This is a genomic window from Nocardiopsis sp. CNS-639, from assembly GCF_000381685.1.
GTDB lineage: Bacteria > Actinomycetota > Actinomycetes > Streptosporangiales > Streptosporangiaceae > Nocardiopsis > Nocardiopsis dassonvillei.
Genome location: NZ_KB906886.1, coordinates 1 through 46,603 on the forward strand (window position 1 = coordinate 1; position 46,603 = coordinate 46,603).

45 protein-coding genes and 1 pseudogene are annotated in these 46,603 nt (G+C 73.2%); 15 read left to right on the forward strand and 31 right to left on the reverse strand.

Annotated elements, in window-relative coordinates:
• From G011_RS30385 to dpgD, 6 genes are all read left to right on the forward strand, one after another.
• Nucleotides 1–2,310: amino acid adenylation domain-containing protein (locus G011_RS30385; protein WP_155979860.1), on the forward strand; the 2,310-nt coding region annotated here is incomplete at its 5' end.
• Between the two features lie 53 nt (nucleotides 2,311–2,363).
• Nucleotides 2,364–3,485 (forward strand): 3,5-dihydroxyphenylacetyl-CoA synthase DpgA, encoded by a 1,122-nt coding sequence (gene dpgA, locus G011_RS0127605; RefSeq protein ID WP_019611301.1) that lies wholly within the window; start codon nucleotides 2,364–2,366, stop codon nucleotides 3,483–3,485.
• 26 nt (nucleotides 3,486–3,511) lie between these two features.
• The gene (dpgB, locus tag G011_RS0127610) at nucleotides 3,512–4,213 is read left to right on the forward strand and encodes an enoyl-CoA-hydratase DpgB (protein WP_019611302.1); all 702 of its coding nucleotides are present in this window, start codon (nucleotides 3,512–3,514) and stop codon (nucleotides 4,211–4,213) included.
• A 740-nt stretch (nucleotides 4,214–4,953) separates the two neighbouring features.
• Complete coding sequence (locus G011_RS0127620; RefSeq protein ID WP_013152773.1) at nucleotides 4,954–5,709, forward strand: response regulator transcription factor; 756 nt, start codon at nucleotides 4,954–4,956, stop codon at nucleotides 5,707–5,709.
• 43 nt (nucleotides 5,710–5,752) lie between these two features.
• Complete coding sequence (dpgC, locus tag G011_RS0127625) at nucleotides 5,753–7,096, forward strand: (3,5-dihydroxyphenyl)acetyl-CoA 1,2-dioxygenase DpgC (RefSeq protein WP_019611304.1); 1,344 nt, start codon at nucleotides 5,753–5,755, stop codon at nucleotides 7,094–7,096.
• Between the two features lie 58 nt (nucleotides 7,097–7,154).
• Nucleotides 7,155–7,970 carry an enoyl-CoA-hydratase DpgD gene (gene dpgD, locus G011_RS0127630; RefSeq protein ID WP_019611305.1) on the forward strand — a complete coding sequence of 272 codons (816 nt, stop codon included), beginning with the start codon at nucleotides 7,155–7,157 and terminating at the stop codon, nucleotides 7,968–7,970.
• A 233-nt stretch (nucleotides 7,971–8,203) separates the two neighbouring features.
• On the opposite strand, the gene G011_RS0127635 is transcribed toward dpgD, so the two are convergent.
• From G011_RS0127635 to G011_RS30390, 8 genes are all read right to left on the reverse strand, one after another.
• A complete protein-coding gene (locus G011_RS0127635; RefSeq protein ID WP_019611306.1) occupies nucleotides 8,204–8,947 on the reverse strand; it encodes a GIDE domain-containing protein in 744 nt (247 codons plus the stop codon).
• Nucleotides 8,948–9,004: 57 nt separating this feature from the next.
• Complete coding sequence (mnhG, locus tag G011_RS0127640; protein ID WP_019611307.1) at nucleotides 9,005–9,355, reverse strand: monovalent cation/H(+) antiporter subunit G; 351 nt, start codon at nucleotides 9,353–9,355, stop codon at nucleotides 9,005–9,007.
• Nucleotides 9,352–9,609, reverse strand: coding sequence for a monovalent cation/H+ antiporter complex subunit F (locus G011_RS0127645; protein ID WP_013152768.1), 258 nt, complete (start codon nucleotides 9,607–9,609; stop codon nucleotides 9,352–9,354). Before G011_RS0127645 ends, mnhG begins: the two co-directional genes overlap by 4 nt.
• Nucleotides 9,606–9,983: a Na+/H+ antiporter subunit E gene (locus G011_RS0127650; protein WP_019611308.1), complete on the reverse strand. Its 378-nt coding sequence runs from the start codon at nucleotides 9,981–9,983 to the stop codon at nucleotides 9,606–9,608. Before G011_RS0127650 ends, G011_RS0127645 begins: the two co-directional genes overlap by 4 nt.
• Nucleotides 9,980–11,497: a monovalent cation/H+ antiporter subunit D family protein gene (locus tag G011_RS0127655; protein ID WP_019611309.1), complete on the reverse strand. Its 1,518-nt coding sequence runs from the start codon at nucleotides 11,495–11,497 to the stop codon at nucleotides 9,980–9,982. The genes G011_RS0127650 and G011_RS0127655 overlap by 4 nt, the downstream gene beginning before the upstream one ends.
• The gene (locus tag G011_RS0127660) at nucleotides 11,494–11,802 is read right to left on the reverse strand and encodes a sodium:proton antiporter (protein WP_019611310.1); all 309 of its coding nucleotides are present in this window, start codon (nucleotides 11,800–11,802) and stop codon (nucleotides 11,494–11,496) included. The genes G011_RS0127655 and G011_RS0127660 overlap by 4 nt, the downstream gene beginning before the upstream one ends.
• Complete coding sequence (locus G011_RS0127665; protein WP_019611311.1) at nucleotides 11,799–14,639, reverse strand: DUF4040 family protein; 2,841 nt, start codon at nucleotides 14,637–14,639, stop codon at nucleotides 11,799–11,801. The genes G011_RS0127660 and G011_RS0127665 overlap by 4 nt, the downstream gene beginning before the upstream one ends.
• 273 nt (nucleotides 14,640–14,912) lie before the next feature.
• Nucleotides 14,913–15,146 (reverse strand): hypothetical protein, encoded by a 234-nt coding sequence (locus tag G011_RS30390; RefSeq protein WP_071621945.1) that lies wholly within the window; start codon nucleotides 15,144–15,146, stop codon nucleotides 14,913–14,915.
• A gap of 702 nt (nucleotides 15,147–15,848) precedes the next feature.
• On the opposite strand from G011_RS30390, the gene G011_RS0127675 reads away from it, so the two are divergent.
• Nucleotides 15,849–16,481 carry a DUF2461 domain-containing protein gene (locus G011_RS0127675; protein ID WP_019611313.1) on the forward strand — a complete coding sequence of 211 codons (633 nt, stop codon included), beginning with the start codon at nucleotides 15,849–15,851 and terminating at the stop codon, nucleotides 16,479–16,481.
• 765 nt (nucleotides 16,482–17,246) lie between these two features.
• Nucleotides 17,247–18,857 (forward strand): alpha/beta hydrolase, encoded by a 1,611-nt coding sequence (locus tag G011_RS0127685; RefSeq protein ID WP_026338730.1) that lies wholly within the window; start codon nucleotides 17,247–17,249, stop codon nucleotides 18,855–18,857.
• A 311-nt stretch (nucleotides 18,858–19,168) separates the two neighbouring features.
• On the opposite strand, the gene G011_RS0127690 is transcribed toward G011_RS0127685, so the two are convergent.
• The 9 genes from G011_RS0127690 to G011_RS0127730 form a co-directional block, all read right to left on the reverse strand.
• Nucleotides 19,169–20,566 (reverse strand): hypothetical protein, encoded by a 1,398-nt coding sequence (locus G011_RS0127690; RefSeq protein WP_019611316.1) that lies wholly within the window; start codon nucleotides 20,564–20,566, stop codon nucleotides 19,169–19,171.
• Nucleotides 20,563–21,276 carry a bifunctional 2-polyprenyl-6-hydroxyphenol methylase/3-demethylubiquinol 3-O-methyltransferase UbiG gene (locus G011_RS0127695; protein ID WP_155979861.1) on the reverse strand — a complete coding sequence of 238 codons (714 nt, stop codon included), beginning with the start codon at nucleotides 21,274–21,276 and terminating at the stop codon, nucleotides 20,563–20,565. Before G011_RS0127695 ends, G011_RS0127690 begins: the two co-directional genes overlap by 4 nt.
• Nucleotides 21,273–21,941 carry a DUF2064 domain-containing protein gene (locus G011_RS0127700; protein ID WP_019611318.1) on the reverse strand — a complete coding sequence of 223 codons (669 nt, stop codon included), beginning with the start codon at nucleotides 21,939–21,941 and terminating at the stop codon, nucleotides 21,273–21,275. The genes G011_RS0127695 and G011_RS0127700 overlap by 4 nt, the downstream gene beginning before the upstream one ends.
• Complete coding sequence (locus G011_RS0127705) at nucleotides 21,938–22,708, reverse strand: glycosyltransferase family 2 protein (protein ID WP_019611319.1); 771 nt, start codon at nucleotides 22,706–22,708, stop codon at nucleotides 21,938–21,940. Before G011_RS0127705 ends, G011_RS0127700 begins: the two co-directional genes overlap by 4 nt.
• A gap of 18 nt (nucleotides 22,709–22,726) precedes the next feature.
• Nucleotides 22,727–23,848 carry an NAD-dependent epimerase/dehydratase family protein gene (locus tag G011_RS0127710; RefSeq protein WP_019611320.1) on the reverse strand — a complete coding sequence of 374 codons (1,122 nt, stop codon included), beginning with the start codon at nucleotides 23,846–23,848 and terminating at the stop codon, nucleotides 22,727–22,729.
• 99 nt (nucleotides 23,849–23,947) lie between these two features.
• Nucleotides 23,948–24,592 (reverse strand): vitamin K epoxide reductase family protein, encoded by a 645-nt coding sequence (locus tag G011_RS0127715; protein WP_019611321.1) that lies wholly within the window; start codon nucleotides 24,590–24,592, stop codon nucleotides 23,948–23,950.
• Complete coding sequence (locus G011_RS0127720) at nucleotides 24,589–25,272, reverse strand: thioredoxin domain-containing protein (protein WP_019611322.1); 684 nt, start codon at nucleotides 25,270–25,272, stop codon at nucleotides 24,589–24,591. The genes G011_RS0127715 and G011_RS0127720 overlap by 4 nt, the downstream gene beginning before the upstream one ends.
• 124 nt (nucleotides 25,273–25,396) lie before the next feature.
• On the reverse strand, nucleotides 25,397–25,828 hold the full coding sequence (locus G011_RS0127725) for a hypothetical protein (RefSeq protein ID WP_026338731.1): 432 nt from the start codon (nucleotides 25,826–25,828) through the stop codon (nucleotides 25,397–25,399).
• Between the two features lie 276 nt (nucleotides 25,829–26,104).
• The gene (locus G011_RS0127730) at nucleotides 26,105–26,464 is read right to left on the reverse strand and encodes a helix-turn-helix transcriptional regulator (protein ID WP_013152750.1); all 360 of its coding nucleotides are present in this window, start codon (nucleotides 26,462–26,464) and stop codon (nucleotides 26,105–26,107) included.
• 87 nt (nucleotides 26,465–26,551) lie between these two features.
• Between G011_RS0127730 and G011_RS0127735 the strand changes: the two genes are divergently transcribed.
• Nucleotides 26,552–27,805 (forward strand): MFS transporter, encoded by a 1,254-nt coding sequence (locus G011_RS0127735; protein WP_231391613.1) that lies wholly within the window; start codon nucleotides 26,552–26,554, stop codon nucleotides 27,803–27,805.
• A 66-nt stretch (nucleotides 27,806–27,871) separates the two neighbouring features.
• Here the strand turns inward: G011_RS0127735 and G011_RS0127740 are convergent, their stop codons facing one another.
• The 3 genes from G011_RS0127740 to G011_RS0127750 all read right to left on the reverse strand — a co-directional run bounded on the left by G011_RS0127740 (nucleotide 27,872) and on the right by G011_RS0127750 (nucleotide 30,979).
• A complete protein-coding gene (locus G011_RS0127740; protein ID WP_019611324.1) occupies nucleotides 27,872–29,062 on the reverse strand; it encodes a DUF664 domain-containing protein in 1,191 nt (396 codons plus the stop codon).
• 180 nt (nucleotides 29,063–29,242) lie between these two features.
• Nucleotides 29,243–29,845 carry a helix-turn-helix domain-containing protein gene (locus G011_RS0127745; RefSeq protein ID WP_019611325.1) on the reverse strand — a complete coding sequence of 201 codons (603 nt, stop codon included), beginning with the start codon at nucleotides 29,843–29,845 and terminating at the stop codon, nucleotides 29,243–29,245.
• Nucleotides 29,846–29,938: 93 nt separating this feature from the next.
• Entirely contained in the window at nucleotides 29,939–30,979 is a 1,041-nt protein-coding gene (locus G011_RS0127750; protein ID WP_019611326.1) for a DUF6924 domain-containing protein, read from the reverse strand.
• A 219-nt stretch (nucleotides 30,980–31,198) separates the two neighbouring features.
• Between G011_RS0127750 and G011_RS0127755 the strand changes: the two genes are divergently transcribed.
• A complete protein-coding gene (locus G011_RS0127755) occupies nucleotides 31,199–31,774 on the forward strand; it encodes a snapalysin family zinc-dependent metalloprotease (protein WP_019611327.1) in 576 nt (191 codons plus the stop codon).
• Nucleotides 31,775–32,118: 344 nt separating this feature from the next.
• On the opposite strand, the gene G011_RS0127760 is transcribed toward G011_RS0127755, so the two are convergent.
• From G011_RS0127760 to G011_RS0127785, 6 genes are all read right to left on the reverse strand, one after another.
• Nucleotides 32,119–32,994: a sulfite exporter TauE/SafE family protein gene (locus G011_RS0127760; protein WP_019611328.1), complete on the reverse strand. Its 876-nt coding sequence runs from the start codon at nucleotides 32,992–32,994 to the stop codon at nucleotides 32,119–32,121.
• Between the two features lie 174 nt (nucleotides 32,995–33,168).
• Nucleotides 33,169–34,587, reverse strand: a complete 1,419-nt coding sequence (locus tag G011_RS0127765) for an MBL fold metallo-hydrolase (RefSeq protein WP_019611329.1) — start codon at nucleotides 34,585–34,587, stop codon at nucleotides 33,169–33,171.
• Between the two features lie 100 nt (nucleotides 34,588–34,687).
• Entirely contained in the window at nucleotides 34,688–35,251 is a 564-nt protein-coding gene (locus G011_RS0127770) for a rhodanese-like domain-containing protein (protein ID WP_019611330.1), read from the reverse strand.
• Nucleotides 35,252–35,479: 228 nt separating this feature from the next.
• Nucleotides 35,480–35,731: a metal-sensitive transcriptional regulator gene (locus tag G011_RS0127775; RefSeq protein ID WP_019611331.1), complete on the reverse strand. Its 252-nt coding sequence runs from the start codon at nucleotides 35,729–35,731 to the stop codon at nucleotides 35,480–35,482.
• Between the two features lie 213 nt (nucleotides 35,732–35,944).
• Nucleotides 35,945–36,736, reverse strand: coding sequence for a hypothetical protein (locus G011_RS0127780; RefSeq protein WP_019611332.1), 792 nt, complete (start codon nucleotides 36,734–36,736; stop codon nucleotides 35,945–35,947).
• A gap of 81 nt (nucleotides 36,737–36,817) precedes the next feature.
• Nucleotides 36,818–38,416: a hypothetical protein gene (locus G011_RS0127785; protein ID WP_155979862.1), complete on the reverse strand. Its 1,599-nt coding sequence runs from the start codon at nucleotides 38,414–38,416 to the stop codon at nucleotides 36,818–36,820.
• 248 nt (nucleotides 38,417–38,664) lie between these two features.
• Here G011_RS0127785 and G011_RS0127790 point away from each other — a divergent pair, with 248 nt between their 5' ends.
• Complete coding sequence (locus G011_RS0127790) at nucleotides 38,665–39,096, forward strand: HIT family protein (protein ID WP_019611334.1); 432 nt, start codon at nucleotides 38,665–38,667, stop codon at nucleotides 39,094–39,096.
• A 21-nt stretch (nucleotides 39,097–39,117) separates the two neighbouring features.
• Here the strand turns inward: G011_RS0127790 and G011_RS0127795 are convergent, their stop codons facing one another.
• A complete protein-coding gene (locus G011_RS0127795) occupies nucleotides 39,118–39,915 on the reverse strand; it encodes a helix-turn-helix transcriptional regulator (protein WP_019611335.1) in 798 nt (265 codons plus the stop codon).
• A 177-nt stretch (nucleotides 39,916–40,092) separates the two neighbouring features.
• On the opposite strand from G011_RS0127795, the gene G011_RS0127800 reads away from it, so the two are divergent.
• Nucleotides 40,093–40,659 carry a nuclear transport factor 2 family protein gene (locus G011_RS0127800; protein ID WP_019611336.1) on the forward strand — a complete coding sequence of 189 codons (567 nt, stop codon included), beginning with the start codon at nucleotides 40,093–40,095 and terminating at the stop codon, nucleotides 40,657–40,659.
• A 216-nt stretch (nucleotides 40,660–40,875) separates the two neighbouring features.
• On the opposite strand, the gene G011_RS0127805 is transcribed toward G011_RS0127800, so the two are convergent.
• Nucleotides 40,876–41,352: a MarR family winged helix-turn-helix transcriptional regulator gene (locus G011_RS0127805; RefSeq protein WP_019611337.1), complete on the reverse strand. Its 477-nt coding sequence runs from the start codon at nucleotides 41,350–41,352 to the stop codon at nucleotides 40,876–40,878.
• A gap of 218 nt (nucleotides 41,353–41,570) precedes the next feature.
• Here G011_RS0127805 and G011_RS0127810 point away from each other — a divergent pair, with 218 nt between their 5' ends.
• Nucleotides 41,571–43,388, forward strand: a complete 1,818-nt coding sequence (locus tag G011_RS0127810; protein ID WP_019611338.1) for an NAD(P)/FAD-dependent oxidoreductase — start codon at nucleotides 41,571–41,573, stop codon at nucleotides 43,386–43,388.
• A gap of 166 nt (nucleotides 43,389–43,554) precedes the next feature.
• Complete coding sequence (locus G011_RS0127815; protein ID WP_026338735.1) at nucleotides 43,555–44,595, forward strand: SMP-30/gluconolactonase/LRE family protein; 1,041 nt, start codon at nucleotides 43,555–43,557, stop codon at nucleotides 44,593–44,595.
• A 98-nt stretch (nucleotides 44,596–44,693) separates the two neighbouring features.
• Here G011_RS0127815 and G011_RS0127820 read toward each other — a convergent pair whose 3' ends face one another.
• From G011_RS0127820 to G011_RS0127830, 3 genes are all read right to left on the reverse strand, one after another.
• Nucleotides 44,694–45,104, reverse strand: a complete 411-nt coding sequence (locus G011_RS0127820; RefSeq protein ID WP_019611340.1) for a VOC family protein — start codon at nucleotides 45,102–45,104, stop codon at nucleotides 44,694–44,696.
• 20 nt (nucleotides 45,105–45,124) lie between these two features.
• Nucleotides 45,125–45,559 carry a helix-turn-helix transcriptional regulator gene (locus G011_RS0127825; protein ID WP_019611341.1) on the reverse strand — a complete coding sequence of 145 codons (435 nt, stop codon included), beginning with the start codon at nucleotides 45,557–45,559 and terminating at the stop codon, nucleotides 45,125–45,127.
• Between the two features lie 77 nt (nucleotides 45,560–45,636).
• The gene (locus tag G011_RS0127830; RefSeq protein WP_019611342.1) at nucleotides 45,637–46,053 is read right to left on the reverse strand and encodes a DUF2255 family protein; all 417 of its coding nucleotides are present in this window, start codon (nucleotides 46,051–46,053) and stop codon (nucleotides 45,637–45,639) included.
• A gap of 323 nt (nucleotides 46,054–46,376) precedes the next feature.
• Between G011_RS0127830 and G011_RS0127835 the strand changes: the two are divergent.
• Nucleotides 46,377–46,603: pseudogene (locus G011_RS0127835) on the forward strand (IS110 family transposase); the annotation flags it as partial.

Sequence of the window (46,603 nt, forward strand, 5' to 3'; positions counted from 1 at the left end):
GTGCCCGTGGATCCGGACTATCCGTCTGCGCGTCAGCGGCACATCGTGTCCGGGACCGGGGCCCGCCTGGCGCTGGTCGATGGGACCGCCCATGTGCCGCCCGAGGGTATCGAGTCCGTCCTCCTCCAGGGGTTGGACCTGGAGGGGTATGCGTGCGGGCCCTTGAGCGACCGCGACCGTGTGTCTGCGTTGAGGTTGGCCAACACCGCCTATGTCATCCACACCTCGGGATCGACCGGTGTGCCCAAGGGGGTGGCCGTCACCCACACCGGAATCGACCGGCTCGTCTCCTGCAACCCCCTGCGAGAGGGCGACCGGGTCGCCCTGTGCATCTCGCCCGCCTTCGACGTCTCCGTCCAGGAGATCTACGCGCCGCTCTGCCAGGGCGCCACTCTGGTCATCCCCGACGAGGGCCTGACCGGGTTCGAACTCTCGGAGTTCGTCGCGGAGCAGCGTGTGACCTCCTTGACCGTGCCCGTCGCGGTGCTCGCGACGATGCCCGAGCCCGACCTCCCCTCACTGCGCCGACTGGTCGTCGGCGGGGAGGCGTGCCCTCAGCGCCTGGTCGATCTGTGGGCGCCGGGTCGCAGCATGCACAACGCCTACGGGCCGACGGAGAGCACCGTGTGTGCGACGGTGTCGGACCCCCTGCGGCCGCTTGCGCAGGACGGTCCCGTGACCATCGGTGGACCGGTCACCAGTACCGGGGTGTTCGTGCTGGACGAGGGGTTGTCCCTGGTCCCGGCCGGGGTGGTGGGCGAGCTCTACATCTCTGGCGCGGGTCTGGCCCGGGGATATGTCAACCAGCCCTCCCTGACCGCCTCACGGTTCGTGGCCTGCCCCTTCACACCCGGCGAGCGGATGTATCGCACCGGAGACCTGGTCCGCTGGACCCAGCGGGGCGAGCTGGTGTTCGTGGGCCGCTCCGACGACCAGGTCAAGGTACGGGGTTTTCGTATCGAACTCGGTGAGATCGAAGCCGCCACCACCGCCCTGAACGGGGTGGCTGACGCGGTGGCCTCGGTGCACCACAGCGCGGATGGTGACAAGCGTCTGGTGGCTTATGTGGTCCCCGAGCCGGGGTGTGAGGTGGACCCTGAGCGGGTGCGTCGTGACTTGGGTCGGGTGGTGCCGGAGTACATGGTGCCCTGGGCCGTGGTCGGGCTGGAGTCGTTGCCGTTGACCGTCAACGGCAAGGTCGACCGATCCGCGCTCCCCGCACCCGAGGTGGCCTCGGGCCAGGGCCGCGCTCCGCGCAACCCGCGCGAGGAGGTCCTGTGCGGGCTCTTCGCCCAGGTACTGGGTGTGGAGCGGGTCGGGATCGATGATGACTTCTTCGCCCTGGGCGGGCACTCGCTGTCCGCGACCCGACTCATGGGCCGGGTCCGCTCGGTCCTGGGCGTGCACGCGGGAGTACGAACACTCTTCGAAACCCCCACCGTGGCCGGCCTGGCCGAACGGCTGCTGTCGGACGGCTTCTTCCGGCGCGACGGCCGCTCCCCCGGCATCGGTGGGGTGATGACCTACCACGGCGACGGCGACCTGCCCCCGCTCTTCCTCTTCCCACCCGTCAACGGCCTGGGCTGGTGCTACTCCGGTCTGCTGGGGCACCTGCCGTCGGATCGCCCCGTCCACATCCTCCACGACCCGCGCCTGGAGACGGGCGAGGTCCTTCCCCTCACGGTGGCGGAACTCGCCTCGCACCACGCGGAACGGATCCGCAAACTCTCCTCCTCCCGTCACCGCGTGCTGCTGGGCTGGTCCTTCGGCGGCACCGTGGCCCAGCAGGCGGCGCGCGAGCTGACCGAGGCCGGGGAGGCCCCCGACCAGCTGATCCTCCTGGACGCCCACGTCGGCGGCGCCGACCGGACCGACCCCGACCCGTCCCCGGAGGACGTGTGCTCGGCCGCGTTCGACGGCCTCGCGGTGCCGGTCGGTCCCGCGGACGACCGGCCGCGGACCCCGGACGTACGCGCGGCCCTGGAGGCGAGGGGGAGCGCTCTCTCGTCCCTGGACGACCCCGCCCTGGAGCGCCTCTTCCAGATCGCGCGCCACAACGTGGCGGCGATGGCCGCGCACCGTTCGGCGGGGACGGACGTGCCGACCGCCTTCGTGGAGGCGCGCCAGGAGGGGGACGAACCCCCCGCCACGCACGGCTGGGCGGGCCTCCTCGGTTCGGACGTGCGTGTCCGTGCCACCGCGGTCGACCACTTCGCCCTGCTCTCACCCCGATCCGCCGGGTCGGTGGGCCCCCTCGTCGCCTCTCTCCTTCCCGAGGTGGACCGGCTGGACGGCACCCCGAACCGCTGACGTCCACCCACCCATCACGCCCAGGTCCGTATCCACAAGAAATGGATTCCCGTGTGAACGCACATCTCGCAACCGCTCCGGAGAGCCGGGCTCCCGCAGCCGCCGACCGTGGCGGAGCCCCCGCGGCGATCGTCGGTGTCGGAACGGCGGTCCCGCCCACTTCCTACTCCCAGGACGAACTCCTGGAGATCTTCGACATCCGGGATCCGAAGATCCGCTCGGTCTTCCGCAACAGCGCCATCGACCGGCGCCACCTCACCCTCCCCCCGGAGGGGCCGGACGGCGGACGGGTCATGGAGGTCCAGGGAGAGCTGCTGGACAAGCACAGGTGGCAGGGTATCGACATGGGCGCCCGCGCCCTCCAGGAGTGCCTGAAGAGGGCGGGGGCCGACCTGTCCGACATCGGCTACCTGTGCTGTGTCACCACGACCGGCTTCCTCACGCCGGGGTTCAGTGCCCTGCTCATCCGTGAGCTGGGCATCCCCTCCAGCGCCAGCCGTCTGGACGTCGTCGGAATGGGCTGCAACGCGGGACTGAACGCGCTCAACGCCGTCGCCGGGTGGGCGCGGGCCCACCCCGGGAAGCTCGCCGTCATGGTGTGCATCGAGGCCTGCTCCGCCGCCTACGTGTTCGACGGGACGATGCGCACGTCCGTGGTGAACAGCCTGTTCGGAGACGGTTCGGCCGCGATCGCCGTGGTCTCCGGCGACACCGCGGACCGCCCGGAGCCCGCCGGTCCGCGCCTGCTGAAGTTCTCCAGCCAGATCATCGTGGACGCCCTTCCCGCCATGCGCTACGACTGGGACTCCGAGCAGGGCCGGTTCAGCTTCTTCCTGGACCCCGAGGTGCCCTACGTCGTGGGGGCCCACGCCAACATCATCATCGACCGCCTGCTGAACGGCACCGGGTTGCGCCGCAGCGACATCCGGCACTGGACGGTGCACTCCGGCGGCAAGAAGGTCATCGATTCGGTCATGGTCAACCTCGGCCTGACCAGGCACGACGTCCGGCACACGACGAGCGTGCTCCGCGACTACGGCAACCTGTCCAGCGGTTCCTTCCTGTTCTCGTACCAGCAGCTCCTGGAGGAGGGCGTCGCCTCCCCCGGCGACCACGGCGTCCTCATGACCATGGGTCCCGGATCGACGATCGAGGCAGCGCTGTGCCAGTGGTGACAACCCCTTCGAACAGAGGAGACACAGTGACCAGTACGTCCAACGACGGTAACGCGCCGAACCTGCGGATCGACGGCTCGCTTCCGTTGTCCGCCGCGCTCGTGGCCGAGGTGAACGCGTTCGCGGACGCGTGTGAGGACGCGGGCCCCGGGACCGTCGGAACGCTTCGCCTCCGGGGGGTCCCCACGGGCCTTCCCGTGTCCGACGAGGTCACCGTCCACACGGTGAACAAGTGGGAGCGGGCGCTGCGCCGTCTGGAGCGGGTGGATACCGCCACCGTGGCGATCGTCGAGGCGGACTGCGGCGGGGTCGCGGCCGAACTCCTCCTCTCCAGCGACCTCAGGATCATGGCGCCCGGATCGAGCCTGCGCTTCCCCGCGACGGAGGAGACCGCGTGGCCCGGCATGGTCCTGTACCGCCTGCGCCAGCAGGCCGGGCACGGAGCGGCCCGCCGTTGCGCGCTGCTGGGTCTTCCGTTCCCGGCGGAGGAGGCCCGTGGGCTGGGTCTGGTGGACGAGGTGCTCGACCCGGCGGACGCGAGGGTGGAGTCCCTGTTGGCGTCGGTCGCCGCCCGCTCCGGGCCGGAGTTCGCGATCCGTCGCCGCCTGGCGATGGAGGCGTCCTCGACGGCCTTCGAGGACGCCCTGGGCCGCCACCTGTCGGCCTGTGACCGTGAGCTGAGGCGTCTGCGGGACCAGACCCCGTCGGAGGAACCGGCACGCGTGTGACGCGCATCCGGCTGGGCGCCCCTCAAGCGGGGGAAGGCGCCCGGCCGAATTCCGGAACGCGGTACCGAAACCGCCTGCATTGTTGAACGAAAATCCGCCCAAAACTCCATCCATTCGGTGCTGGCGACTATTCGGGTGGTGGCGGCTGTCCAGAAATTTTCGGCGATCCGGACGGCGGGGGCCTACGCTCCGCACGGGCTGGCGGGGATCCCGGCGGCGGGCCGGGGAGTGTCCTCCGGGCTGCTCGCCCGTTTTCCCGCCACCGGACGTGCGCGGTGAGCGGGAGCGGGGATCGGCCCAGGGTCCGGCGGTCGGGAGCGGCGTGGCGGAGTCGGCCGGGCCGTCCTACGGCTTTCCACGCGCGCGATCGGCCGCTCGGGCAGGGCGGCGGAGCAGGGGGAGGTCAGGGGTGACCATGCCGCGCCGCTTCGGCCCCGGCCTTGCAGCGGTTTTCCGAAGACCGGCGCACGCGACCCGTCGCCCCCGCGCCCCGGCGGCCGCCTGCAAAGCGGTCGGCGTTGTCACCATGTCCACAACTGGCCAAGACATTGATGGAAACAGCCCATACTGGAACACTCAATATGGTCACTTCACTATATCGCGAACCCCCAGCGAGACATCTTTCAAAAATGAATGAACCAGCTATTCGGGAACCCGGCATCGACGTTTCTCTCGATGAGGGCGCCGAATCCCCCAATCCCCCGAACGACCATCTCGAAAACCCTGGTGCCCACTGGAAGATGAATCTGGCTCCTCCCCTGGACGGCGGGGACGAGGATGTCGACGCCCGCGACCTCACGGCCCGGTTCTGGGAAGAGGTGGAACTGCTCGGGGACCCCCTCCCCGAGGTGCGGATGACGACCGTTTCGGCCTCGATCCTGGGTGCCTCCGCCGTCACCAGGATCACCGAGTCCGCAGGCCCCTCCCGCAGGATCGACCTCAGAATGACGGCCACCCACTCGGACCTGCTGGAAGGAGGGAACCGGCGGGCGATCGCGCTCCTCTCCGACCGGGGCGTGCGCGTCCGCGTGGCCCCCGACGGGTTCCCCACCATGCTGGTGATCGGCTCGCGTGTCGGCTTCGTCGAGTCCAACCGGGCCGACGACGCGACCAAGCTGCGCGTCGTGCGCTCCCCGGGGATGATCGACTGGATGATCCGCTACCAGCGCGCCCTCTGGGACCGCGCGGTGGGCTTCTCCAACCTGCGGGACGCCCTCGGCATCCTCGACAACGACAACCAGGCACGGGCGATGTACTACCTGTGCTCCGGGATGAAGGACGAGTCCGCGGCCCGCTGCATGGGCGTGTCCGTCCGCACCTACCGCCGCCACGTGGCGGGCGTCATGTCCGCGCTCGGGGCCTCGTCCCGCTTCAAGGCCGGCCTCAGGGCCCACCAGCTCGGCCTGTACCGCCTGTGCTCCGAGGCCGGAACCGGCCCGAAGGAGACGGCGTCCCCGCTTCCGGACGTTCCCGCCCAGATCAACTGGTGCTTCTGAGCGCCCTCTGGTCCCCCTTTTCCCCACTTCGGAGTCCTCAACGATGAACGCCCTGCTCACGGCGGCGGACGCTCTGGCCAAGGTCGACGCCACAGCGCTCCCCCACGACCTGCCGACGGCGGCCGGGGTCCTCGGTGACGCCGCCCTGCGCCTGGACGAGGTGCTCGCCGCGGCCGCCGAGCCCGCGCGGCGCACGCCCGAGGAGCACCAGGTCGTCTCCCGGGCCAAGGACACCCTCCGTGCCGTCCGCTCCCGGTTCCTCGACGCGCACGTGGACAGCGTCTACGGTGACCTCACCGACGGCCACCGGCGGCGCCCGCGCCTGCGCGAACTGGTCACGGACGCCGCGACCCGGTTCCCCGGCCTGGTCCCGACCCCCGATCAGATGGCTACCGAGTCCGCCCGGCTCCAAGCCCACAAGGAGGGACTGGAGATCGACCAGGGGATCTTCTTCCGGGCCGTCCTGGGCTCCGAGGCTGCGGGGCGGCACCTCGTCGACTCGATGCTCCGCCCCACCGGCCGAGCCCGGGCCCTGTACCCCGAGTACCGCAGGACCGGCGTCGCGGACCTCGGCTCCGTCCGACTGGAAAGGATCGGCTCCACCGCGCACGTGACCATATGCGGCGCGGACCGGCTCAACGCCGAGGACAACGACCAGGTGGACTCCATGGAGACCGCGGTGGACCTGGTGCTGCTCGACCCCGACGTGGGAGTCGGCGTACTGCGGGGCGGCCCGATGGAGCACCCCCGCCACCGGGGCAGGCGTGTGTTCAGCGCGGGGATCAACCTCAAGGAACTGCACGCCGGACGGATCTCCCTCGTGGACTTCCTGCTCCGGCGGGAGCTCGGCTACATCAACAAGATCGTCCGGGGCCTGGCCGTCGAGGGCCCGGACTCGTGGCGGGCTCCGACGGTCCACAAGCCGTGGGTGGCCGCGGTCGACGCCTTCGCCATCGGCGGCGGGGCCCAGTTACTGCTGGTCTTCGACAGGGTGATCGCCGGTGAGGACGCCTACTTCAGCCTCCCGGCGGCGCAGGAGGGCATCGTCCCCGGTGTGGCCAACCTCCGGCTCGGACGCGTCGGCGGCACCCGGCTCTCCCGGGAGGTCATCCTCTGGGGCCGGCGGATCTGGGCCACCGAGCCGCAGGCGGCCGCGCTCTTCGACCACGTGGTCGACCCGGCCCTGCTGGACGCCGCCGTGGAGGAGGCGGCCGAACGCATGGACAGCCCGGCCGTCGTCACGAACAGGCGCATGCTCCAGCTGGCGGAGAACCCGTCGGAGCCCTTCCGCTCCTACATGTCGGAGTTCGCGCTCCAGCAGTCGCTGCGCCTGTACAGCGAGGACGTCATCACCAAGACCGGCCGCTTCACCGCGGCGCGCGCCTGAGACCGGACCGGAGGGCCCGCCGCGCCGGGTCGGACCGCCCGCCAACCCACGGAGGACCATGTCCGCAGAGCAGGAGACCGCCCCGCCACGGGTCCGGTACGTGAAGGAGGACAGGGTCGCCCGCGTGACCATCGACCGCCCCCACGTCCTGAACGCCATGGACCTGCGGACCCACGAGGAACTCGCCGAGGTCTGGGACGACGTGGAGGCCGACGACGACGTCTGGGCGGTGGTCCTGACCGGGGCCGGAGACCGGGCGTTCTCCGTGGGCCAGGACCTGAGGGAACGGGCGGCGCTGGACTCCGGTGGCGCCGAGGGGACCACCTTCGGCAGCCGGGGGGCTCCGGGCTGGCCCCGGCTGACCGAACGCCACGCGTTCGCCAAGCCCGTCATCGCACGCGTGGACGGGTACGCCATGGGGGGCGGGTTCGAGCTGGCCCTGGCGTGTGACGTCATCGTCGCCTCCGAGCGCTCGACGTTCGCCCTGCCGGAGGCACGGCTGGGGCTGGTCCCCGGGGCGGGCGGCGTCTTCCGGCTCACCAGGCAGATCCCGGCGCGGATCGCGATGGGCCACCTGTTGACGGGACGGCGGATGTCCGCGCGCCGCGCGGCGGACCTGGGCCTGGTGAACGACGTCGTCCCGCACGAGGAGCTGGACGCGTGTGTCCAGGGCTGGGTGGACGACCTCCTGCGCAGCGCGCCCCTGTCGGTGCGGGCCATCAAGGAGGCCGTCGCCCGCTCGTCCCACCTGTCCGTGGAGCAGGCGTTCGGCAGCCGCTTCTTCTGGGAGGAGCGGCGCGCACGCAGCGAGGACGCGCGGGAGGGCCCCCGGGCGTTCACCGAGAAACGCCCTCCCCGGTGGCGGGGCCGCTGAGGGTGCGCCGCCGGGCGAGGCGGCGGATCCCTTCGCCCGGCGGTCCGACGGGGGACCCGCCGGGGGTTGGACCGAAGGAGCGCCGCCGTCCGACCGCCCGCTGGCTGATCGGTGCCCCGGCCAAGCGGTCGTCGACCGCCTACGACCGCTGACCGGGACGCTTCCTCCCGTCCACGGTCCGGCGGCGTCGGCCGCGGCGGAGTTTCGGCATGATCGCGTCCGCGATCGTCGGGTCACAGGAGCCACAGGGTGACCGCGAGCGATCCGAGGAAGGCGGCTCCGGCCAGGACCTGCCTCGTCAGATGGGCGTCGTACACCTGTGGGGCGGTGCGCGTCGAGAGCAGCAGGTACCCGTCGGAGGAGCTCGCGACGAGGGTCTCCTCGTTCCACTCGTACGCGGTCCCGTTGACCAGCAGACGGGTCCCGGGCGCGATGGCCCACTCCCGGTAGGAGCGGCCGGTGCTCGAATGCGCGTGCTCGGGCCGCAGCTCCCGCCTCGCCTCCGCCCTGCCCGGAGCGCCCTCCGCCAGGGGGTCGACCACGAAGGAGTCGTGGGTGAGGGCGACCTTGTCCGTGACGGCTCCACGGGGGTGGCACCACGCGCTCCCCGTCCTGTCCTCGATCAGGAAGGGCGCCTCGCTCTGCTCCGCGTGGACCAGGCTCACGCGAAGGCGCTCGTGGCGCGAGCCCTCACCGGGGCGGTGGTCCCACACCTCGGTCCGGTACCACACGCACCTGGTCCCGGAGTAGGGGGCCACCAGCGGTCCCGAGGACCCCGGTACGGCGTTCCCGTCGACCAGGACCGGGGTACCGGAGCGGGGCAGGTCCCGTAGCGGAGGCGTCCGGGATCGGCGCATCCTCGTGGACCGTGCGCGCGTGCGCAGCGCCCGGGTGAGCAGGAGGGCGCTGAGCACGGTGGCCAGCAGGGCCAGGAGCTGGAACGCGGTCCGCGTTCCACCGACGAACATGTCATCCATAGTCACCGCCTCCTCGTGCCGGCGGCCGTGGTGACGGGCCGCCGGCACGAAGCAGGGTCAGCCCTCCTCCGAGCGGTCCGTGTCCGCGTCGGCGAGGGCGTCGTGCCGGGTGGCGGGGGAAAGCGGTGTTCCCGCCAGGTAACCCGCCCGGGCCAGGGCGTTGCCGCCGACCGCGGCGGTGGCCAGTTGCACGAGCAGCGCCAGGCCGATCTTGAGCGCGTTCTCCACCGAGGGGAACCACAGCAGCAGACCGAGCAGGAGCAGGGCCGTCCCCAGCCCGGCCGAGACCGCCACCCCGTGCAGGCGGGCGTAGAAGTCGCGCAGGCGCACCAGGCCGAGGGCTCCCACGGTGAACACGGACGCGCCCGCGATCACGCAGGCCACGGCGAGCGTCTCGAACGGGGTCATCGTTTGCCTCCGGAGATCAGTCGGGCCAGGGACAGGGCGGAGAGGAACCCCACGAGGGCGCACACGAGCACGATGTCGACCACCAGGGCGGAGTCGACGCGAAGGCCGAGGACGACCACGAGGCCGACGAAGCCGAAGAGGACCACGTCGGCCCCGGCGGCCCTGTCCGCCCGGTCGGGGCCCGAGAGGATCCGGTACGCGGCCAGGACCATGGACGCGCCGAGCAGCAGCAGCGCGATGTCGACGGGGTTCATCGGGTCTCCTCCCCGCGGGTCGCGGCCTTCGTCCGTCCGACGCGCGTCAGGCCCAACAGGTAGTCCTCCATCTGGTGGATGTCGTCGAGGAAGGCCCGCTCGTCAGCGGTGTACATGCCGTGCACCCACAGGGTGGGCGGGTCGGTGCGGGTGGCCACGGTCACCGTTCCGGGGGTCAGGGAGACCATGTTGGCGACGGCCGTGATCTCCAGGTCGGTGCGGCAGCGCAACGGGACCTCGATCAGGGCGGGCACGGACGCGCTGCCCGGGGTGAGGATGTCCCAGGCGACCTGGAGCGTGGAGGTCACCACCCGGGAGCCGTAGAAGAACGGGAACCACGCGATCCGCAGGGTCCTGCGCAGGAAGGGGGTCATCGGTTCGTCACCGCCTCGACGTAGGTGGAGGTGTCCAGCAGATGGGCCGCGGCCTGGGCGCTCAGGTCGAGCAGGACCTGGGCGCCCAGGCCGACGCACAGGGTGACGCCGGTCAACGCCGCCGCGGGCAGCACCAGGCCCGCGCGGATCCTCGTGGCGGCCGGGGGCGCGGTGACCGTCCCGGCTCCCTCCGCCGACCGTCCGCCCCCGGGTTCGGGACCGGAGCCCGGGTCGGGGCCCCAGAACACCGAGCCCCAGATCTTGAGCATCGACATCAGGGTGATGAGGCTGACGGCGACGGCGACGGCGGCGACCGCCCACTGGCCGTCCGCGAAGGCGGCGGCGACCAGGGTGAGCTTGGCGACGAACCCGGAGAAGGGCGGCAGTCCGGCCAGGGACAGGGCCGCGCCCAGGAAGGCCAGGGCCAGCAGCGGTTCCCGGCGGGCCACGCCTCCCAGCCGGTCGAGCCTGCCGGTGCCGTGGACGTGCTCGATCGCGCCGGTGGACAGGAACAGGGACGCCTTCACCACCATGTGGTGGATGAGGTAGAAGATGCCCGCCATCAGTCCCAGTTCGGTGAACAGGGCGACGCCGAGGAGGATGTAGCCGATCTGGCTGACCATGTGGAAGACCAGGATCGAGCGGGTGGTGTCCTCCCCCACCGCGCCCAGGACCCCGATCAGCATGGTCGCGCCGAACAGCACCAGGCCCACCCACAGCAGCGAGGACTCGCCGCCGAAGACCACCGCGTAGAGGCGGTAGATCGCGTAGATGGCGACCTTGGTGTGCAGACCGGAGAACAGGGCGGTCACCGCCGGGGAGGGCGCGGTGTAGGTGCGCGCCAGCCAGCCGTGCACCGGCACGACGGCGGCCTTGACCGACATCGCCAGCAGCACCACGCCCATGGCGGCCGCGACCACGGGCGACTCCTGGGCGGCGCCCGCGAGTTCGCCGAGCTGCACGGTTCCGGCGGTGCCGTAGACCAGGGCGACACCGGCCAGGAACACGGTCGAGGTGAGCAGGTTGACCGCGACGTAGGTCCGTCCGCCCCGCAGGCCGCGCAGGGTCCCGGCGATGGCCATCAGCCCGTAGGAGGGCAGCAGCATCACCTCGACGAACACGAAGAGGTTGAACAGGTCGCCCGTGAGCAGCGCCCCGTACACCCCGGCGGACAGCACCAGCACCAGGGACGGGAAGAAGCGCCGACCGGCCTCGCCGGTGGCCACGGCGAAGGCCGAGCACACCAGCACCAACAGGGCGGTGGTGGTGACCATCAGCGCGCTGAAGGTGTCGGCGACGAAGGGGATGGACACCCCGGCGGGCCACAGACCCACCTGGTGGGCGTGTACCTGTCCCTCCCGCGTGCACCAGACCAGTACGGCACCGGCGGCGAGCGCGAAGGCGCTGGTCCCCAGGAACAGGGCGCGGGCCGCCCCGCGTGCGAGGGGCAGCACCAGCAGCGCGGCGGCCAGGAGGGGAACCGCGACCAGCACGGGCAGGAGAACGGGGATCATGAGGCGTCCTCGGTGTCGTCGCTCTCACCGGTCGCGGCGAGGGCGAGCATGTAGATGGTGATGGAGAAGGCGATGACGATCGCCGTGAGCACGAACGCCTGGGGCAGGGGGTCGGCCATGGCGGCGCCGGTGTCCCGCCCCAGCAGGGGTTCGCCCCGGCGGAAGGTTCCGCCCGCCGACATCAGCAGGAGGTTGACCCCGTGGCTGAGCAGGACGAAGCCCAGGACGACGCGGACCATGCCGCGTTGCAGGATCAGGTAGACGGCTCCGGCGGTCAGGACGCCGATCGTGATGGCCAGGGTCATCGGGTGCCTCCGGTGGCCGGACCGTGCTGGACGGGGTCGGGTGTGCGGTGCGCGTCGGGTTCCGGGGGGCTCTTACGCCCGCTCCGGGGCAGCCCCAGCTGGTTGAGCGCGGTCAGCAGCACGCCGACCACGGCCAGGTAGACGCCCACGTCGAAGACGAGCGCGCTGGTGAAGTGGTAGTAACCGCCCCAGGGCAGGGGGATCTCGGCGTGCAGGGGCCGCAGGAAGGACCCGTCGGCGTAGCCGAGCAGCCCGGTGGCCGCGGCGGTGAGGACGCCCGCGGCGATGAAGGCCGGGTAGGCCAGGCGGATGCGGGCCGCCGAGGCGCTGGGCGCGGTCAGGTAGGCCAGGGCGAAGGCCGAACCGCCGACCAGTCCGGCGATGAAGCCACCGCCCGGGGCGTTGTGGCCCCGCAGCAGGAGGTAGAGCGACCACAGCACCAGCAGCGGGATGAGCCAGCGCGCCACGGTGCGCATGATCACGGTGTTGTCGTCGGCGTCCCAGACCGGATTGGTCCCGGCCACGCGCGAGGAGACCTCGCCGTTCGCGGTGAGACCGGACGAGCGCAGGACGGCGATGATGATCAGGCCGGCCACCCCCAGGACGGTGAGTTCGCCCAGTGTGTCCAGGGCCCGGTAGTCGACCAGGATCGTGTTGACCACGTTGGTGCCGCCGGTGTCCTCGGGCGCGTGGGAGAGCAGGTAGTCGCTGACCCCGGAGGGCTCCCTGCGGCCGGTGAGCAGGTAGGCACCCAGTCCCGCCACGGTTCCCGCGGCCAGGGCGACCGCCGCGGTGAGGGCGGTGCGTGAGCGGCGGACCCGGTGGAACTCGCGGGGGAGCCGGCGCAGCACCAGGACCGCCACGACCACCGTCAGGGTCTCCACCAGCAACTGGGTCAGCGCCACGTCGACGGCGCCGAGGAAGACGAACCACAGCGCGGTGGCGAACCCGGCGACCCCGACCAGGGCCAGGGCGGCCATCCGCGAGCGGGTCACCACCGAGGTGAGCACCGCGACCGCCACCAACGCCACCAGGAGCCAGTCCAGCGCGCGTGAGGTGGGAGCGGGCGGCAGCCCGTAGTCCAGTCCGAGAGCGCAGACCACGGCGGCGAGCACGATGAGCATGACGAACGGCACGGCCAGGTGGCGGGTGGGCGCGTCGGTGCGGGTCAGGTCGCCCACGCGCGTTCCCAGGGCGATGACCGCCGCGTGCACGCGTTCGAAGACGCCTGTGCCCCGGACGGGGAGGAACCGGCGCCCGGCGAGTTTCTCCCCGGAGCGGGAGGCCCAGGTCAGGAGGGCGCCCAGGAGCAGGGCGGCGGCCGACATCCCCAGGGCCGGGTTGAGTCCGTGCCACAGCGCCAGGTGGGAGTCCGCGGGAGCCAGGACCGCGTCGCCGGCCGCCCAGGAGACGGCCGGGTTCAGCGCCGTGGCTCCCAGCCCCAGGACCAGGCCCGCCGCCGAGGTGACCACGGGGGCGGCCAGGAGGAGCGCGCCCGCCTCGCGGGGCGGTTCCCGGTCGGGACGGCGTCTGCCGCTCCCGCCGAAGGCCAGGTACACGAAGCGGAAGGCGTAGGCGAAGGTCAACGACGCCGCGGCGACCGCGACGGCCCCGGCGACCGGACCAGCCCAGGCGGGCCCCGGTGTCTGGAGAAGCGCCTCGAAGAGGTTCTCCTTGCTGACGAATCCCAGGAGAGGGGGAACCCCGGCCATGGACAGGGCGGCGAGCGCGCTCACCGCCGCGGTGACGGGCATCGCCCGGCGCAGACCGCCGAGTTCACGCAGGTCCCGGGTTCCCGTCTGGTGGTCGATCACGCCCACCGACATGAACAGCGCCGACTTGAACAGGGCGTGGGCCGCGGTGTGCACGACGGCGGCGACGAGCGCCTGCGGGGTTCCCACACCGATGACGGCGACGAGGAAGCCGAGTTGGCTGACCGTGGAGTAGGCGGTGAGTTCCTTCAGGTCGTGCCGTCGCAGGGCCAGCACGGCGCCGACCACGGCGGTGGTCAGACCGGCGACGACCAGGGTGGTACCCCACAGCGGCGTGTCGCTGAAGGCCGGTGAGAAGCGCATCGCCAGGTAGACGCCGGCCTTGACCATCGCCGCCGCGTGCAGGTAGGCGCTCACCGGGGTGCTCGCGGCCATGGCGTCGGGCAGCCAGTAGTGGAAGGGGAACTGGGCCGACTTGGTGAACACCGCGATGACCACCAGCACCGCCACGGTGCTGGTGAAGGCGGTGTCCTGGGTCCAGGACGGGTCGCCCAGGATCGCGCTGAGGCGGGTGGTTCCGGTGCGCACCCACAGCAGCACCACCGCGGTCAGCAGCGCCAGGCCGCCCATGGCGGTGAGCAGGAACGTGCGCACGGCCGGTCGTGAGGCGCCCGGTCCGGACAGGCCGATCAGGTGGAAGGAGCAGATCGTGGTCAGCTCCCAGAAGACGAAGAGCAGGACCACGTCGTCGGCCAGGACCAGGCCGGTCATCGACAGGGCGAAGGCGCTCATCAGGACGTAGAAGCCGGTCCTGCGCCCGGGCGGGAAGTAGCGGGTGGAGTAGGCCATGACCAGGGCTCCCACGCCGAGCACGAGCACGCAGAACAGCCAGGCCAGGCCGTCCATGCGCAGGTGCAGGCCCACGTCGAGGGCGGGCATCCAGGGCAGGGACGCCTCCAGGACCCGGTCGTGGTTCCACAGGGAGGGCCCCCGGGCGCCGACCCACAGGGCCGCCAGGGCCAGAACCAGGGCGATGGGCCACCCCGCGGCGCGGCCCAGTGGGCGTCCCAGCAGCGGGACGAGCAGGGTGGTGACGGTGAGTACGGCAAGGAGGAGCAGCAGCACGCCGCTGTCCTTTCACGGTTGCGCGCCGGTCCCCGGGCATGCGGGCACACGCCGGGGACGGCCGTGGCGCACAGGGGTGCGGCACGGTCGGCGTTCAGCGAAAAAAGTGGAGGAGGGCACGCGAAAGGTGCCTCACGCGGGACGGAAGCCGGAACGGACCGCGGACGCCGACGTCAGATACCGGTGCCTTGGGCAGGCCGGTAACCGACGGCGCGCGGGCACGGGGCGACCGTCATGCGGAAAGGAGAAGACGCCTCGGGCGAGGCGGGAGGGTCAGCTGCGTCCGGGCGGGCAGGAGCTGAGTTCGCCGTGGGCGTTGGTACCCCACGAGGTGGAGTAGCCGTTGGTGCCCAGGGGGCGGGGGTTGCGCACGGGCAGCTTGTGCCGTTCAGCGAAACGCGAACGGCCGACGCGGGCGTAGACGTCCAGGGCGCGGAAGCGGGCGCCTTCGAGGAGTACGGGCGCGTGACGACGCGACGGGGGCGCCGTGGCCACTGACCGGGACATCACAGCACCTCCTCTCACGTCTCGCTGGGTCACAGCGAGTGCCACCGTACCAGCTGCTACTTCACGCGGGCCAGACGAGGACGCCGCACACTGGATGTGAACAGGATCTCAGTATGCTCTGGTTTCGACCGCCCGGCCTTCCGGGAGCCCCGGGAGGGTGCGGGCGACGGCTCCGGGCAGCCGGACGAACCCACTCGTCCGTCCCCTCGGACGGGTGCGCGGGCGGGGCCCTGACCGCGAGGAGGGATGCGCGGGCCGGGCACCCGGCGATCCGCGGCCTGATGGAGATGGGGGTCGCGGAGCGGTTCGGCTACCACCCTCTGCCCCTCGCCCCGGAGCAGGCCGCTCGCGAGGAGGTCTGGGCGGTACGCGCGAACCTCGGCGCCCCCGAGCAGCAAGCCGCGTACGGCTCCGGCGACGGCGGGAGCGGTTGTCGGTCCCAAGCCGAGGCCCGACTGCGCGAGGACGCCCCCGAGGTCGATCCGGGCCGCCCAGGACGGGCCGCTCTGGAACGGTCCCAGCGCCACCTCCGCTCAGCCGGGACGGCCCGCTCCGAGACCGACCGGCCCGTCCGCGCGCCACACCCGCTCCAGCTGCCCGCGGAGACCGCCCCCGGCGGGCCCCGCGGGCGGTGGCCGGGTTCGGGGAGGCGCCGGCGGGGTAGGACGGCGGGCGCGCGTCCGCCACAGCACGAGGAGAGGGATGGACTTCACCGGCTTCACCGAGGAGACCTTCGCGTTCTTCGACGGCCTGGCCCGGGACAACTCCAAGGACTACTTCCACGGTCACCACGAGGTGTACGTGCGCGCGGTGCGCGAGCCCGCGCGCGCCCTGGCCGAGGCGCTGGAGGAGGACTTCGGCCCGATCAAGGTGGGCCGCCCCAACCGCGACGTGCGCTTCTCCCACGACAAGAGCCCGTACAAGACCCACGTGGGCCTGGTCAGCCAGTCCCAGGGACCGGTCGGCTACTACCTCCAGCTCGGCCTGGAGGGGCTCTCGGTGGGCGCGGGGTACCACGCGATGTCGGGCGCGCAGGTGGAGCGCTACCGCGACGGCGTGGACGACGAGCGCCAGGGCCCGCGGCTGGCGCGGATCGTCGACGAGTTGACGGCCCGGGGCTTCGACATCGTCGGCGACACCCTCAAGACCCACCCGCGCGGGTACAGCGGCGACCACCCGCGCGTGCACCTGCTGCGCCACCGCTCCCTGGGGGCCGAGCACAACGTGCGGCGGTCGGACGTGCCGCTGTCCGCGAAGCTCCTGGACACCGTGCGCGCGGACTGGCGAGCCACCGGCCCCCTCATGGACTGGCTCGACCGGCACGTCACCAGCTGACCCCGCCGGACGCGGGCTCCCACCGGGCACGGCCTCCCGCCGCGCGCTGATCCGCCGCGCATCCGGAACCCGGACAGCGGGCTCCGCGTCCCGGCTACCGCCCGTGGCCGGTCCTGCGTCTCCGGGAGCGGTGGTACATCTCCCGCAACGACCTACCTGATCCGCGGGGGAGTCCGCGCTCGCGCGCCCTGAGCACGGAAGGCGGGTCCATGCACCGCTCCCCCGCCGTCACCGGCCCCACCGTCCAGTGGGACATGCTGGAGGGCACCGTCCCGCATGGCCTCCTCGGACTGAGCGACCCGAACGTGCACCGCGTCGGCGACCGCTGGTGCATGTTCGTCGGCGGTTTCTCCACCTCCTTCCGCAACCGCCTACCGGGCCGCGCTGCCGGTCGGCGCGGACGTGCGCCTGACCGGCTGGCGGATCGACTCCTCCGCACGGGGCCGCCCGCTCGCGCTGGCCCCGGACGCCCCGCGCGGCGCCCGGGACGCCGGGGAGATGCACACCCCCCGCTACGTGCCGCCGCGCGGCGCCCCGGACCCGTCGCACACCGGCACCACCCGCGAACGATGTGTGCCTGTCACGGTTTTCCCGTGAGGTTCTCACCGTCATCCCATGACACGGTGTCACTGGTGGGCTCGTTGGAGTGACAGCAGGCTGGACACGTGCCTCCGGCGACGGCGGTCACGGTCCTTCCGCGACGGACGGCGGAAGAGCCGTGCCCGCCGGGGCGCCGGTGAAATCGACATCCAGGAGGCTGGAGACATGGGACGAAGGCGGAGCGCGGGCCGGAGCCTGCCCCCGGTGGTGGCGGTATGCCTGGCCGGTTCACTGGTCGCGGCCGCACCGGTCGCGGCCGAAGAGCGGGACGGGGCGCCGACGACGGCACTGGAGTGGGGCGCCTGCCCCGAGGACGTCCCGGCCGGGACGCACCCGCTGGAGTGCGCCACCGTGCCGGTGCCCGTGGACTACGACGACCCCGAGGGCGCCGAGGTCGGGATCATGGTGTCGCGGCTGGCCAGTACGGACCCGGACCAGAGGCGCGGCGTGCTGCTGCTCAACCCCGGCGGCCCGGGCGGGTCCGGGCTGTCGATGCCCGCGGACCTGGCCTCCCTGGGCATGCCCGCCAGTGTCCTGAACAGCTACGACCTGATCGGCATGGACACCCGCGGGGTCGGGCACTCCTCCGCGGTGGGCTGCGGTTTCACCACCGACCAGGAGTACTTCGGCAACATCCCGCCCTACGCGGTCGACGAGGCGGCGGTCACCGAGCAGGCCGCGGTCGCCGAGGGGGTCGCCGACCAGTGCGCGCGCAGCGACGGGAACGGGCTGATGCGCCACATCTCGACGGCGAACATGGCCCGCGACCTGGACCGGATCCGGGCCGCCCTCGGCGAGGAGGAGGCCAGCTACTTCGGGCTGTCCTACGGGTCGGCGCTGGGCGCGGCCTACGCCTCGATGTTCCCCGGGAGCACCGACCGGATCGTGCTCGACAGCAACATCGGCGACACCTTCCTCGACTACGACGGCATGCGCAGGTTCGCCCTGGGCTTCGAGGAGACCTTCCCCGACTTCGCCGCGTGGGCGGCGGAGCGCGACGGCAGCTACGGTCTGGGCGGATCTCCCGAACAGGTGCGGGAGACCTACTTCGAGACCGCCGAGCGGCTCGACGAGGAGGGCCCGGTGGCCGGTGTCAACGGCCACGTCTTCCGGCTGGCCGTCTTCGTGGGGCTGTACAACGAGCGGAGCTACGGGCGGACGGCGCAGCTGTGGCAGTCGGTGCGCCTCGCGGACGAGGAGGCGGTGCGGCGGCACATGGAGGAGAGCGGGCTCGGCGGCGCCGGGGCGGCGACGGGCGAGCTGTGGCCCTCCGACAACGCCTGGTCGGTGTTCCTAGCGACGACCTGCAACGACGTCGAGTGGCCCGAGGACCTGTCCACGTACCAGCAGGGCGTGGCCGAGGACCGGGAGAGGTACCCGATGTACGGCGCGGCCAGCGCCAACGTCATGCCCTGCGCCTACTGGAACGACGCCCCGTCCGAGCCCGCCGTGGAGATCACCGGGGAGGGTCCGGCCAACGTCCTCGTCATGCAGAACCTGCGCGACCCGGCCACACCGCACCTGGGCGGAGTGCTGCTGGACGAGAAGTTCGGTCAGCGCTCCCGCCTGGTGAGCGTCGACGACAGCGGTCACGGCGCCTACGTCTACGGCGACAACCCCTGCGCCTGGGACGTGGCCACGAGCTACCTGGTCGACGGCGAGTTCCCGGAGCGGGACGTCTCCTGCGGGGCGTCCGGGGCCTCCGGACTGGAGCTGGACGGCCCGACCCAGCGGTCGCGGACCCAGACCCTCGACCGGCTCCGGGACACCGCCTGAGCACACGGTCGGGGACGAACGCCACTCCTGAGCGATGAGGGGCGGGACGGCACCGCCCGTCCCGCCCCTCGGCGTCCCCACGACCGGTCGCACACGGAGACGCCCGGCGTACGCCCGCTGTCCGCCGACTCCGTCAGCCCACGGCCGATCCCGCCCGGAAACACCCGGCGTACGCCCGCTGTCCGCCGACTCCGTCAACCCGCGGCCGAACACTCCCGGAGACGCCCCGGCCGCGCCACGAGTGCGTTCCTTCGCCGGTGCCCGCGAGGACGCCGGGGGCTTCGGGCACCGGCCCCGCGGAGCGCCCCGGTTCACCAACCGGTGAGCAGCAGGTGGTTGACCGCGAGCGCCGTGGCCGCCTGGGCGGCCAGCCAGGCCCTGTGGTGGCGGTCCGGAAGAAGGGCGGCGGCCGGGACGAGCCACAGCACGAACGGCAGCCAGATGCGTTCGGTCTCGCCCTTGCTCATCCCCGACAGGGTGGCGGCCACGACCGCGCCGAGTGCGGCGGCCACCAGCAGGGCCGTCGTGGCCTCCTCCCGGGACGGCGCCCGGCGCAGGCCGCGCACCGCTCCGGGCAGGCGCGCCAGCACCCGGCGCAGGCCCGCCGCCGTCGCGGGTCCGGTCGTCAGGCACGCCACGGCCAGGTTCGCCCAGACCCAGTAGCCGTAGGGACGCACCGACGCGAACCCCTGGTAGTAGCGCTCCACGAGCAGGTGGTAGCCCTCCCACCACCGGAAACCGGCCGCCGTGAAGGCCGTCGCGACGGCCAGGGCGCCCAGCAGCGCGTAGGGCAGGGGGCGCGCGGTCCGCGCGCACAGGAGCACCGCCACGGCCGGGATCCCGATGAGGACGAGCCCGTAGGACAGGTACACCGACCACCCCAGGAGCAGACCGGCCGCCAGCGCGGTGGCGCGCGGCGCCCGCGCGTCGGGCGCCGCGGCCACGGCGAGCAGGGCCAGGCCCCACGCGGTGACCGCCGCGAAGTACCCGTCCGCCGACGTGCCCACCCACACGGCGGCGGGCAGCAGCACGAGGAACGGGGCCGCCCGGCGCGCCGCCGACTCCGCGCCGAGCGCGCGCATCGCGACCAGGACCGCGGCGGCGGCCGAGCCGCCGACCACGACGCACCACATCCCGGCCCACGCCCCGCCGCCCAGGCCGATCCGGTCCAGCGCGACGAAGGTCAGGACGGCGCCCGGGGGGTGTCCGGCCACGTGCGTGGGCCAGTTGTCGGGCTGCCCGATGAGGATGTGCCGGGTGAACGTGCTCAGCGCCGCGCCCACGTCCTGGAAGCGGTCGACCGAGGCCAGGTACTCGTGGGGCGACAGCAGGCGGCCGACGATCCCGCGCCGCCAGCCGTCGACCAGCGCGAGCGCGGTGGTCCAGAGCACGGACGCGGCCCAGACGGCCCACACCAGGGCACGCCAGGGCAGGGCCCGCGCTACCGCGGGACCGCAGACCGCCACCACAACGGCCAGGACCAGGGCGGGGACCGTACCGGGCCCCGTGTGCGGGAACCAGGACGCGTACAGCGGCGGCCAGTCCACGTGCAGGACGCCGTGGGCGCGCTCGATGCGGGTGCCGAGAACCGCGGCCGCCGCGAAGAGGAGCGCGGCCAGGGCCGCCGCGGACAGGTCGGCGCGCGGTCCCGTCCAAGCGGTGCCGACCGCGCCCCGGAGGTCGCGTTGGCGGAGTCCGGGCCGCGTCACGCCGTCACCGCGGGACGGACGGGTCCCGGCGCCGGGTTGTCCCGAGGCGCGCGCAGTGCCGCGAACCGGCGCCCCCGCACCTGCCAGGCCTCCGACCACTCCCACCCGCTCTCGCGCGCGCACCACCGCAGGGCGCGGGGTCCGATCCGCGCCCACGGGAACGGGGGACCCGGTTCCCCCCGGCCGTCGGTGACCTGCACCGTCACGCACTCGTGGACCTCGTGGGCGGCGGTCTCGACGATGAGCAGGCCTCCGGGCAGCACGACCTCACGCATGCGGTCGAGCAGGTCCCCGGGGGCTCCGCCGATACCGATGTTGCCGTCCACCAGCAGCGCGGTGCGCCAACCCCCCTCGCCGGGCAGGGGGTCGAACACCGAGGCGCACACCGCCCGGCCGCCCGCCTCGACCGCGCGCGACACGGCCACGGGGTTCATGTCCACGCCCAGCGCCCGGCGGCCCCGGGCGGCGAGCGCGACCACCATGCGCCCGGGCCCGCACCCGGCGTCCAGCGTGTCGCCCTCGCAGCGCTCCAGTACGCTCTCGTCCGCGGCGTCGGTCCCCCCGCACCAGCGTTCGACCTCCAGGCGCAGCATCCACCCGTCGGGCCGTCGCAGGAAGAGGGGGCCGCGGCCGTCGGCGAGCGCCCGCGAGTAGGGGTCGCACAGCCACGGGGCCGGCCTCGTGTCGATCCCGGTCTCGGTCGCGCTCACCGCCGACACCCCGCTCTGGCGAGCCCGACCGCCCTGCCGAAGCGGCTGCCGGGGACGAGTGAGGCCACCAGCGCGGCGTCGCGGGGCGTGTCCACGTCCGTGAGCACGTCCAGGTCGCGTACGCGCAGCCCGGCCTCGACCAGTCGCGCGCGTTGGAACCGCCCGGTGCGCCGCGTGGACATCGGGACGCCGCGCAGCAGGCGGGGGTCGGGGTCGGCCAGGCCGAGCGCCCAGAAGCCCCCGTCCTCGCTCGGGCCGAACCACGCGTCGGCGCGCTCCCAGGCGTCCGGGGCCAGGGCGGGCCCCAGGAGCTCCCCGCTCACCTGGGGGGTGTCCATACCGATCAGCAGGGAGGGGCCCGAGCACCGGGCGAACGCCTGCGCGAGCCGTTCGTCGAGCCCGCCGCCCGGCTGCGGAACCACCTCGAACCCCGGCGGGAGCCAGGGTCCGGGCCGCCCCTCCAGCACCAGGAGCCTTCTGCTGGCGGGGAGCGAGCGCACCGTGTGCAGGGTGTCGGCCAGGGCGGCCTCGGCGACCGCGGCGGCCTCCCGCGGCGAGTACTCGGGGGTCAGCCGTGTCTTGACCCGTCCGGGGACGGGTTCCTTGGCGATCACCAGCAGGGTGGTTCCCCCTGCCGGGAGGTCGGGGTGACCGGCCCGGGTCATGGCCGCCCTCCCCTCGCGCGCACGCCCTCCGGGCCCGGCGGCTCGCGCAGCACCGCCGTCATGTCGCGCACGGCGGTCCACGTGCCGCGCCACGTCCCCGTCACCTTGGAGGCCCCCGACCTGGGCAGGTAGGGGACGTCCACCTCGTCGACCCGCCATCCGGCGTCGGCGGCGCGCACGACCGTCTCCAACGGGTAGCCCGAGCGCCGGTCGGTCATCCCCAGCTTGAGCAGGTCCACCCTGCGGGCGGCGCGCATCGGGCCGATGTCGCGCACCCGCACCCCGGTCCGCGAGCGCAGCATCCGCGCGACGACGGCGTTGCCGATCCTGGCGTGCGCCGGCCAGACCCCCCGGCGGACGGGGCGCCGCCTGCCCATGACCAGGTCCGCCCCGCCGACCCGCACCCGTTCCACCATCCGCGGGAGCAGGGCGGGGTCCAGGGAGGCGTCGCAGTCGCAGAAGCAGACGAACTCGGCGGTCGCGGCGGACAGGCCCGCGTGGCACGCCGCGCCGAACCCCCTGCGCGGTTCGGAGACGACGAGGGCCCCCAGCTCCGCGGCGATGCCCGCCGAGCCGTCCGTGGACCCGTTGTCCACGACGATCGCCCGCCACCCCGGTGGGACGCGTTCGATGACCCAGGGCAGGGCGGACGCCTCGTCCAGACAGGGCAGCACCACGTCGACCGGTGGCGGCGGGTCGCCGCCCGCCGTGTCGGTCGGCGCCTGCGCCGGTTCGTCCTGGCCGTACTCGTGTGGTTCTCTGCTCACCCTCGTTACGCTACGAAGTCATGTGGACACAGGCCGGGAAAGGCGGTCGCGACACGCGGACACCTGGGCCTCCGACGCCGCCGAACCGGTCGAACCGCGCAGTTCGGCGCGGGCGAACTCGGCCATCCCCTCGGCGAAGCCGACCCTGGGCCGCCAGGACAGCTCCCGCCTCAGCCGGTCGGAGGAGGCGGTGATGTGCCGGACGTCGCCGAGCCGGTACTCGCCGGTGACCAGGGGCTCCGGGCCGCCGTGCGCGTCCGCCAGCGCCCGGGCCATCTCGCCGATGGTGTGCGGGGTCCCGCTGCCGGTGTTGAAGGCGGACAGCTCCCCCGGGGCCCTGCCCGCGACGGCCTCCAGGGCCGCCACGTTGGCCCGCGCCACGTCGCCCACGTGCACGAAGTCGCGCCGCTGGCGGCCGTCCTCGAACACGCGGGGCGCCTCGCCCCGGGCCAGCGCCGAGCGGAAGAAGGAGGCCACGCCCGCGTAGGGGGTGTCGCGCGGCATCCCCGGCCCGTACACGTTGTGGTAGCGCAGCGACACCGCGCGTCCGCCGACGGACCGGGCCCACGCCGCGCACAGGTGCTCCTGCGCCAGCTTCGTGGTGGCGTAGACGTTGCGCGGGTCGCTCGGCGCGTCCTCCCCCACCAGGCCGGGCACGAGCGGCGCCCCGCACCGGGGGCACGGCGGGTCGAACGCCCCCGCCCGCAGGTCCGCCTCCGCCCTCGGGCCGGGGCGGACGTCGCCGTGCTCGGGGCACGTGTACCGCCCCTCCCCGTAGACGACCATCGAACCGGCCATGACGATGTCGCGGACGCCGGCCCTGGCCATGGCGGCCAGCAGGACCGCGGTGCCCAGGTCGTTGCAGCGGACGTAGTCGGGGGCGTCCAGGAAGTCCGCGGAGCCCAGCCCCACCATCGCCGCCTGGTGGCAGACCGCGTCCACGCCCCGCAGGGCGCGTTCGACGATCTCACCGTCCCGGACGTCGCCCACGACGTCCACGGTTCTGTGCTCGGTGTCCCTCCCGGTATGGGCCTGGGGCAGGTAGGCGTCGAGGGTGACCGCCTCGTGCCCGGCCAGGCGGAGTTCCTCCGCGACCCTCGATCCGATGAACCCGGCACCACCCGTGACCAGTACGCGCATGGATCCAACCTACGTTTCGCGCACGCTCCGTCACGGGTTGCGCCACGCGCGTCGGCGCCGATCCGCCGACGCGCGCGGCGGCCCGCGGGGAGGACGGGCTCACAGCAGCGTGGACCAGTAGGTCCAGAACGCCTGGGCGACCGCGCCGACGACCGCCAGCGCCCACACGGTGAGCACGACGGTGTGGTTGCGGGCCAGCAGGTCCAGGGGTCCGGCGGCCCACGCCGGTGCGGGCAGGTGCGCGGAGCGCACGTTGTGCAGGGTGACGTACCAGAAGAGGGGGATCGTCACCGCCCACACGACCACGCAGTACGGGCACAGCGCGCCGATGCGGTACAGGCTCTGGAAGATCAGCCAGTGCACGAAGACGGCGCCGAACACCACGCCCGCCTGGAGTCCGAGCCAGAACCAGCGGTCCAGGCGCGCCCCGGCGGCCAGCGCCGCGCCCACGGTGGTGACCACGGCGAAGCAGACCACGCCGATGACCGGGTTGGGCACGCCGAAGACCTCGGCCTGCGGGGTGGCCATGACGGTGCCGCAGGAGAGCACCGGGTTGAGGCTGCACGCGGGCACGTGCCCGGGGTCGGCCAGCACCCGGACCTTCTCCACCAGCAGGGCCAGGGCCGCGAGCAGCCCGGCGCCGCCGCCCAGGGTGAGCAGCCAGGGCAGGGCCCGGCTGATGACGGGTGTCGCGGCACCGGGCGGGGACGCCGAGGCGCGGCGGGGCGCGGTAGGAGTGTTCAACCCTCCAGCTCCCGGTCGATCATCGCCGAGAGCGTCTCGTAGCCGGGCATGCTGGGGGTGGGGCGGCCGTTGACGAAGATGGTCGGGGTGCCCCGCACGCCCAGGGCCACGCCGTCCCGGAAGTCGGACCGCACGCGCTCCAGCGTGGCGGGGTCCTCCGTCGCCCGGACGAACTCCTCCGTGTCCAGGCCCAGGTCCTCGGCGAAGCCGACGAACACCTCGGCCTCGGAGTCCTGGGACTCGCCCCACTCGGCCTGGGTCTCGTACATCCGGACGTACATCTGTTCCAGCGCGCCCTGCTGGGCGGCGGCCTCCACGGCCGCGGCGGCGGGCTCGGCGTTGGTGTGGCCGGGCATGGGGAAGTAGCGGATGACCGTGTTGATCCGCCCGTCGTAGTCCTCGCGGATCTGTTCCATGACGGGGAACTGGGCGCGGCAGGCCTCGCACTCGAAGTCGAGGAACTCCACGACCGTCACCGGCGCCTCCTCCACCCGGTCGAGGTGCCGGCTGTCCTCGCGGACCAGGAGTCCGGCCGGTGCGGTGGGTGCGGCCTGCGGGTCGGCGGAGCCGTCCGGGGCCGCGGGGGCGGAGCCGCCCCGGTCGTCGAGGGCGACGAGGAGGCCCAGTCCGATGACGGCGACCATGATCAGGCCGAGGGTGATGCCGAGGTTCTTGCTCATGTGGGTGTCCTGGGGTACGGGGCGCGGCGGAGCGCGCCCGGGGAAACGGTCACGGGGAGGGGCCGCGCGGGGCGCGGCTGGGCCCCCTCGCGCGGGGCGCGGGGAGGGGGCGGGTGACCGTGTCCTAGACCCGTTGGACGCAGAGCAGGGTCAGCAGCCCGTACCCGTGGGGGGCCAGGGGCGGACGGCTGACGGGGCGCGGGGCCGGTCCCGGCCGCGGGGCCAGCAGGAGCGCGAGGACCAGGGCGACGCCGAGCGCGACGAGGAACAGGGGCGGCGCGGTGGGCAGTCCGTGTCCCTCGGTGACCTCGCACGCGTGCGCGGTCTGCGGGGCCGGGGCCGCGTCGGTGACCGCGGCGGCCTCCCGGGGGCGCTCCGGGCAGTCGGCCGTCGCGACGGCAGTGGTAGCGCTGGACGCGGCGGCTGTGGCCGCGGGGGCGGCCTGGGCGACCGGGCCCGTGCTGTGGCACAGCGCGCACATGAAGCACATGAGCACCAGCGCGACCAGCGGCACCGCGAGGGTGCGCTGTCGCCGCGTGGAGGTGTGCCGGTCCATGCCAGGAACTGTAGCGCTGGTGTCGCCGGGGCCTTCGGCGGCCACGGGATAGGGGGAACCGCCGCGGGTCCTGACGGTGGGCCCCTGGCCCCGAAGCGCCTCCCGCGAGCAGGACTCCGGCAGGCGCGAACCGCTCGTCGGACTTCCCCCGGGTCGGGGCGTGGACCTCGCGTCCGCCTCGGCCCCGCGGCGGCGCGGACGCCCCGGGACGGTCTGCCGGACCGGGCTCTGCCCTCCGGCCCCGCTCTGGGCGGGTGCGGCCTGCGCCAGGCGGTGTCAGTCATGGAAGGGCTCGCCCGTCACGACGTGGTCGGCGTGGTTGAGCGCCTCCAGCACCAGGCGGCGCAGGTGGCCGTCGCGCAGCTGGTAGATGGCGTGCCGGGACTCCTTGCGGAACTCCACCAGACCGGCCAGGCGCAGTTTGGCCAGGTGCTGGGAGACGGCGGTGCGCGACGCTCCGCAGGCCTCGGTCAGCTGGCCCACGTCCGCCTCGCCCCCGGCCAGGGTCCACAGCAGGTGCAGCCGGGTGGGGTCGGCCAGCAGGGCGAACACGCTCGCGGCCACGGCGAGCCGCTCGGGTTCGGGCGGAGCCGGGTGCACGCGGCTGGGGACGGCCTGCTCGTCGCTGGTGCGCATGTGCGCAGTCTAGGGCCCGGAGGAGGGAGGACCCCGCGGAATATGACATCATGTGCGTACTTGCGCACACATATGGTGCGCTTGGTCGTGCTCTTCCTTCTTCTCCGGGTGGTGGTCGTGGTGTGGCGGGTGCTGACGGGCTTCGCTTCCTACCGCAGGTTGTTCTACGCCCAGGTCGTGGCACTGGCGGGCACCGGGCTGGCCACGGTCGCCCTGGCGCTGCTGGCCTACGAGCTGGCTCCGGGTCGGGCGGGACAGGTGGTGGCCACCGCCCTGACCGTCAAGATGCTCGCCTACGTGGGCGCGGGGCCGCTGCTGACCGCGGCCCTGGCCCGGGCCCCGCGCAAGGCGGTGCTGGTGGGCTCGGACGTGGTGCGCGCCCTGGCGGTGGCCTGTCTGCCGTTCGTGGACCAGGTCTGGCAGGTGTACGCGCTCATCGCCGTGCTCCAGTGCGCCTCGGCGACCTTCACCCCCACCTTCCAGGCGGTCATCCCCGAACTGGTGGACGACCGCGGCTACACCTCGGCGCTGGCCCTGTCGCGGCTGGCCTATGACCTGGAGGCGCTGGCCTCGCCGCTGCTGGCCGCTCTCGTGCTGCTCGCGGTCCCCTTCGACGGCCTGTTCGCGCTGACCGCGCTCGGCTTCGCCGCCTCCGCCGCCCTGGTGGCCACCACGGCCCTGCCCGCCCCGACGCCCGAGTCGCGGAGTCCCCGCCGGGCCGCGGCGAGCTGGCGGGCCTTCGGCACCGACCGGCGCCTGCTGGCGCTGACGGCGTTGAACACGGCGGTGGCCGTGGTCACCGCCCTGGTCCTGGTCGACACCGTCGTCCTCGTCCGCTCCCACCTGGGCGGCGGCGACACCGCCGTGGCGTTGGTGCTGGCCTGCTTCGGCAGCGGTTCCATGGCGGTGGCGCTGGCCCTGGGGGCGCTGGTGGAGCGGTTCGGCACGCGCGCGCTCATGCTCACCGGTCCCGGCGTCCTCACGGCGGGAGCGGCGGCCCTGGCGCTGGGCTGGGCCCTGGCACCGGGACCGCTGGTGCTCGGCGCGGGATGGGCGGTGCTGGGCGCGGGGTGCGCGCTGGTGTCCGCGCCCACGGGGCGGCTGCTGCGCGAGGCCGCTCCCGAGGGCGCGCTGGCGGGGGTCTTCGCCGCCCAGTTCTCGCTCTCCCACGCCTGCTTCCTGCTCACCTACCCGCTGGCCGGGTGGGCCGGGGGCCTGGAACCGGTCCTGGTGCTGGGCGGCGCCGGGGTGCTCACGGGCGCGTGCGCCCTGGCGGCGGCGGGCCTGTGGCGCCCCGGCGCGGTCACCGCGGATCCCTCCCCCGCGGCCGAGGACCGCTGACGCCCCCGCCGCCCCGGCTCCGCCCGTGAGGCGGCGGGAGGGGCGCGGGGGACGTCGCGGCGGCGCTCAGCGGCCGGTCCTGCCGTCCACCAGTTCGCGGAGGATGTCCAGGTGCCCGGCGTGGCGGCCGGTCTCCTCGATCATGTGCACGAGCGCCCACCGCATCGACGGGGCGGATCCGTTCCGGCGCCCCGCGTGCGCGGGCCCGCCGAGGTCGTCGCAGTCGGCTATGGCACGGTCGGCGGCGGCCACGGCCGCGCGGTATCCCTCCAGAACGCCCGCCGTGGTCTCGCCGGTGCCGGCGTGGAACGTGGCCTGCCAGTCGCTGACCTCCTCGCCGAGGAAGAGGGCGCGCTCGACATGGGCCAGGTGCTTGACCAGGCCGAGCAGGTTCGTGCCGGACGCGACGCCCGGAGTGCGCACGTGCTGCTCCGGCGCGCCGTCCAGCTTGGCGAGGACGCTCTCGCGCAGGTAGGCCAGGAACCCCGTGAGGACCTCCTTCTCCGCGGACCCCGTCCTGGGCGGGGGCTGGTCGCGTCGGCGCGAGGGTGTCTCGGCCGTCCTGGTGGAACCCTTCGGCGTCGCCCCCGTGCGGCGCCGGGCCACCACCACGTTGTCGCTCACCCGTGCGCTGCGGCCGTCGGGGCCCTGGGCCAGCCGCGAACGCCGCTCGCACACGAGGCCGGTCCAGTCCGCGCCCAGGTCCAGCGACCGCCACAGCTCCTCGGGGGCGGGGAAGTCGTCGCGCTGTTCCCAGGACCAGGGCGCACTGGACGCGTGGTCGATCACGACCAGCAGCCCGCCCCCGCCCACCGACCGCGAGACCCGGCGCAGCACGGCGTCACGGTCGATGTCCACCGGGGTGTGGAAGTAGTTCGCGTAGACCAGGTCCCACGGTCCGGCGTCGGGCACCGACAGCGCCAGGTCGTGGCGCCGCGTGGTGAGGCGGTCCCCCACCCCGGCCCGGCGGGCCCGCTCGCCCAGCACGGCCAGGGCGTGTTCCGCGACGTCGACGGCCGTGACGTCCCATCCCCGGCCCGCCAGCCACAGGGCGTCCCCGCCCCGGCCGCAGGCGAGTTCGAGGGCGCGGCGCGCGTCCGCCCCGCACTCCGGTTCCGGCGGTGGCACCAGGGCCAGTTCCCCGGCGAGGCGGGCGAAGGCCGCGTTGGGGCCGGGCGGCGGCGTCGAGGGGTCCTCACCCCGGTAGTGGGGTTCCCAGAACTCCCGGCTGGGCGAGGTGTCCTTGTCTGTCTCCATGGACGCCAGTGTTCGCGCCGCCGGGGCCGCCGGGCCAGCTCTCGTGCAGAACTGCAAAAGCACGTGCGCGCGGCGCGCCCCCGGTGCTCCTGGTCCTCTCCCCCGGCGGCCGCGCCTCCGGCGTGCCGGTCGCGGAGCCGCCGCGAGCGGGCGCCCGACCGCTCCGCGCACCCGTCCCCCTCAGGTCCCGTGCAGGTGGACGCGTTCGCCCTGGGTGCCGAAGATCGCGATGGTCTCCGCCGGTTCGTGCTCGGCCGGGTTGCCGATCCAGTGCGGGATCCGGGTGTCGAACTCGGCCGCCTCCCCCGCGCCCAGCAGCAGGTCCTGCTCGGCGCCCAGGACCAGCCGGACGGTCCCCGAGAGCACGTAGAACCACTCGTGTCCTTCGTGTGTGCGCAGCTCGGGCGGCGGCAGTGTCCGCACCGGCGGGTAGAGGACCTTGTACGCCTGGACCCCGCCCGCGCGCCGGGTGAGCGGGACGAACGTCAGGCCGAAGCGGCGTACCGGGTGCAGGTGCACCCGCGGGTCGCCCACCCTGGGCGCGTCCACCAGTTCGTCGATGGGCACCCGGTACACGCGCGAGAGCGGGAGCAGCTGGCCCAGGGTCGGCTGCACCCGCCCGGTCTCCAGACGCGACAGCGTGCTCGGGGTGACCCCCGTGCGCTCCGACAGCTCGGCGAGGGTCAGCCGCGCGCGGTTGCGCAGGCGCCGCAGCCGCGCGCCCACGGCGCGCAGCACCTCGGCGTCGCCCTCGTCGGCACGGTGGTTCCCACTCTCATCCATATCCGCAAACTACCGCGCGGCGGCCCGCGCGCACCACGGCCGCTCCGGCTCCGCCCTTCCGTGCCCGGCCGGGCGGAGCCCCGCCTTCACGGGTCACCACCACCCGTGCATGCGGGCCTTCTCCTCCACGTCCATGTAGTCCTCGACGTCCTGGTTGGCGATGGCCAGGTTGACCAGCATGATCCCGGCCTTCTCGGGGACGAGCCGGAAGGTGCGCCCCACGTGCTCCTCCAGCGGGACGACCAGGAGCCGGTGCTCCGGATCGCTCATGGCGGCCCGGTCCGCCACCAGCAGGGCGTCCGCGACGCCCTCGTCGGAGTCCTCCGGATCGGCGCGTACCAGCGACATCAGCTGCTCGGGGGTGGCGCCCTCGAACACCGGGTCGTCCACGACCCCGACGTAGTCACCGAAGTCGTCGATCGGATTCCCGTAGCCCGGCCCCGGACGGTACACGGTGTCCAGGAGCGCGGTCCAGGCGGCCTCGTCGGTGAAGTCGGTGCGCACGAGCAGGCCGTCGTTGACGTGGGTGAGCGGGGGCAGGGGCCGGGCCGGGGGCTCGTAGCGGGGCGGGACGTCCAGGGCCTCCAGGTGGGCGCCCACGGGGTCGGGGAGGCCGGACTCCCAGTCCTCCACCGTCTCGTCCTCCTCGGTCTCCCATTCGGGTTCGGCCGGGGCCCACTCCTCGAAGTCGTCCAGGACCGTGTCCAGGTCCTGGCAGTGCATCACCAGGTAGGTCAGGGCCGCCTGGCGGGGCGTGATCCGGAACATCTCCCCGCCGGTGCCGCGGAACGCCAGCAACGGGCGCGGACCGGCGTTGGCCGCGGTCCTGTCGTTGGCGAGCAGGACCACGTCCGGGACCCACGCCCCGTCCCGGTCCAGGGCCTCACCCACCTCCTCGGGGTTGGCGCCCCGCCAGGCGGGGTCGTCCACCACGACCAGGCGCCGGGGAACGGGGGCCTCCGACGCCGCGGAGGTCTCGTGGCCGGGGCCGGGCACTACCAGACCGGGCAGCTCGCCCATCCGGGAGAGCACGTCCTCCCAGGCATCGTCATCGTGGTCGGTGCGCAGGAGCAGCATCCCGGACACGTGCGACGCGTCGTCGGCGGGCGGCAGGGGCAGGGCGGGACGGTCCATCAGGGGGTACCTCGCGGTGGTCGTGGCGTACGGATTCCTCCGTTTTATCGGAGGTCTGCGACAGAACGGCGCCCTCTCCCCCAGGGGCCCCGGACCGGTACGCGGTGCCTCAATTAGGCGCTCCGCACATCTTGTGGCGGCACACCGCTACACATAGCATCGACCCGACCCCACCGGGTCACCAAGCAACATCAGCACCCTCACCCCCGGGAGACCCCCATGCTGAGACGCGTCCTCTTGCCCGTCCTGATCGCCCTGAGCGCCCTCGCGCTGACACTGGTGGGCACCGCGCCGGCCACCGCCGCGCCCGCGGAGCAGAGCCAGCCGCTGCGCCAGACCGTCCTGTACTACGACGCCAGCCGGGCCGCGGAGTACACCTCCGCCGTCGCCTCGGCCGTGAACGTGTGGAACTCCAGCGTCAGCAACGTGCGCCTGGAACCGGCCTCCGCCGGACGGCGCGCCGAGATCCGGATCGTCGCCGACGACGGCTGGCCCCGCGCCCACCTGGGCCCGGTGCGCCCGGGCGGACAGGTCACCGTCTGGATGGGCCGCCAGGGCACCGCCCAGGGCTACGACGCGGTGCGCATCGCCGCGCACGAACTCGGCCACAGCCTGGGCCTGCCCGACGTCAAGCCCGGCCCGTGCTCGTCGCTGATGTCGGGATCCACCGGCGGCGTGAACTGCACCAGCCGTTACCCCAACGCCTCCGAGCGCTCGCGGGTGGAGGCCAACTACGGCAGCGGCCTGAGCGGCCAGCGCGCCGCCGACGGACAGCTCCTGGTCGACCGCTTCTGAGCCGACCGCGCCCGCGCGGGCGCCCCGGCTCCGAACCCGACGGCCCCGGGCGCCGGTCCGCTCCGGCGGGCCGACGCCCGAGTCGTCGCACACCCCGTCGCGCCCGGACGGGACCGGCCCTCGCGGGCACGGGGGCCCGCCCGCCGGGGCCGCCGCCAACCGCGCGGCCGTCCGCCTCCGCACGGGGCCGCCGCGCCTCCGGCGGAGGGCGGGGTCGTCCCGCGCGGCCGGAAAAGGGCCCCCTCCGGACCGAACCGGGCGTATCCGCCTCGGCCATCCCGCGCGCGGCCGGAAAAGGGGTTCGGGGACTGCTTCCCGCCGGCCATCCGCACCGGTCATCCCGCTCATCCCGCGCGCGGCCGGAGGAGGGGGACCAGAGGACAGCGGTCACCGATCAGGCGGCACACCAGGGCCAGGGCCGCCAGACCCGCCGCCACGGCGACCAGGACCGCGCCGAGGGGGTCGAAGAGCCCCTGGATCAGCACGAACACCCCCGTGAGCAGCACGAAGCCGCCGAACCCCTTGCGCAGGGCGGCTTCGGGCACGCGGGAGGTCAGGCGCACCCCGACGAGTGAACCGGCCACCGCGAGCGCGCTGACCGCGCCGAGCAGGGCCCAGTCCGGGCTCACGGCGGTCAGGTAACCGGTGAGTCCGGCGAAGGACTTCATGCCGATCACGAGCAGGGAGGTGCCCACGGCGGCCGGCATGGCCAGTCCGCCCAGCAGCACCAGGGCGGGCACGACGAGGAACCCTCCTCCGGCGCCGACCAGCCCGGTGACCGCGCCGATCACCACCCCGTCGAGGACGACGCGTCCCAGCGGCGGCGCCACGGCGGCCGACCCCCGGCCGGGGATCGCGCTCCCGCCCCGGAGCATGGCCAGGGCGGTCGCGACCATCATGAGGGCGAAGGCGGTCATCAACAGGGCGCCCGGGACGTGCGCCCCCACCACGCCGCCCACGAAGGCCCCCGCCATCCCGGCGGCTCCGAACACCAACCCGGTACGCCAGCGCACGTTTCCCGCACGTGCGTGCGCGAGCGCGCCGACGAGCGAGGTGAGTCCCACGACGAACAGGGACGCGGCGATGGCCTCCTTGGGCTCCATGCCCGCGACGTAGGTCAGCAGCGGCACCATCAGGATGGAACCGCCTCCGCCGAGCAGTCCGAGCGCGAGCCCCACCACCGCGGCGAGGCCCAGGGCGAGGACGATCTGAAACTCCATGTTGACTCCGCTTCCGTGGCTCGCCGCCGCGGACGCGGGCGGCCGATGACTCGGGGATGGTGGGGCGCGGGGGCGGTCCGGACGACGCGGAGGCCGTCCGGACGGCGCGGGGGCGGCTCCCGCCCACGCGCGCTCCGCTGCGGGGGCGGCGGGAGCGCGGCCCCGCCGTGTGCCTCAGTCGACACCAGCGCGCACCGGCGCGTCCCGGTCCCGCCTCCAGTCCTCCCAGGCGCCGTAACCCCGATCGAGTTCGACGACGTCGTATCCCGCTCGGCGCAGAGCCGAGGCCGCCACGGAACTGCGGGCGCCCGACTGGCAGTAGCTCACGATGGTGCCGTCGGTCGGCAGCGCGTCGAGGTTCCACAGCACACGGCCCGCGCTGAGCTGCCGCGAACCGGGGATGTGCCCCTCGGCGTGCTCGCCCCTGGTGCGCACGTCCAGCAGGAGCGCGGCACCGGCCTGTTCGAGTTCCTCGGGGGTGACGCGCGGCGGCACGGTCCTCGGCAGGCCCTCCGTGCTGGTCGTGTAACCGGACACGCGGTCGATGCCGACCCGCAACAGGTGGTCGCGCACCCGGCGGGCGGTGTCCCCGTCCTCGGCGAGCAGCACCAGGGGGCGGGTTTCGGACTCGGGGTCGTGGGCCCAGGCCCCGAAGGTCGCGGCCTTCTCCGGGCCCGGGATGTTCAGCGCCCCCGCCACGGTGCCCCGGTGGACCTCGACGTGGGGCCGGGTGTCGACGAGGACGCTCCCGCCCTCGTTCAGGGACCTGCCGACCTCCTCGTCGGAGAGCGCGGGCGGCGGGGCGAGGCGGCCCAGGACCCGGGGCCCCTCCCTGTTCTGGCGCTTCATCCGCGCGAAGTAGGCGTGGGCGTCGGGCTGTCCGTCGAGCAGTTCCGCGACGAAGCCCTCCATGTCGTCGGCGCGCAGGTAGGGACCCCACCAGGCGTTGAGCCGCTCGTATCCGACCGTGGTGGCCGGAAGAGCGCCGAGGGCCTTGCCGCAGGCGCTGCCCGCCCCGTGCCCGGGAAGGACCTGGACGTGGTCCGGCAGGTTCAGGAACACCCGGCGCAGGCTCTCGAAGAGCTGGCGGGCGCCCTCGAACCGGGTGCCGCTCCCCCCGGCGGCCTCGTCGAGCAGGTCGGGACGGCCCAGGTCGCCGGCGAAGACGAAGTCACCCGAGAGCAGGTAGCCGGGGTCGCGGCTGAACGCCCCGTCCGTCACCAGGAAGGAGAGGTGCTCGGGCGTGTGCCCGGGGGTGTGGCTCGCGCGGACCGTGATGTTGCCGACGGTGATGGCGTCACCGTCGAGCAGCCGTTCGGCGTCGAATCCGTACTGCCAGTCCCGGCCGCCCTCGCCGGAGACGTACGCGGTGGCGCCGGTGGCCGCGGCGAGTTCACGGGCGCCGGAGAGGTAGTCGGCGTGGATGTGGGTCTCGGTCACGGCGACGATGCGCATGCCGTGTGCGCGGGCCAGTCCGAGGTAGTCGTCGATGTCGCGGCGGGCGTCGACCACGACGGCCTCTCCGCTGGCCTGACAGCCGACGAAGTAGCCGGCCTGGGCGAGGTCGTCGTCGTAGAGGCGTTCCAGCAGCATGCTCTGCTCCTTGTCCGGTGGGTGCTGTGTGGTGTGTCAGACCTGGTCAGATACTGGGGGGAGTATCCAGAGGGCAGAAGGCGGCCCTGTTCGCGCGCGCTCATCGACCAGCGCCGATGCGGGTCAGGGAGTCCTCGATGTCGACCTCCTCACTCGGCCGGTTGCAGGGAAGGCGGGACAGGGCCATGCCCATGGCGCAGGTGTCGGTGACGGCGGCGAAGACCAGCCCCGCACCGACGACACCGGCGACCGCCACCGCCGGGAACCACATCAGGGAGGCGAGCACCGAGCCCAGGACGATGCCGCCTGCCACCAGTCGGACCTGGCGTTCCAGCGCCCATCTCTCGCGGCCGCGCTCCAGGGGCGCCCCCTGCGCCTCCCAGGCGTTCATGCCGCCCTCCAGCACGACCGTGTCGCCCAGGCCCGCCCCCGCCAACGTGTTCCGGCACCGCCCGGCCCGCTTGCCGGAGCGGCAGACCAGGACGAGGCGGCCGCCCGCGCCGGCGACGATGCGCTCCAGGTGGGCGTCCACCTGCTCCAGCGGCAGGTTGACGGCCCCCGGGATGTGTGAGCCCTCGTATTCGGCGGGGGTGCGCACGTCGACGATCAGGGCGCGGGGGTCGGTTTCGAGCAGTACGCGCACGTCGATGCCGTGGTCACTCATGTGTTTCCTTCCTTCGGTGGTGTGGAAGTGGATCTGGATACACCCGGGGGTATCCAGTGGACGGACCGGGACTCCGGACGCGCGGGAACACGGACTATCCGATATCCGCCCCCACATACTGGGGGGAGTATCCAGAAGTCAGGGAGACGCTCCGGTCGAGGCCGGAGGGGGACTCCGCGCGAAAGGCGGCGCGCGGGCGCCCGACACCCGGCCGGCGCCCACGAACCCTCAGGCCAGGGCCAGGAACAGCTTCTCCAGCTCCTCCTCGGTGAGCTCGGGCTCCTCGCCCCGCTCGCGTGCGGTGTTGCAGTGCCGCATGCCGCTCGCGACGATCTTGAACCCCGCCCGGTCCAGGGCCCGGGAGACCGCGGCCAGCTGCTGAAGGACGGCGGCGCAGTCCTCCCCCGCCTCCATCATCGAGATGACACCGGAGAGCTGGCCCTGCGCGCGCTTGAGTCGCGTGATGGCGTCGCCCACCATTTCAGGCTTCATCTGGTCTCCTTCCGCCCGTGCCCCCACCATACCCCCGGGTGTATCCGCGCGGCCAGTCGCGTAGGTCACACCGGCACCAGGAGCCCGTCCGTGGTTCGGCTTCTCGCACCGCCTTCCCCGATAGGACGCCCCGGAGGCGGGACCGCCCGAGTCCATGGCAGCCGGGGGCGCCCTGCCGGATCCGGTGTCGGGCACCCCGATTCACAGGGCCCAGGGCAGCCGTACCGCCTCGATCCCGGTGTCGCCCAGGAGGGCCTCGACGAGCGGTGCGGGACCGGCCACCTTGGTCGCCCACAGGTCGTAGTCCGCGCAGACGACCCACGAGCGGTCCCGGGCCCAGAGGTTGGACGGGCTGAAATCCACCCCGGGGAGGTCGTACAGGACCTCGGCGTCAGCGAGTCGGCCGGTCCGGACGTGCAGGTCGTCGAAGTCGACGGTGTCGAGCATCAACGGACTGTGGTAGCTCAGACAGCGGGTGTCCGCTCCGGCCGGGCTGTGCCGGACGAGGACGTCGACCAGCCGGTTCCAGCTCTCCCGGTCCGGGCTGCCCTCGGTGGGCGGGATGACACCGAGCGGCCAACTGCCCTCCCTCCTCACCGAGGGGAAACAGCGGTGGGAGGGCAGCGACCCCTCAGGCACCAGCGGATCACCGGTCCGGTGAGCCAGCTCCTCCCAGCGCAGACGCCGCCAGCCGGGGCCCGGGTGCCCGGTCCGCCCCACCCCGCCTCCGGTGACGGTGCCCACCCGGGTGAGGTCGACGCCCCCGACGATCTCGGGCGCGATGCTCCCGTCCGCCAGCCGGGCCCTGTGGTGGTCGTCGTACGTCACGCCGGAGGGGCCTCGTTCGTGTTCGTACATGGCGTGGAGGACCCAGGCCGCGTCCGGCAGCGGAGACGGCATGAACCCGGTGAGACCGTCATCGCCGGTCAACTCCGACAGCCAGCGGGTCTCCTCCGACGACACGACCGGCCAGCGCGCGGCTGCCTCCGACATCTCCCCTTGGCTTCCTCTCCCGTGACCGGCACCGCTTCAGGACGGGTGACGACACGGATCCGGGCCGTGGTCACCCGGGCATCAGGCCCTCCCGGGGCCGGGGTCCGTTCGCCGCAGAAGCGCCGTCATCCCTTCCCTGGTCGTGGTGTGCGGCTCCTCCGTCTCAGCCAGACGGAGCACGGACACCGCCTCCGCGGGCAAGGGCCCGTCCGGCCACCCTTCCAGAGCCGCGGTCGCCGCCGAACGCACCCTTGTGCAACGGTTGCGCAGGCCGACACGGATGAGCGGCCAGCCCGATCCCGGGAACCGGGCGACGCAGCGCAGGAGGCCCTCCAGGACACGATCGTTCTCGTACCCGGGCCCCACCGACGACACCTCGGACGGCCCTGTCGCCAACTCGTCCATCGGCAACAGGACCCCTGCGAGTTCCACGAGCTCGTTCACACGCCCGGGGTTCGCCCAACGGAAGGCCCAGTGCCAGGCGAAGGAATCCTGCGGTGCGGCGCGCAGGCGCCGGAGGACGTCATCGAACGGTCGCATCCCCATGCGGTTGGCCGCCGCGAGCGCGACACCAAAATCCCTCCCCTCCGGCTCGGCCAGGCGTGCACGGACCTGCGCTCCCCATTCGGGGCGCTCCAGCACACGGGCGAACCGTCGACCGAGTTCGGCGACCCTGTCGGCCACGTGCTCCAGTTCCTCGGGGCGGCCACTCAGGTGGTCGCGGATCACCACCAGGTCGGTGAGACGCCCCAGGGTGGCAGGGGCGGTGTCGATCAGTTCGGCGTAGCGCTCCAACGCGGCCAGCGCGTCCGGGTAGTCGGCCAGTCCTTCGGCCGGGCCGCCCTCGGGAACGGCCATGGCGCTGAGGATGCCGCCCGCCCCGTCGAGCAGTTCCTCGTCCGCTTCCCCCCGCGTTCCGTCACCGGTCAGGGCTTCCAGCAGCCCGCCGTTCACGGCGGCGAAGCGGGCGAGGTACTCGTTCATGACCCCGTTACGGAATCCCTCACGCAGCAACCATGCCCGTATGGCGGGGTCAGCGGTGCCCTCCAGACGCTTCACCGCATGGATGCGGCCCCACCCCGTGGCCCGTCGGGCGAGACGGAACAGGTCCGGCTCGGGGTCGGGTACGGCACGCCGCAGCGCGACGGCAGCGTAGAGGGAGAACTCGTCCAGCGACCCGAGCAGGACGAGGAGGTCTCGTTCGCGCTCGTCCGCGCACAGTCCCAGCAGTGCGAGCGCGATCTTGACGGCGTCGCGGTGGGTGCCGTGCTCGACCGTCCACCGGGCGAGCTCCCGTGTGCGGCGATGGGACACCTTGCGTGCGGTGAGCGGTTCGAGGAGGTGGTCGACGACCGTCAAGGCGTCGGTGTCGGCGAGCGCGTCGTGGAAGAGCTGCGCGGCGGCGATGTCGGGAGGTCCCTCGACGGTCCGGGAGACGAGCTCGGCCAGGCTGTCGGCCCGTTCCGTGTCCGCGTCGGTCCCGAAGTGGTGGGTGCGGATGCCGTCGAGGACGACGCTGCTCATCACGTCGTTGGCCCAGTTGGGGGGATCGTCGGGAAACGGGCGGCCGTCGTCCGGCCAGGGAAGTTCGCCGTGCTCGGCGAGAAGGGAGGTGATGTGTCGAAGAAAAGTGGATCGTCCGTCCGCGGGATCGCCGAGGGTCCACTCGGAAGGGCTCAAAGGCCCGGGCGGAGGCCGCCCTTCCATGCGATGTGCGTGATCATGACGGCAAGAGTGGCCTGTTTCGCTCTCAGGCGCAAGTCCGCGACCTCGCCCACGAACGCGGAGAAGACCGCTGCGCGAGGCGCCGGGGCTTCGGTGACTGTTCGTGGCGGGTCCTTCGCCGGTTCCGGACGCCCCACCGGGTCCTGACCCCCACACTGTGAGGAACCGTCTGTTCCCACCCGTGCTGGAAAGGCCTTCCACCCTTGCCGACCCTCTTCTCCAAGATCATCGCCGGCGACCTCCCCGGACACTTCGTGTGGAAGGACCCCGAGGTCGTGGCCTTCCTGTCCATCGCCCCGCTCCGGCCGGGCCACACCCTGGTCGTCCCCCGAACGGAGGTCGACCACTGGACCGATGCCGACCCCGCCCTTCTGACCAGGTGCATGGAAGTGGCCCAGGCCGTCGGCCAGGGCGTTCGCGCCGCCTGGAACGCGCCCCGCGCCGGGCTGCTCGTCGCGGGCTTCGAGGTGCCGCACATGCACGTCCACGTGGCCCCCGTCTGGGGCATGTCCGACTTCGACCTCAGCGGCGTCGAGACGGAGACGGACCACAGCGTCCTCGACCGCTCGGCCGAGCGGCTGCGTACCGCCCTCCGGGAACTGGGGTTCGACCACGCCGTCGCGCCCAGGGACTGACGCCCCTCACGGCGCGGAGGGCTACTCCTCGCCGTGAGGCGTGTAGAGCATGATCCAGTGGTCCCGCTCGGGGTCGTGGAGCACCTCGATCTCGAAGCGGGACCACCCCTGGGTCGGGTGGCGCATCTGTTTGACCGCGGACCTCGAAACGCCGACCTCACCCTCCTCCCAGTGGTCGCGAAAGCTCTGGCTGGTCGCGGTGAGCTCGGCGAGCAGGGCGCGGAGGTAGGCGTCGCCGGGGTACCGGCTCAGCGCCGTCCGGAGTTCGGCGGCCGCCACCCGCAGGAACCGGTCCGCGCCCTCGCCCCCGAGCAGCTGCGCGAGCACGTCGGTCGTGAAGGCCTGGTAGGCGATGTTGCGCTCGAACGGACCGCCGCCGGTCAGGGACCCCAGCAGCTCCTGCGCGGCCTTGTTGCGGGCGAGGAGGTCGAGCCGCCCGTCGTGCACGGTGACCGGCATCGTCTCGTCCAGGCCGCGCAGCAGACGCAGCAGCCCGGGGCGGATGACCGAGGAGGGGGAGGCCGGTTCGGGCGGGGGCTCGCCCCCCAGCCGGAAGAGGTGGTCGCGTTCGGCGTCCGAGAGCCCGAACGCCCGGGCCAGCGAGGAGAGGATCTCACGTGAGGGGCGGGGCGCCCGGCCCTGTTCCAGGCGCGTGTAGTACTCCACCGAGATACCCGCGATGTCGGAGACCTCCTGGCGGCGAAGCCCCGGAACCCGCCGACGGGACACCCGCACACCGCCCCGGGGCTCCGGAGGGCTCATCGCGGCCCTGCGCCGCCGCAGGTACTCCCCGAACTCGGTCCGATCGCTGCTCGACATACCCCCCATTGTCCCCGCCCCGTGCCCCGTGCCGTCGAGCGAGCCTGGTCCTGCCGGTACCACCCTCGACGCGGTCTTCCTCCCCCGCCCGGCGCCCCGGATCATCGAGAGCACACCGCACCGGGCGGGCCGGGTCCGCCCGGAACGCGCGGCGGAACACGACGATCGGAGACCCTCATGCACGACCAGAAGCTGACCCCCGCCGCCCCCGCCACCCACGCCGGACTCGCCGTCGCCCGGGAGTTCATCCGCGCCGTCGAGGCCAAGGACATCGACGCCGTGACCCGGACCCTGGCCGAGGACGCGCGGCAGTTGTTCATGCACGCCCGGGGCGCCACGACCCCCGAAGGCGTCACGGACATCATCGAGGGGCGCACACGGGGCCTGTGCGTCGCGGACGTCAAGGGCAGGAGCGAGGTCCTGGCCTACACGGGCGCGCTGTTCGACAAGTTCGCCCCGCTGCGGTGGCGCGACCACGCGTGGCGCGTCTCGCCCGACGGCCGCCAGCTCTTCTTCCACGGCGTCGGCGACATGGTCGTCGCGCGCACGGGCCAGCCCTACCGCAACACCTACGTGACGCGGTTCGACGTCGAGGACGGCCGGATCGTCCTCATGGCCGAGTACGGGAACGCGCTCATGTACGCCGGTCTGGGCGTGCGCCCGAACGGGGCCGAGTTCCGGGCCCTGCTGCGCGCGGTCGGACGCATGGTCTCGCCACGGCTGTCCGCCCGGTCGGGCCGGTAACCCTCCAACCCCGCCCTGAACGGGCGGGGCGCGCCCCCCGTGCGGTCCTGGCCAGTGTCCCGTAGCCGCCCCGGCCGGGCCCGTCCCCGCCATCGACATCGGCTGCGGCACCGGCCGGACCACCCGATCGGACGCCCGGCGCACGGGGCCGCCGCCGCGCTTCGCCGCTCCGGGGTCGGTGGCGCGTCCGCCGACCGGCTCGCCCGGCGGGCGGGGTCAGTCCGTTGCGCCCAGCCGGGAGATCTCCTTGCTCACCGCGCGAAACCCCTGTTCGAGGGCGCGCAGGTCCTCCATGGGCAGGCCCATGAGGATGTCGTCGCGAAAGGGCCGCGCCACCATCAGCCGCCGCACGACCGAGGCGCCCAGGGGTGTGGCGCGGAGGCGGCGGACGCGCTGGTCGTCGGGGTCGGCCGAGCGCTCGGCTACGCCGTGGGCCACGAGCCGGTCGAGCACGCCCGACATCGACGCCATGGAGACGCCGAACGACTCCGACAGCCCCCTGCCCGTCGCGCCCTCCTTGGTGGTGACCAGGACCATGAGCACCCTGAGCTGCTGGATGGTGAGGTCCATCGACAGCAGGTTCTGCAGGAGGGCGGCCATCACGGTCTCCTCCATCATCCCGTTCAGGGCCTGGATCTCGCGCACGATGCGTTCGCGTTCGTGTTCGCCCTGTTCGGTCGCCTGTTGCCGCATAGCCGCCATGATAGAGCGCCGCGACGGGCGCCCCCCGACCCCAAATACTTAGCCTGATGCTAAGCTTTTGGCGCACGGTTCAACGACACCGCCGCCGCATCGGGATGGCAGCCGCCCGGATCCCGTTCCACGCTCCCGTGAGCACCACGGCCATCCCCCGCGCGAGCCCGGCGCCGCGTCCGCGTCGCGATGTGACGGCAACGAAGTGAGGACGGCACATGGGCACAGCCTCCGACACGACCGCCGACACCGACGACCGCACCGAGGAGATCGACCTCGACGCGCTGCGGGCCAGGTACGCCCGCGAGCGCGACCGCCGCGTCCGCCCCGACGGCGCCGGCCAGTACCGCTCGGCCGCGGGCGAGTTCGGCTACTACGCCAAGGACCCCTACACCCCCTGGACCGAACGCGAACCGCTGACCGACACCGTGGAGGTGCTCGTGATCGGCGGCGGCTTCGGCGGCCTGACCACCGGCGCGCGGCTGCGCCAGGCGGGCGTGGAGTCGATCCGGATGATGGACGAGGCGGGTGACTTCGGCGGGACCTGGTACTGGAACCGCTACCCGGGCATCCACTGCGACATCGAGTCCTACTCCTACATGCCCCTGCTGGAGGAGGTCGGCTACGTTCCGAAGTGGCGCTACGCCCCCGGCGAGGAGATCCGCCGCCACGCCGTGGCCGTCGCCGAGACCTTCGGGCTGTACCGCGACGCGCTGTTCCACACCCGCGCCACCGCGCTGACCTGGGACGAGGACGCTGACGAGTGGGTGGTGGAGACCGACCGCGGCGACCGGATGCGCGCGCGGTTCGTCATCACCTCCTCGGGCACGCTCACCCAGCCCAAGCTGCCGGGCATCCCGGGGATCGACACCTTCAGGGGCCACACCTTCCACACGAGTCGCTGGGACTACGGCTACACCGGCGGCGACCAGAACGGCGGCCTCACCGGCCTCGCCGACAAGAGGGTCGCGGTCGTGGGCACCGGCGCGACCGGCGTGCAGGTCATCCCGCACCTGGGCCGCGACGCCCGGCACCTGTACGTGTTCCAGCGCACCCCCTCCTCGGTGGACGTGCGCGACAACCGCCCCACCGACCCGGAGTGGGCGGCCTCCCTCAAGCCCGGCTGGCAGCGCGAGCGCATGGAGAACTTCCTGGCGATCGTCTCCGGCGAGCGGGTCGAGACCGACCTGACCCGCGACGGCTGGACCTCCACCGCCCGGCTCCAGCGCAAGATGATCTCCGGCGCACTGGACACCAGCGTCCCGGCCGAGGAGCGCGAGCGGATCGACGAACTCGTGGACGCCCGCAAGATGAACCAGATCCGGGCGCGCGTGGACGAGGTCGTGGACGACCCGGCCACGGCCGAGCTGCTCAAACCCTGGTACCGCTACATGTGCAAGCGGCCCTGCTTCAGCGACCACTACCTCCAGACCTTCAACCGGCCCGACGTCACCCTGGTGGACACCGCCGACCACGGCGGCGTCACCCGCATGACCGAGGACGCGATCGTGGTCGGGGACACCGAGTACCCCGTGGACTGCGTCGTCTTCGCCACCGGGTTCGACGTGGGCGTGTCCGGGGTGATGTCGGGAACGCTGCCGGTGCGCGGGCGCGGCGGGCGCGACCTGCTGGGCTCCTGGAGCCGCGGGCCCAGCACGCTGCACGGCTTCTACAGCAACGGGTTCCCGAACCTGTTCCACCTGGGCGCGCTCCAGAACGCCAACTCGGTCAACTTCGCGCACATCCTGCTGGAGCAGGCCGAGCACATCGCCGCCGTCGTCGCCGAGGCCCGCAAGACCGGAGCCCCGGTGGTCGAGCCCTCCCAGGAGGCCGCCGACGCGTGGGGGCGGACCGTCCGGGAGAGCGCGCACGACAACTCGGCGTTCCAGGCCGAGTGCACGCCCGGCTACTACAACCGCGAGGGCGCGGGCGTGCACGGCGGGTTCTCCTACAGCCCCGGCCCCGTGGCCTTCCACCGGCTGCTGGCCGACTGGCGCGGGAGCCGCATGCACGAGGTCCTGGACGCGCGGTCCTAGCCGGCCCGGCCGCCCCGGCCGGGACGCCTCCGTGGGCGCCCCTTCCTGAGCGCCCACCCTCCAGGGCGTGTTCGGCGCATGTCCGCCTCGCCGCGCGGCGGGGCGGACGTGCGCCGAACACGCTCCCGGCCCCCAGACACCTGATCCCAGACCCCGAGGGAACCGTATGGAACAGCACTGCCCCAGGCCGCGACGAACGGTGGCCGCCCGCGCACTCGCCGCACTGGCCCTGACCGGCGCGGCGGCCGGATGCGCCGCCCCCGCCGCCACCGGCGAGGACGGCCAGGACGGCGGAACCGAGCGCACCGCCGACCTCCTGGTCCAGGTGACCTCCGTCCACGAGGAGACGGGGATGACCCTGCTCGAAGGCCCGACCTTCGACGCCGACGGGCGCCTGCTCGTCGTGGACGTCACCGCCCCCGCCGGGGAGCCCAAGGTGCTCCGGGTGGACACCGCGACCCGGGAGGTGTCCCCGGTGTTCACCGACGAGACCGGCGCCTACACCTCGGCGCAGTTCAGTCCGCACGACGACCGGCTCTACCTGACCGACTTCGCCGGAGGCAGGATCGACAGCATCACTCCCGAGGGCGGGGACCACACCACGTTCTTCTCCGGGGAGGTCGACGGAGCGCCGATGAACCCGGACGACCTGGCCTTCGACGAGGCCGGGAACATGTACGTCAGCGACTCGGCCGGGTTCGACGGCCCGGCGTGGGAGGCCCGGGGCAGGGTCGTGCGCGTCGACCGCGACACCGCGGAGGCGACCGTCCTGGCCGAGGAGCTGCCCGCGCCCAACGGCATCTCGTTCACCGCGGACTTCTCGGGGCTGTGGGTCGGCCAGTACGGCGCCAACCGCGTCGACCACTACGCGCTGAACGAGGACGGCACCGAGGTGGAGACCTCCCACGCGGCCCTGTACTTCGACGGCGGCACGAGCCGGATCGACTCCATCGCGGTGGACGCCGACGGCAACCTCTACCAGGCCGTCCACGGCCAGCCGCGCGTCTTCGTGTACAGCCCGCTCGGTGAGCACCTGGCGACGGTCGGCGTCCCCGACGACGCCGCCGAGGGGCTGTACTCGGCCACCAACGTGGCCATCGCGCCGGGGACGACCGACGCCTACATGACCGTCAGCGGGGACGACGGCGGGTTCGTCTACTCCTTCGACGCGCTCGCCGAGGGGATCCGCCAGTCCAACGGCGGCTGACCGTCCGCCCCTGCGGGAGAGGGGTCGGAACCGGTCGCGCGGCCCGGCCGGTACCGGCCGGGCCGCAGGGTCGTACGGGGGTCCGTACGACCCTGCGTTCAGACGGTCTGGTTGACGCGCACGAGGTTGCCGGACGGATCGCGGAAGGCGCAGTCGCGGACCCCGTAGTCCTGGTCGATGGGTTCCTGGACCACGTCCGCCCCGGCGGCCTCCAGGCGCTGGAAGAGGCCGTCGAGGTCGTCGGTGGCCAGGGTGATCGCGGTGTAGGTGCCCTTGGCCATCAGCTCCAGGACGGTGCGGCGCTCGTCCTCGGTGACGCCGGGGTCGACGGCGGGCGGGTGCAGCACGATGGAGGTCGCGGGCCGTCCGACCGGCCCGACGGTGATCCAGCGCATGTCCTCGTAGCCGACGTCGTTGCGGACCTCGAACCCGAGGAGGTCGCGGTAGAAGCCCAGGGCGGCCTCGGCGTCGGTGTGCGGCAGGAAGGCGTGGTGAATGGTGATGTCCATGCCCCCAACGCTAGGTCCGGCTACGGGGAGCGCGCTTCTTGATTCCTGACCGGTCTGGTCACCTGTTTGGCCAGGCAGGGCGGGATACCCGCCGCCGCACGCGAGTGGTCGCGGCGGTAGACGCTCGGCGGCACGCCGACCAGCTCGGTGAACCTCGTGCTGAACGTGCCCAGCGAGGACGAGCCCACCGCGAAGCAGACCTCGGTGACGCTGAGGTCCCCGCGCCGCAGCAGCGTCATCGCCCGTTCGATCCGCCGGGTCATCAGGTACGAGTACGGCGACTCACCGTAGACGCGGCGGAACTCCCTGCTCAGGTGTCCGGCCGACATGTGCGCCCCGCGGGCCAGTGCCTCGACGTTGAGGGGCTGGGCGTACTCGCGGTCGATCCTGTCGCGGACACGGCGGATGGCGGCGATGTCGCGCAACCGCTGTTCCTGTGCGTCCCTGTCGGCCATGGACGCCATCATCCCACGCCGCGCCCGGGGCGGACCGGTTGTGCACGGGGCGGGGGCGCCGCACCCGGACGCGGCCCTCAGCAGCCCGCGTGCCGTTGGGAGCCGGACCGGCGGCAGTCGGGGTAGGGCACGAGACGGAGGGTCGTGGCTGCCGCCTCGGGGCTGGTGATGGCCCTGAGGCGGCTGGTGGCGTAGTGGCCGTACTTGGCGCGGTAGGCGGCGTCGATCCGGTCGTTGAGGCCGGGGTCGGCGTCGACGAAGACCACGTTCCTGGCGACCCGGCCGACCCGGACGCGGCCCTTGGGGCGCACCCGGGTGCTCCGGTACCAGTCGGAGACGCGTCCGCTCAGCGAGCGGACGTAGAGGTCGTCGCCGTCACGCACGACCCAGACGCGCCCGCGGCTGTCCGGTCTACCGTCGACGCGCAGGGGCGCGAGCCGCAGCTCCTCCGCGTCCGTGATCCTGGCGAGCTCCTCGCTCGTCCACGTCGTCATCGGGTGCTTTCCTCTTCTCGGGTCGGGTGTCGTGAGCCCGCCGTGTCCCGCACGGCCGCGACCACGGCGGTCGGGTCCGGCCGCGGCGGATCCGCACGCGGACACCTCGGGTGCGAAGGCGAACGGGCCCGCGCGGGGGTCGGGGTCGTCCGTCTGTTCTCCGGTCCGGGAGCGGGGGCCGCGGGCTCCCCCGGCGGCTCCGGGCGCGCTAGACGGTATGTAGGGAGGGTTCGCTGAAGGGCCGGGACCCCGCTCACACGTTGCCGTGGGTTGCCGACCAGGCAGAACCTGGACGGTAGTGCCTACATGTGTGGGAGGTCCCGGTGTCTTTCGAGCCTACGACCGTGGGACTGGACGTGCACGCCCGCTCCACCACCGCGTGCGCGATCCACGACCCCACCGGCGAAATCACCACCACCAAACTCACCAGCGACCACGCCCAGATCTTGAACTGGCTTCATACCCTGCCCGGCCTGGTCCGGGCCGTCTACGAGGCCGGGCCCACCGGTTTCGCCCTGGCCCGCACCTTGAACGACGCTGGCATCGACTG

Bases quoted from the DNA above. Each gene is read 5' to 3' on its own strand.
- G011_RS0127620 (WP_013152773.1), top strand. From the start codon at position 4,954: ATGAATCTGGCTCCTCCCCTGGACGGCGGGGACGAGGATGTCGACGCC.
- G011_RS0127660 (WP_019611310.1), bottom strand. From the start codon at position 11,802: ATGACCCTGGCCATCACGATCGGCGTCCTGACCGCCGGAGCCGTCTAC.
- G011_RS0127750 (WP_019611326.1), bottom strand. From the start codon at position 30,979: ATGGACCGTCCCGCCCTGCCCCTGCCGCCCGCCGACGACGCGTCGCAC.
- G011_RS0127710 (WP_019611320.1), bottom strand. From the start codon at position 23,848: ATGCGCGTACTGGTCACGGGTGGTGCCGGGTTCATCGGATCGAGGGTC.
- G011_RS0127675 (WP_019611313.1), top strand. From the start codon at position 15,849: ATGGACTTCACCGGCTTCACCGAGGAGACCTTCGCGTTCTTCGACGGC.
- G011_RS0127655 (WP_019611309.1), bottom strand. From the start codon at position 11,497: ATGATCCCCGTTCTCCTGCCCGTGCTGGTCGCGGTTCCCCTCCTGGCC.
- G011_RS0127770 (WP_019611330.1), bottom strand. From the start codon at position 35,251: ATGAGTGACCACGGCATCGACGTGCGCGTACTGCTCGAAACCGACCCC.
- G011_RS0127700 (WP_019611318.1), bottom strand. From the start codon at position 21,941: ATGACCCGGGCCGGTCACCCCGACCTCCCGGCAGGGGGAACCACCCTG.
- G011_RS0127755 (WP_019611327.1), top strand. From the start codon at position 31,199: ATGCTGAGACGCGTCCTCTTGCCCGTCCTGATCGCCCTGAGCGCCCTC.
- G011_RS0127745 (WP_019611325.1), bottom strand. From the start codon at position 29,845: ATGGATGAGAGTGGGAACCACCGTGCCGACGAGGGCGACGCCGAGGTG.
- G011_RS0127740 (WP_019611324.1), bottom strand. From the start codon at position 29,062: ATGGAGACAGACAAGGACACCTCGCCCAGCCGGGAGTTCTGGGAACCC.
- G011_RS0127775 (WP_019611331.1), bottom strand. From the start codon at position 35,731: ATGGTGGGCGACGCCATCACGCGACTCAAGCGCGCGCAGGGCCAGCTC.
- G011_RS0127635 (WP_019611306.1), bottom strand. From the start codon at position 8,947: ATGGATGACATGTTCGTCGGTGGAACGCGGACCGCGTTCCAGCTCCTG.
- G011_RS0127825 (WP_019611341.1), bottom strand. From the start codon at position 45,559: ATGGCCGACAGGGACGCACAGGAACAGCGGTTGCGCGACATCGCCGCC.
- G011_RS0127645 (WP_013152768.1), bottom strand. From the start codon at position 9,609: ATGAACCCCGTCGACATCGCGCTGCTGCTGCTCGGCGCGTCCATGGTC.
- G011_RS0127720 (WP_019611322.1), bottom strand. From the start codon at position 25,272: ATGAGCAAGAACCTCGGCATCACCCTCGGCCTGATCATGGTCGCCGTC.
- G011_RS0127685 (WP_026338730.1), top strand. From the start codon at position 17,247: ATGGGACGAAGGCGGAGCGCGGGCCGGAGCCTGCCCCCGGTGGTGGCG.
- G011_RS0127760 (WP_019611328.1), bottom strand. From the start codon at position 32,994: ATGGAGTTTCAGATCGTCCTCGCCCTGGGCCTCGCCGCGGTGGTGGGG.
- G011_RS0127725 (WP_026338731.1), bottom strand. From the start codon at position 25,828: ATGGACCGGCACACCTCCACGCGGCGACAGCGCACCCTCGCGGTGCCG.
- G011_RS30390 (WP_071621945.1), bottom strand. From the start codon at position 15,146: ATGTCCCGGTCAGTGGCCACGGCGCCCCCGTCGCGTCGTCACGCGCCC.
- G011_RS0127780 (WP_019611332.1), bottom strand. From the start codon at position 36,736: ATGTCGGAGGCAGCCGCGCGCTGGCCGGTCGTGTCGTCGGAGGAGACC.
- dpgC (WP_019611304.1), top strand. From the start codon at position 5,753: ATGAACGCCCTGCTCACGGCGGCGGACGCTCTGGCCAAGGTCGACGCC.
- G011_RS0127765 (WP_019611329.1), bottom strand. From the start codon at position 34,587: ATGCTGCTGGAACGCCTCTACGACGACGACCTCGCCCAGGCCGGCTAC.
- G011_RS0127650 (WP_019611308.1), bottom strand. From the start codon at position 9,983: ATGACCCCCTTCCTGCGCAGGACCCTGCGGATCGCGTGGTTCCCGTTC.
- G011_RS0127805 (WP_019611337.1), bottom strand. From the start codon at position 41,352: ATGCGGCAACAGGCGACCGAACAGGGCGAACACGAACGCGAACGCATC.
- G011_RS0127830 (WP_019611342.1), bottom strand. From the start codon at position 46,053: ATGACGACGTGGACGAGCGAGGAGCTCGCCAGGATCACGGACGCGGAG.
- G011_RS0127815 (WP_026338735.1), top strand. From the start codon at position 43,555: ATGGAACAGCACTGCCCCAGGCCGCGACGAACGGTGGCCGCCCGCGCA.
- G011_RS0127810 (WP_019611338.1), top strand. From the start codon at position 41,571: ATGGGCACAGCCTCCGACACGACCGCCGACACCGACGACCGCACCGAG.
- G011_RS0127800 (WP_019611336.1), top strand. From the start codon at position 40,093: ATGCACGACCAGAAGCTGACCCCCGCCGCCCCCGCCACCCACGCCGGA.
- G011_RS0127730 (WP_013152750.1), bottom strand. From the start codon at position 26,464: ATGCGCACCAGCGACGAGCAGGCCGTCCCCAGCCGCGTGCACCCGGCT.
- G011_RS0127820 (WP_019611340.1), bottom strand. From the start codon at position 45,104: ATGGACATCACCATTCACCACGCCTTCCTGCCGCACACCGACGCCGAG.
- mnhG (WP_019611307.1), bottom strand. From the start codon at position 9,355: ATGACCCCGTTCGAGACGCTCGCCGTGGCCTGCGTGATCGCGGGCGCG.
- G011_RS0127795 (WP_019611335.1), bottom strand. From the start codon at position 39,915: ATGTCGAGCAGCGATCGGACCGAGTTCGGGGAGTACCTGCGGCGGCGC.
- dpgD (WP_019611305.1), top strand. From the start codon at position 7,155: ATGTCCGCAGAGCAGGAGACCGCCCCGCCACGGGTCCGGTACGTGAAG.